Origin of the sequence: Streptomyces doebereineriae (assembly GCF_031845645.1) — a bacterium.
Taxonomy (GTDB): Bacteria; Actinomycetota; Actinomycetes; order Streptomycetales; family Streptomycetaceae; genus Streptomyces; species Streptomyces canus.
Genome location: NZ_JAVREZ010000001.1, coordinates 448762 through 504106 on the forward strand (window position 1 = coordinate 448762; position 55345 = coordinate 504106).

The following is a 55345-nucleotide window of genomic DNA, read 5'->3' on the forward strand; positions in this document are numbered from 1 at the left end:
GAGGGTCTGTCCGGCTTGACGGACGTCCCGGGAGCGTGGACGGGCAGTGCCTTCTTCAGGTCTGACGCGATGTCGGCCCCGGCCTGCGACCGTTCGCTGCTTCCGCACGTCGACAGGAGGCGGCCCATCGCAGCGGCCCCGGCCACGGCGGCCGTTGTGCCGACGAAGCCTGTCCGGTTCAACTCGTTGGTCATGACGCGGCGCTTCCCGTCGGCGGTTCGAAGCGCGTCGAAGCGCTTCACCTGGCGGGGAACGTTAATGACATGTTTCTCGCTAAACAAGAGGAGCAGCGCCAAGAAACTTTCATATTGCCTGGCCGTTGACGCTCCCCGAGGTCGATGGCGGCGTCGAAGCGCTTCGATTCCTCGCAATCAGGCTGCTCAGGGGCTTCCTCGCGGGTTCTCCCGCCGTACGGAGGCGCGCGGGGTGTCCCGGCTCGCTCGATCGCCGGAACCCGGCCACGTCAGTTGTAAAATTCGCGTGCATGCGTGTTCAAGGCGGGGGTAGACGGATGATCATCGGTCAGCGGGCAGGCTGACACGAGACCGACACAGTGGGAGGGGCACATCATGGCGACGACGACCGTGCGGACTGCCGGACAGACGGTGACCATGCCGGAGATCACCGACCCGTCCCAGGTGGCTCCCAAGGACGCTCGGGAGTTGTCGAAGCTGTTCTTCGAGCAGCTCGCGGTGCTGGAGGAGGGCACGCCCGAGTACCAGTACGCGCGCAACACACTGATCGAGATGAACATCTCTCTGGTCCGTTACGCGGCCGGCCGGTTCCGCAGCCGTGGCCAGGAGGAGATGGAGGACATCGTCCAGGTCGGCATGATCGGCCTGATCAAGGCGATCGACCGGTTCGAGTTGTCCCGTGAGGTGGAGTTCACCTCCTTCGCCGTCCCCTACATAGTCGGTGAGATCAAGCGGTTCTTCCGCGACACCTCCTGGGCCGTGCACGTGCCTCGCCGGTTGCAGGAGGCTCGTGTGCAACTGGCCCGCGCGAGCGAGGAGTTGAGCAGCCGACTGGGCCGGACGCCGACGACCAGGGAACTGTCCGAGCTGATGAGTCTGCCCGAGGAGGAGATCGTCGAGGCCCGACTGGCGTCGAACGGCTACAAGTCGGCTTCTCTGGACGCGGCGATCGGCGGCAGCGAGGAGGGCGAGAGTGTCCTCGCGGACTTCATCGGCAACCAGGACCCGGCGCTCGGCCTGGTCGAGGATTTCCACGCCCTCGCACCGATGATCGCCGAACTCGACGAACGCGACCGCAAGATCATCCACTGGCGCTTCGTCGAGGAGCTCACCCAGGCCCAGATCGCAGAACACCTCGGCGTCTCCCAGATGCACGTCTCCCGCCTGATCACCCGCCTTTTGGCCCGCCTGCGCGAGGGCATGCTCAGCAGCCACTGAACACTGAGGCCTTCGCAAGGGGAAGCCGCCCGAAAACGCTGCCCGGCCACGGCCCCGACGCTCAGCTGTCGAAGTCGACGGTGAGGTTCTCGGAGGCGGCATACGTCTGGCAGGTGAGGACATAGCCCGCGGAGACCTCAGCCGGTTCCAGGGCGTAGTTGCGGCGCATGTCGGCGTCGCCGTCGGTGACGAGGGCCCGGCAGGTTCCGCAGACGCCGCCCTTGCACGCGAACGGCAGGTCGGACCGGGCCTGTTGGGCACCGTCGAGGATGCTGCGGTCGCGGGGCGCGGTGAACGTGGTCGCCCGGCCGTCGAGGACCACGGTGACCATGCTCCCGGGGCCCCGGTCGGTGGTGTCCACCCCGTCGGTGGTGGTTGCCTCGGATGGTTCCTCGTCGGCGTGGAACAGTTCCTGGTGAACACGGTCCGCCGGGACGCCGAGTCCGGTCAGCAGCGCGCGGGTCTCGCGCACCAGACCGTGCGGGCCGCAAAGCCACCAGTGGGCGACCTCCCGGACGTCGAGGAGAGCGTCCAGCAGTGCGGTCAGCCGCGCGGTGTCGAGACGGCCGGAGAGCAACTCGGCCTCGCGCGGCTCGCGGGACAGGACGTGGGCGAGCTGGAAACGGGCCGGGTACCGGTCCTTCAGGTCGGCGAGTTCGTCCGCGAACATCACGGTGCCGGTGCGCCGGTTGCCGTACAGGAGCGTGACGCGCGCGTCCTCGTCCGCGGCGAGGACGGACGCGGCGATGGACAGCATCGGCGTGACGCCGGACCCGGCGGCGACGAGTACCTGGTGGCCGAAGCCACCGGCACTGGTCGGATCCGGCGTGAACGCACCGGCCGGGGCCATGACCTCCACGGTGTCCCCGGGGCGTACGTCGTGCACGAGCCAGGAGGAGAACAGGCCGCCCGGTACCACGCGGACGCCGATGCGCGGCGCCGTACCGGCCGGTGAGCAGATCGAGTACGAGCGCCGCTCGTCGCGACCGTCGATCTCGCGGCGCACGGTGAGGCATTGACCGGGCCGGAACGCGAACTCGGCGGCCAGGCGGTCGGGGACGTCGAAGGTGAGGGCGGCCGCGTCGGCGCACAGCGGTTCCACGGCCGACACCCGCAGGGCGTGGAAGGCGGAGCGACGGCGGACCCGAACGGGGGACGAAGTCATGGCAGGTCCTTGACGTGGGGGAACGGCTCCCGACAGCTAAGGCAGCGACGGAGTGCCGTGCAGGCGGTGGCGGCGAAGTGCGAGATCTCCTCGGTGTCGGCCGAGGCGCAGCGCGGGCAGGGAACCTCGGGCGGCTGGGTGGTGAGGCTCAGCCAGGTCCGGGCGCGTGCCGGACCCGGCGCGTTGCGTGGGCCGGGCGGCGCGATGCCGTGCTCCGCCAGCTTGCGACGGCCCTCGTCGGTGATCCGGTCGGTGGTCCACGGCGGGTCGAGCACCGTGACCACCCGCACGTCGGCGAAGCCGGCGGCCCGCAGCCGAGCCGCCACCTCGGCACGCATCTCGGCCATGGCGGGACAGCCCGCGTACGTCGGGGCGAGCCGTACGACGACGGTGCCCTCCGGAGTCACCTCGACGCCGTGCAGCACCCCGAGGTCGGCCAGCGTCACCATCGGCAGCTCGGGATCGGGAACCTCCGCGGCGATCCGCGACGCCCGCTCCGCGGACGCCGTCACCACGACGCGTCCGGGTGGGCGCGGGCCACGCTCTGCAGTTCGGCGAGGAGGGGCGCCAGGTGCGGGGTGTGCTGTCCGTTCCGGCCGGAGCCCGGGACCGGGGACGCCGAGGTGTCGAGCGGGGACACGCCGGCGGAGCGATTCAGTTCGGCATCGGCCAGCACGTGGAACAGCTCGAGGCGGGACCGCGCGGCTACGACGGCCGGTTCGGCGCCGAGGCGCGCGGCGGAACCGTCCGTCAGCAACTCGTCCAGCCAGGGGGCGACTTCGTCGAACCCGGCCCGCATCCGGGCGGCGGACTCGTCGGTGCCGTCGCCGAGCCGTACCGTCCACTCCGCGGCCCAACGGCGGTGATAGGCCAGTTCCTTGACACTCTTGGCCGCGATCGCGGCCAGCACCGGGTCGGGTGCGGTGGTGAGCGCCTCGCACACGGCCAGCCGCCAGACGGACAGCACCAGCAGGCGAGCGACGGTGAACGCGAAGTCGCCGCCCGGCAGTTCGGCGAGGCGTACGTTGCGGAAGTCCGCCGGGGTGCGGAAGTACGCGTACGCGTCCTCGCCACGGCCCGTGCCGTCGGCCCGGCCCGCCCTGGCGTACAGCAGACGCGCCTGGCCGAGGAGGTCGAGGCCGATGTTGGCCAGCGCCAGCTCCTCCTCCAACTCGGGGGCGCGGGTGCACCATTCGGCCAGCCGTTGCGCGGACACCAGGGCGTCGTCGCCGAGCGCCAGACAGCAGGCGGCCAGGTCTTCCGCGTCGACTCCGTCGGGCACCGTCTGGTCGATCCCGTGCAGCGGGTCGGTGAACCCGGTGCCGAACGCCCACCGTGCGCCGTCGCCGTCGACATACAGGTCCTCGTCGGTCATGCGCTGCTCCTCAAGGTTCTGGGATGGTCCCTAGATGTGGGGGACGTCGTCGGGGATGTCGTAGAAGGTGGGGTGCCGGTAGACCTTGTCGCCGCTGGGTGCGAAGAAGGGGTCCTTCTCGTCGGGCGCGGAGGCGGCGATGGTGTCCGAGCGCACGGCCCAGATGCTCACGCCCTCGTTGCGCCGGGTGTAGAGATCGCGGGCGTGCAGCAGGGCCATGTCGTCGTCGGCGGCGCGCAGGGAGCCGACGTGGACGTGGTTGAGCCCGCGCTTGCCGCGTACGAAGACCTCGTACAGCGGCCAGTCGGCCTTGCTCGTGGGGCTCATGCCGCCGCTCCTTGGCGTGACCGGGCGGTGCGCTTGGCGGCGTGCGCGGCGGCGGCCCGCCGTACCCAGGCGCCCTCGTCGTGCGCGGCCCGGCGACGGGCGATCCGCTCGGCGTTGCACGGTCCGTCACCGGAGACGACCCGCTTCAGCTCGTCCCAGTCGGGGGTGGAGAAGTCGTGGTGGCCGCGCTCCTCGTTCCACCGCAGGCCCGGGTCGGGCAGGGTGACGCCCAGCTTCTCGGCCTGCGGGACGGTCATGTCGACGAAGCGCTGCCGCAGGGCGTCGTTGGAGTGCCGCTTGATCCTCCAGGCCATGGAGCGCGCCGAGTTGGGGGAGTCGTCGTCGGGCGGGCCGAACATCATCAGGGACGGCCACCACCAGCGGTCCACGGCGTCCTGCACCATGGCGCGCTGTTCGTCCGTGCCGCGCATCATGGTCAGCAGCAGTTCGTAGCCCTGCCGCTGGTGGAAGGACTCCTCCTTGCAGACGCGGACCATGGCGCGTCCGTAGGGGCCGTACGAGGTGCGGCACAGCGGGACCTGGTTGCAGATGGCCGCCCCGTCCACGAACCAGCCGATCACTCCGACGTCGGCGAAGGTGCGGGTGGGGTAGTTGAAGATCGAGGAGTACTTCTGGCGGCCGTCGATCAGCCGCTCCGTCATGTCGGTGCGGTCGGCGCCGAGGGTCTCGGCCGCCGAGTAGAGATAGAGCCCGTGCCCCGCCTCGTCCTGCACTTTGGCGAAGAGGATCGCCTTGCGGCGCAGCGAGGGTGCCCGGGTGATCCAGTCGCCCTCCGGCTGCATGCCGATGATCTCGGAGTGGGCGTGCTGGGCGATCTGCCGGACGAGCGTGGCCCGGTAGGCGTCGGGCATCCAGTCGCGGGGTTCGATGCGCTGGTCGCGGGCGATGGTGTCCTCGAACACGGATATGTTCATGGAGGTGGGTGTTTCTTGCACGGGTGCTCCTTTCAAGGGGGACGGGCAGTCAGCGGCCACGGAAGACCGGGCCCCGCCGTTCGAGGAATGCGGTGACGGCCTCGTGGTGGTCATCGGTGCTGCCGAGCCGTCGCTGGACGACGGACTCGCGCTCCAGCGCCGCCGGCAGGGCCGTGGTGGCCGCCGTCCGCAGCAGCGCCTTGGTCTCCCGGTGCGCGGCGGTGGGCCCGGCGGCCAGCGTGCGGGCCAGGGCCACGCCCTCGGCGGCGGCCGAGCCGTCGGCCACGACGCGGTGCACCAGCCCCCACTGTTCGGCGTCCCGCGCGGAGAAGGTGTCGCCGAGCAGCATGAGTCCGGCGGTGCGGGAGGGGCCCAGCTGCCGGGACAGGGCGCGGGCCACGCCCGAGTCCGAGGCGAGCGCGACACCGCCGAACGCGGTGGCGAAGCGGGCACCCTCGGCGGCCACACGTATGTCGGCGCAGAGCGCGAGGCCCAGTCCGGCGCCGACACAGGAGCCCTCGACCGCGACGACGAGCGGGATCGGCAGCGCGTGGAGTTCCTTCACCAGCGGGTTGTAGTGCTCGGGGATGTTGGCGAAGGCGGTGGCGGGCGAGGTCTTGAGCAGGTGGGCGTGTTCCTTGAGGTCCTGCCCGACGCAGAAGTGCCGGCCGCGAGCGGTGATCAGGGCCGCTCGCACCTCGCGCCGGGCGTCCGTGGTCAGCCGCCGGGCGGCCATGAGGAGGGCGCCGCGCAGGTGGGCGTCGAGCGCGTTGCCACTGGTGCGTCCGCGCAGTTCGATCACGGCCACGGTGTCGGTGACCTCGTACGACACACCGTGCGAGGTGGGGCTTTCGCTCGATGCCCGCGGTCTTTCGCTCACTGCCATCGGTAGAACCCCTGACCGGTCTTGCGGCCCAGCTCACCGCGGGCGACTTTCTCCCGCAGCAGCCGCGGCGGCGCGAACCGTTCGCCGAGTTTCGTGTGCAGGTGCTCCGCGATGGCGAGGCGTACGTCGAGTCCCACCACGTCCGTCAGTCGCAGCGGGCCCATCGGGTGCCGGTATCCGAGGCGCATGGCCGTGTCGACGGCCTCCGGGTCGGCGACGCCTTCCTCGACCATGCGGATCGCCTCAAGACCGAGGGCGAGGCCGAGGCGACTGCTGGCGAACCCGGGCGAGTCCCTGACGACGACGTCCTGTTTGCCGAGGGCGTGGGTCCAGCGGACCGCCGCTGCCCGGGTCGCTTCGGTCGTACCGGGGGCCAGGACCAGTTCGACGAGGGCGGAGACGGGCACGGGGTTGAAGAAGTGCATTCCCAGGAACCGCCCGGGACTCCGCAGAACCGCCGCGAGTTCGGTGACGGACAGGGCGCTGGTGTTGCTGGCCAGCACGCATCCGTCGTGCACGACGTCCTCGGTTGCGGCGAGCAACTCGGCCTTGAGAGCGGCGTCTTCGAAGACGGCCTCGACGACCAGGTCGGTGTCGTGGGGCAGTTCGGCGATCGAGGAGGCGACGATGACACGGTCCGGCACTCCGAGGTCCGGCGGCCCGGCGAGCGTCCCGCGCTCGGCCGCCTGCCGAAGTCCCCTGGTCACCCTCTCCATTGCCGCGGCCGCCGCGGATTCGTCACGCTCCACCACGACCACACGTGATCCGGCGGCCGCGAAGGACTGGGCGATACCGGCGCCCATGCGACCGCCGCCGATGACCCCCACCACGGGGGGTGGTGTTGCTGCCGGGGTCATGCCCGGCCTCCCTTCTTCTCCAGGAAGCGCGTCATGCGCTGCTGTTTGTCCGGGCTCTCGAAGAGCACCGCCTGGGCGAGGTCGTCGGCCACGGGATGAGCCCCCGAGGCGTCGGTGACGAGCTTCGTCAGGCGCAGGGCGAGTGCCGAGGAGCGGGCCATCCGGTCGAGCAACGCGTGCGCCTCGGCGGCCAGCCGGTCCGTCGGTACGACGTCGATGACCAGCCCGCAGGCGAGGGCCGCGGGGGCGTCGAGAGTGCGTCCTGCGAGCAGGACCTGCTTGGCCACCGACTCGCCCACCAGCTCGCGCAGCCGCCAGCACGCACCGGCGGCGGCGAGGATGCCGAGGCCCGGTTCGGGGTTGCCGAAGACCGCGTCCGTCCCGGCGATCCTGAGATCGCAGGCGTACGCCAACTCGGCACCGCCGCCCAGCGCCCAGCCGGGCACGGCGGCCACGGTGGGCAGGGGCAGCCTGCGTACCCGCTCGAACAGGCGGCTGTTGATCCCCTCCAGCGCCTCGTCCCGGCCGCGCCGCCGCAGTTCGCCGATGTCGGCCCCGCCGGCGAAGACCCCGTCGTGCCCGGTGAGCAGGAGGAGTTTCGGGGTGCGCTCCAACTCCTCGCACACGCCGTGCAGTTCGGCGATCATGCGGCCGTTGATGGCGTTGCGGGCGCCGGGCCGCCGCAGGGTGACGACCACCCGGTCCGTGCGCTCCTCGACGGACAGTGTCTCGTACGACGGTCCCTCGCGCGTGTTCATACCCGCTCCACGAGCATGGCCACGCCCTGTCCGACTCCGACGCAGAGGGTCGCCAGGCCCCGTCGGCCGCCCTCCCGTTCCAGGCGGCCCAGCAGGGTGAGCAGGATGCGGGCGCCGGAGCAGCCCAGGGGGTGGCCGAGGGCGATGGCCCCGCCGTCGGCGTTGACGCGGTCCGGGTCGAGCTTCAGCCGGTGCGTGACCGCGAGGGCCTGAGCGGCGAAGGCCTCGTTGAGTTCGATCGCGTCGAGGTCCTCGGCCGTCCAGCCCGCCCTCTCCAGGGCCTTGGCCGTGGCCGGCACCGGGCCGAGCCCCATCAGGTGGGGCTCGACCCCGGCCGAGGCGGCCGTGACGACCCGGGCCCGGGGAGTCAGCCCGTGGCGCTCCACCGCCGCCCCGCTCGCCACCACCAGGGCGGCGGCCCCGTCGGACAACGGCGAGGAGTTGCCGGCCGTGACGATGCCGCCCGGACGGAAGGCCGTGCGCAGGCTGCTCAGCTTCTCCAACGTGGTGGTCGGGCGCGGCCCTTCGTCCTCGGTCACCTCACCGTCCGCCACCGGCACCGGGACGATCTCCGCCGCGAAGCGGCCCGCCGCGCGTGCGGCCACCGCCCTACGGTGGCTGCGCAGCGCGAAGGCGTCCGCCTCCAGGCGGCTGATGCCGTCCAGGGCGGCGAGCTCCTCCGCGGTCTCGCCCATCGACAGTGTCGTCGTCGCGGGGAAGCGGGGGTTGGTGAAGCGCCAGCCGAGTGAGGTGTCGTGGACGTCGCCGGGCCGGGCCCAGGGTGTGCCCGGCTTGGCCGTCACCCACGGCGCACGGGTCATCGACTCGACCCCGCCGGCCACGACCAGATCGGCCTCGCCCGCCCGTATCGACTGCGCGGCGGACGCGACGGCCGTGAGCCCGGACGCGCACAGCCGGTTGACGGTGTATCCGGGCACGGTGTGCGGAAGTCCGGCCAGCAGTACGGCCATTCGCGCGACGTCCCGGTTGTCCTCGCCGGCCTGGTTCGCGGCGCCGAGGATCACCTCGTCCACGGAGTCGGCCGGGGCCCCGGCGCGGCGCACGGCCTCGCCGACGACGAGCGCGGCCAGGTCGTCGGGGCGTACGGAGGCCAGCGCCCCGCCGTAACGGCCCTGCGGGGTACGGGCCCCGTCGATCAGATAGACCTCATCGGACATCGGCGTGCTCCTCGTGCTCCTGGTCGGGTGCGTGACGGCGGGACTGGAGGACGGCGAACCGGCCGGTGACGAACGCCGGGTCGGTCAGGGTCGCGTTGGCGGCCGGGTTGGCCGACGTGCCGTGGAAGTCGCTGAAGGCGGCGGACTGGTTGGGGAACACGTCGCCGGTCAGGTTCTCCGACAGGTGCACCCCCGCCTCCAGAGCCGTCGCGCGCGCCGCCGCCAGCACGTCCTCGCCGGTCGCGTACACGCAGGCGGTGAGGGCGCCGTGGCTCCGTACGGTGTCGTGCAGGACGCGCAGCGAGTGCGCGGTGTCGTCGGTGGCGATGACGAAGGCGACCGGCCCGAACCACTCGCTCGTGTAGGTCTTCTCGTCGGCCTCCGCGTCGAGCCGGGCCAGTAGTGGGGTGCGCACGACGGCGTCCGGGTGGTCGGGGTGTGTCACGGCCCGGGTGGGGTGGGCGGTACGGCCCAGGGCTGCCGCCTCCTCCAGGCGCGCGAGGACTCCGTCGTTCACGATCGCGCCGAGGGTGGCGGCGGAGCGGGCCGGGTCGCGGAGCAGGTCGTCCAGCGCGGAGCCCAGATCGGCGGCGAACTCGTCGGCGGTACGCGGCCCTTGGTCGGTGGGGAACCCGTCGCGGGGCACCAGGATGTTCTGCGGGGTGGTGCACATCTGCCCGCTGTAGAGCGACAGCGAGAACGCGAGGTTGCGCAACAGTCCGGCGTAGTCGTCCGTGGAGTCCACGACGACGGTGTTGAGCCCCGCCTTCTCCGTGTGCACGGCTGCCTGGCGGGCGTTGGTCTCCAGCCAGTCGCCGAACTCGCTGGAACCGGTGAAGTCCACGATCCGCACATCGGCGTGGGTGGCCAGGGCGGGAGCGGTGCGCTCCTCGGGCCCCGAGGCGGCCAGCAGCACCACGTCCGGGTCGAAACCGGCCTCCGCCAGCACCTCACGGGCGATCCGCACGGTGATCGCCAGCGGCAGCACGGCCCGCCGGTGCGGCTTGACGATCACCGGGTTGCCGGTGACCAGGCTCGCGAAGAACCCCGGATAGCCGTTCCAGGTGGGGAAGGTGTTGCAGGCGATGAGCACGGCCACACCACGGCCGACCGGGGTGAACGTCTTCTCCATCACCAGCGGACCGCCGCGCCGCCGGGGCTTGCTCCAGCGCGCGGTGGCCGGATGGCGCCGCTGCGCCTCCCAGGCGTACGCCACCGCTTCGAGGCCGCGGTCCTGGGCGTGCGGGCCGCCCGCCTGGAAGGCCATGACGAAGGGCTGGCCGGTGGTGTGCTGGACGGCGTGCGCGATCTCGAAGCTTGCCGCGTTGAGGCGGGCCAGGATCTCGGCCGCCACGCCGGCCCGGACAGCGGGGCTCGCCGCACGCCACGCCGGGGCCGCGGACTTGGCCGTTGCCACGGCGGCCTCGGGCGCCAGATGCGGGTAGCTGATGCCGAGGGGGAAGCCGTACGGCGACACCTCCGTGGCCGGGACGGTTCCGGTGGTGGGGTGCCCGTCGAGCGGGAACGGGCGGTCGAGGAGGGCGCGGAAGGCTTCCTCGCCCGACTCCGGCGCTCCGGCCCCGTACGCCGAGGCGCTGGGGATTTCCGGATACGGCGTCCAGTAGCCGCGGTCGGTGGTGCGGGCCACGGCCTGTTCGAGCAGGTCCGCGTGGCGGGCGTAGAAAGTCGATGACATGAAAGCTCCAGGCCGAACGTTCGGTCGGTTGGTGGGTGGAGTGCGCCCAGGCGCGAGGCAACAAAGAAGAGGGTCGGTCAGACGTCGGCGAGCAGGACCGCCGGGCGTTCCACGCAGTCGGCCACGAAGCGCAGGAAGCCGCCGGCGGTGCCGCCGTCGCAGACTCGGTGGTCGAAGCTGAACGACAGCTGTGTGACCTTGCGGACGGTCAACTCACCGTCCACCACCCAGGGTTTGTCGATGATGCGGCCCACACCGAGGAGAGCCGCCTCGGGGTGGTTGATGATGGGTGTGGAGCCGTCGACACCGAACACGCCGTAGTTGTTGAGGGTGAAGGTGCCCCCCGTCAGCCGGTCGGGCGGGAGGCTGCCGGTCCGGGCCAGCTCCGTCAACCGGGTGAGTTCTGCAGCCAGTTGGACCGTCGTGAGCCGGTGGGCGTCGCGGACGACGGGGACCACGAGGCCGCGGTCGGTCTGGGCGGCGAAGCCCAGGTGCACCTCGTCGAAGCGCAGGATCTCGCGGCGCTCGGTGTCGACGGTCGAGTTGAGCTCGGGGTAGCGGCGCAGACCGGCCACACAGATGCGAGCGAACAGGGCCAACAGGCCGATGCGGCGGCCGGGTTCGGCTGCCTCCAGCGCCCTCTTGGCCTGGAGCAGGCCGGTGGCGTCCACATCGACCCAGGTGGTGGCGTCGGGGATTTCGGTCCGGCTGCGCGTGAGCTTGTCCGCGACGGCTTTGCGGATGCCGCGCAGGGGGATGCGGACCGGACCGTCGGCGGCGGGGGCCGGGGCGGGTTCGGTCGAGGCGGGTGCCTGTTGGGCGACGGCCTGTTCCACGTCCCGCCGCAGGACGACCCCGGCCGGACCCGAAGGCGCCAATGCGGCGAGGTCGATCCCATGGTCCCGGGCCAGCCTCCGGACCAGGGGTGAGATGACGCGGGGAGCATGCGCCTCCGTGACCGGCGCGGGTGCCGGAGTCTCCGGTACGGCGGCCGTACGACGGCGGCGACGGCGCGGCGCCGGTTCGTGCCCGGTGCCGTAGCCGATCAGGACGTTGCCGGAACCGGCCTGTTCCTCCTCGCGGTACCGTTCGGCGGCGGTGTCCGGGACGGCTGGTTCCGGGGCAGAGGGCGGCGCTGCTCCTACCGTGATCAGCGGTTCGCCCACCCCCAGCGGCGTTCCCGCCTCCGCGTGCAGTCGCAGCACCGTGCCCGCGTACGGCACCGGCACCTCGACCGCGGCCTTGGCGGTCTCCACCTCGACCACGGTCTGGTCGATCGTCACGGTGTCACCGACGGCGACCTTCCACTCGACGATCTCGGCGTCGGTCAGTCCTTCGCCGAGGTCGGGCAGCCGGAACACCTGCTCGTTCAGTGTCGCGGTGGTCATGCGACCGCTCCCTTCGACAGGTGCCGGGTGTCGGGCTCGTCGCCGAACTGCAGGCGGTCGACGGCGTCGAGGACGCGGTCGACGCCGGGCAGGTGGGCGTGCTCCAGCTTCGGCGGCGGATAGGGGATGTCGAATCCGGCCACCCGCAGTACGGGAGCCGCGAGCGAGTGGAAGCAGCGCTCCTGCACGCGCGCGGCGATCTCCGCGCCGACTCCGGCGAAGCCCTGGGCCTCCTGCACGACTACGCAGCGCCCTGTCCTGCGGACCGACTCCGTGACCGTCTCGTCGTCGAAGGGCACCAGCGTGCGCAGGTCCACCACCTCCAGCTCGATCCCGTCCGCTGCGGCGGCATCGGCAGCCGCCAGGGCGACCGGGACCGAGGGGCCGTAGGCGACGACGGTGGCGTCACGCCCCGCCCGCCGGATCGCCGCCCGCCCGAACGGCAGCGCCCCGCGCGTCTGAAGGTCGGTGTCCTCGCGCGACCAGTACAGCTTCTTCGGCTCCAGGAACACCACCGGGTCGGGGTCCGCCACCGCGTCCCGCAGCAGCCAGTACGCGTCCTCGGCCGTGGCCGGGGTGACGACCTTGAGGCCGGGGGTGTGCGCGTAGTAGGCCTCGCTGGAGTCGCAGTGGTGCTCGACCCCGCCGATCCCGCCGGCGTAGGGGATGCGGATCACCATCGGCAGGCCGATCCGTCCGCGGGTGCGGTTGCGCGTCTTGGCGACGTGCGAGGCGATCTGCTCGAACGCCGGATAGGCGAACGCGTCGAACTGCATCTCCACCACGGGCCGGAAGCCGCCCATCGCCATGCCGACCGCCAGCCCGACGATGCCGGCCTCCGCGAGCGGGGTGTCGAAGCAGCGCTGCTCACCGAAGTCGCGGGTCAGCCCGTCGGTGATGCGGAAGACCCCGCCGAGCGGACCGACGTCCTCGCCGAAGACGAGGACCCGTTCGTCCTCGCGCAGCGCGTCGCGCAGGGCGGTGTTGAGCGCCTGCGCCATCGTGACCTTGGCCATGGTCGTCAGTCCTCCTGTGCCTGGATGGTTTCGGCGAGTTCGGCCGCCAACTGGGCTCGCTGCTCGCGCAGTTGAGGGGTCGGCTCGGCGTAGACGTGGTCGAACAGCTCCAGCGGGTCGAGCACGGAGTCCGCGTTCATGCCGGCGCGCACCCGTGCCGCCAGCTCCTCGGCCTCCTCCCGCAGCCCCGCCACATCCTCGTCGGTGAGCGCGCCACGCGAGCGCAGGTACGTCTCCAGCCGGTCGACCGGGTCGGCGGCCCGCCACTGCTCGACCTCGTCGTCCTGCCGGTAGCGGGTGGCGTCGTCGGCGTTGGTGTGCGCGTCCATGCGGTACGTGTGCGCCTCGACCAGGACGGGACCGTGGCCCGCCCGGGCGTGCTCCACGGCCGCGGTCAGCACCGCCAGCACCGCGACCAGGTCGTTGCCGTCGACCTGCTCGGAGCGCACCCCGTAGCCGATGCCCTTGTACGCCAGGGCGGGCGCCGCGGTCTGCCGGGCCAGCGGCACCGAGATCGCGTACTTGTTGTTCTGCACGAAGAAGACGACCGGGGCGCGGAAGACGGCGGCGAAGTTCAGCGCCTCGTGGAAATCGCCCTCGCTGGTCGCCCCGTCCCCGACGAGCGCCATCGCCACGCCGTCCTCGCCCTTGCGGCGCAGGGACTCGGCCATGCCGGTCGCGTGCAGCACCTGGGTGGCCAGCGGGGTGCACTGGGGGGCGGTGCGGGTGGCGGCGGGGTCGTAACCGCAGTGCCAGTCGCCGCGCAGCAGCGTGAGCACCTGAGCGGGGTCGATGTCGCGGGTCACCAGGGCGACGGAGTCGCGGTAGGTCGGGAACAGCCAGTCGTCGGGGCGCAGAGCGAGTACGGCGCCGATCTGGCACGCCTCCTGACCGCGGCTGGACGGATAGACGGCGAGGCGGCCCTGCTTGGTGAGGGCGGTCGCCTGGGTGTCGAACCGGCGGCCCAGGACCATCCGCCGCCAGGCCTCGAGCAGGGCCTCGACGGGAGGCTCGGTGTAGTCGGCCGGCGGCCTGGCGACCGGTGTGCCGTCCTCGGCCACGAACCGCACCGGCGTCAGGGACGGCAGGAGGCCCTGGACCGTCTGGCGGAGGCTCTTCACGGACATGGAGGGCACTCGCTTTCTCTGGACACTTGACAGGAGAATGGTGGCCACTGATGAATATGTGTTCAATAGCTCGGACGAATCGGCGATGAACTGCCGAACACGATGGTCTGGGAGGACAAAGTGTCCGAGGAAAGCTCACTGCCGACGGCAGCGGCCGGACGAACTGCCGTCCCGCTCGACGACATCGACCGGCAGATCCTGAGCCGGCTCCTCGAGGACGGCCGGATCTCGGTCCGCGCCCTCGCCGAGCAGGTGCACATCTCGCGGGCCAACGCCTACACCCGCATCGGCCGGCTCGTGGCCGAGGACGTCATCACGGGCTTCACCGCGCAGCTCAATGCCCAGCGGGCGGGCCTGGGCACGAGTGCCTACGTGACGCTGGCCACCGACCAGAACGCCTGGCGCGAAATCTCCCGCGAACTGCGTGAGATCCCCTACGTGGAACATGTCTCCCTCGTCACGGGCGACTTCGACGTGCTGGTGCTGGTGCGGGCGCCGGACAACCTGGCGCTGCGCAAGGTGGTGCTGGAGAGCATCCAGGCGGTGCCGGGCGTGCGCTCCACCCGCACCTGGCTCGTCTTCGACGAGGTGCGGGGGCGCGGCGCCACCTGGACGGACTGAGGACCGGCGCGGTCATACGTCGGCCAGCGCGGCGTCGACCTCGAGCCGGGTCGGTGCCGGGACGGGAGCCGACGGCGGGGCGTGCCGCCGGGAGCGCACCACGCGGAACCGGCCGGTGACGAAGTTGACGCCGGAGCCCGGCAGTTCGGCGAGGGCCGAGGACGGGTCGGCGGGCAGGTCGTCCAGGTTCTCCACCAGATGCACCCCGGCGTCCAGTGCCGCGGTCCCGGCCGCCGCCAGCACCAGCGGGTCGGTGGAGTGCACCGAGGTGTACAGCGCTCCGTGTCGCGCCACGGTACGGCGCAGGAGCGCGAGGCTGTGCGAGGTCGACTCGGTGCCCACCAGGAAGGAGACGGGCCCGGGCCACTCGCGGGTGTAGACGCGTTCGTCGGAGGCGCGCAGCCGCACCAGCAGCGGGCTGCGCAGGTCGGCGTACGGGTGGTCGGGATGGGCAACGGGGCCGGAGGCGTGCAGGACCGGGCCGTACCGTGCGGCATCCGTCAGGGCGCCGCGTACCTCGTCAGCGGTGATCGCGCCCAACGCCCTTGCCGCGCGGGCGGGATGGCCGAGCAGCCGGTCGACGGCGTCACCGAGGTCGGCCCCGAGGTCCCGCAGTGTCTTGTGCCCCTCGTCGGTGGTGAAGCCCCGCTCCGGAACCAGGATGTTCTGCGGCGTGGTGCGCACCGTCCCGTTGCACCGGCACGAGGCGAGGGCGAGACCTCGGACCAGGCGCCGGTAGTCGTCGGTCGAGTCCACGACCACGGTGTTCAGCCCGGTCCGGTTGGCGAACACGACGGCCTGGCGCGCGTGTTGCTCCAGCCAGTCGGCGAAACGCGCGGGGCCCGTGTAGTCGACGATGCGCACCGCCGGGTCCGTGGCCAGCCGCCGGTGCACCTGCCGTTCCGGTTCCGCCACCGCGAGGGTCACGAGGTCGGGGGAGTGACCGGCCTCCGCCAGCACCTGCCGGGCGACCCGCACCGTGATCGCCAGCGGCAGCACGGAGCGCGGGTGCGGAGCCACGACGACCGGGTTGCCGGTCACCAGGCTGGCGAACAGGCCCGGACAGCCGTTCCAGAGCGGGAAGTCGGGACAGCCCACGAGCAGCGACACCCCGCGGGGCACCAGGGTGCAGGTGCCCTGCAGTGGTTGCCCGCCCCGTTCGGCGCTCTTCCAGTGCAGGTCGGCCGGGACGCGTTCCGATTCGGCGAAGGCCTGGGCCACCGCCTCCAGGGCACGGTCCTGAGCACGTGGCCCGGCGGCGCGCAAGGCTCCCTGGAGGGGCTGGCCGGTGGTGTGATGGACCGCGAGGGCCAGTTCGTGGCTGCGGGTGTTGAGCCGTCGCAGGATCTCCACGGCGAGTCCGGCGCGCTGGTACGGTCCGGCGGCCCGCCAGCCGGCCGCCGCGCGCCCGGCCGCCGCGATCAGCTCCGCGGGATCGCAGCGGGGGTAGTCGATGGGCGGGGCGAGGCCGTACGGCGACGATTCCGTGCGCACACGGCCGAGTTCGCCGGGCTGCCCCAGCTCGAACGGCCGCCCCAGCAGTGAGCGGAACACCTTCCCCGCGGTGCGGGTCGACCTCATGCCCGCGTCGGCCGCGTCCTGGCCGGTGGCCTCGGTGAAGGGGCGACGGCACTCACCGGCGGCGATCGCGCGAACGACGCTCTGCAGCAGCTCGCGATGGCGCTCGTAGGGACCGGGGCGCATCGCCGTCAGCCCTGCCGGCTCGCCGCGAGCGTGAGGAGGGCGTCGTTCTCCTCCGGCAGTCCGATCGTCACCCGGACGCCCTCGCCGGGGAACGGGCGCACCACCACCTTCCCGTCGGCGCAGTGCCCGGCGAAGGGTGCGCTGTCCGCGCCGAGCGGCAGCCACACGAAGTTGGAGTGGGAGTCGGGCACGTCGTGGCCCAGCGCCCGCAACCGCCCGGTGACACGATCGCGTTCGGCGACCGTGAGGGCGGCCCGCCGGGCGACCTCCGCGCGCTCACCGAGGGCGACCACGGCGGCCCGCTGGGCGAGAGCGCTGACACTGAACGGCACCTGCGTCCGGCGCACATGCGCCGCGATCCCGGGCGGCGCGACGCAGTAGCCGACCCGCAGCCCGGCCAGGCCGTACGCCTTCGAGAAGGTCCGCAGCACCGCCACGTTGGGCCGGTCGCCGAGGAGGGCGAGGCCGTCGGGGACCAGGGCGGGATCGGCGTACTCCCGGTACGCCTCGTCGACGACGATCAGCACATCCCGCGGCACCCGGTCCGCGAAGTCGGTCAGGGCCCGCGCCCCGACCGCCGTGGAGGTCGGGTTGTTGGGGTTGCACACGAAGACCAACCGGGTCCGGGCGGTGATCGCCTTGGCCATGGCGTCGAGGTCGAGGGCGTGGTCACGCAGCGGCACCCGCACCGCCGTACCGCCTGCCACGGCGGTGAGGATGGGGTACGCCTCGAACGAACGCCAGCCGAAGACGACCTCGTCACCGGGCGCCACGACGGTGTGCAGCAACTGCCCGCACACCTCGGAGGAGCCGGCGCCCACCGCGATCCGGTCCGGCTCGACACCGTGGTGCGCCGCCAGAGCCTCGATCAGGGAGGCGGCGTGCAGATCGGGATACCGCGAAACACCGCCGGCGGCCTCGGCGAGGGCTTCGGCCACCCCCGGCAGCAACCCGTACGGGGATTCGTTGCTGGCCAGCACGACGGCCCCGGGCAGTTTGCGGCCCGGGACGTAGGCGGGCAGCTGGGACAGGGACGCACGGACACGCACCATGCTGGTCTCGCTTCTGCAGCGCTGGGACCCGAGGCCTGGCCGTCGGGGACTTGACAGGCACAGCGTGAAGAGCGGACGACAAGCGCTCAACTGTTTGGGAAATTCGGCTACGAATCGCCGAAAACAGGGTGCTGATCGGCAAACCGTCTCCCGGCCGACCCTGCCGGACCTGTGCCACGAGACGGACGGCAGACCCTCTGCCGTACCCCTGGCTCCCCCTTTGATCACGGGACGGACACAGCGGGCCCTCGATGCCCCCGCCGCGGCCAGGACACCAGCAGGCTGCTCGCCGTCCCGGACCACGCGACGTCCGCGGCCCGCCCCGTTCCGATCGAGGGAGACCATGCACAGCACCCAGACCCGCTTCCGCCACACAGTCCTGACGGCGGGCGCGGCGGTCCTCGCGCTGCTCGCGACCGGCTGCTGGAACGCGTCCGCGGGCGCGCAGACCGGCGGCTGCCGCGACGACGGCGACTGGTCGGGGCGGGGGAAGGCGGCCTGGCTGCGGACCGCGGTCGCCTTCCACGCGACGACCGACGGGACAGACCCGTCGTACGCAAGGGCATCGGTCGTCGTCCGCGGACCGCGTACGGGCGATGTCCGGGTGCTGTGCAGACCGCTCACCGTACAGGTCGAGTTCTGGACCCTGACGGCCGCGAAGACGAGGCCGGAGATGTCCTTCGTCATGCGCTACGGACTGTCCGCGGACGGCGGCACAACCCGCACCGTCGCTTTCCCGGCCGGCCTTCCCACCGGACAGGACGGCGCCTGCGTACGGGTCCTTGTCGCGGCCTACGCGGGCACACCCCTGGCCGATGGGGAACTGCCCCGGATGACAGGGGACTTGGCCACAGCCGGGGACGCGGACGTGCGGTTCGGGACGGCACGGATCGGTGTGCACCGGCTGCTCCCGGCACAGGGTCCCACGCAGTGCGAAACGGGCCGGTCGACGCCGAGCCCGTCACCCACCGCGTCGACCGGCTGGGACATCTATCATCCGTGACGCGGTCACGGCGGGGGCGCCTACTGGTAGCAGGGAGGCCCGCACTGGACGGTGAAGGTGCCGTTCTGTCCGTCGGCCGCGGCCGGGACGGCTGGGATCTTGCTGGTCTCCCATGGCATCGGTGCTGCCATGGCGGGTGCGCCGAGCGAGCCCAGGGCGGTCGCTGCCAGGAACACCACGGTGATCGCCCGCTTGTGCAGGTTCATTTGTTCTCCCCCTGGTCGTGTCTGTGTCGTGCCCCGTGGTCGTCAACGCTTGCAAGGAGAGTGCCACGCACCCGCACCAGCCGCTATGTTTTCGATCCCCCTCGAAACGTCGTCCCGGTGCCGGCCAGCAGGTTGCGGGCCAGTGGGGTCGCCGTGTGCTCGACGTGCTTGCCGTCGCGTCTGCTGACGACGAGTCCCGCACCGCGCAGGACGCCTATCTGATAGCTCGCACTGGCCGGTGCGAGCCCGAGAGCGCGCGCCAGCTCGGTGGTGGTACGAGTGCGATGACCGGCCACGTCGACCAGAACCGCGCTCCTCGTCCGCCCGAGCAGTCGTTCCAGCCGTTCCTCGCCGGCTCGCGCGATGTCGAGCGGCTGCTTCATGACGGGGTAGACGAGGACCGGATCAAGGTCGGGATCAGCAAGGGCCGTCGGTCTGCGCCAACAGAAATACGACGGCACGAGCGTCAGCCCCCGCCCGTCCAGCCGCAGTTCCCGGTCGACGGGATAGTCGACGTCCAGAAACGGCGGGTTCCATCGCGCGAAGGGGTGCAGGCCCTCCAGCAGGGCGGCGCTGCCTCCGCCGAGCACGTCGCGCGTGCGGACTGCGACGTCGTCGACCACCGCCGAACGGACGTGCCGCCAGTGGGGTTCCAGGAGTGTCCGGAACGAGGCCCGGAGAGCGTCGGAGACCAGTTTGAGCGAGGCGACGGCCGGTTCGTGGGGGCCGCGCATCCAGCCCGGCACCGGTCTTGTGCCGGCGAATCGCGTCAGTTCCGCGGCTAATCGATCACGGGGCGTCGCCCGCAGCTCGTCGAGCCCCGCCTCAAGGCACTCGCCGGTGACCGAAGGCGTGAGGAAGTCGGGGATGTAGCCGGAGGCCGGGATGACGGTGCGCAGGGTGTGCAGCGCATGTGAGGCACGTCGGTCCCGCGACAGCCGCCGACCTGTCTCGCGGCGCCAGTGCCCGAACTCCACGAGCCCCTGAGACGTCTGGAGGCGGCACACCGCGCACATCAACTCCCACAGGGGTTCGGGCTGCTGAGCGATCCGGATGTTCTCAAGATCGCGCCAGCCGAAGTGGATACGAAGCAAGTGGCTCCTTGCGAAAGCAGGTGTGGACCCCATAGATCCTGATGTAGTGGGTCTGGAGGGGAAAGCCGCGAGCTGGGAGAGGATGCCCTTCTTGTCGATAAACTTTCGTTTATGAGTCCTGGTGGCGGATCCGGTGGCAAACGAGAGCCGAGCTTCCACCAACTCCGGCTCTTTCTCGTTCTCGCGCAGGAGCTCCACTTCGGGCGCGCGGCAGCCCGGGTCTACGTCACTCAGCCCGCTTTCAGCCAGCAGATCCGGTCGTTGGAGCAGCGGCTCGGTGTCGTACTCGTCGAGCGCGGCGGCGGGAATGTGCGGCTCACCGCGGTCGGCCAGTCCATCGCCGAGGAGGCCGGGGCAGTGGTCGATGCCATGGCCCGGCTGCGCCAGGCGGCCGACCGTCATGCCGGTGCGGCGCGTGGGCTCCTGAGGATCGGCAGCCTCGGCGCCGAGGCCGCCATGCCCTACGCGCAGGCCATCCTCTCCCACCTCCGCGGAAAGCACCCGGACCTCGAGATCGAGGTCCGCAATCTGACCTTCGTCGACATGTTCGGCACTCTGCTCACCGGGGAGGTCGACGCCGCCTTTCTCCGCGGTCCCCTGCCCGGCGGCATCCAGTCCCTGCAACTCGCCACCGAGACACGGGTGGTCTGCCTGTCCGACGACGACCCGCTCGCCGACCGGGACACCCTCACACTCGGCGACCTCGCCGATCGTACGGTCGTCGACATGCCCCCGGAAGTGCCCCGGTCATGGTGGGACCACCTGACGCTCAATCCCCGCCCCGACGGCACAACGGTCCGCTTCGGCCCTGTCGTCAGGGACACCGAGGCCATGGTCCTCGCCGTTACCCAAGGCAGCGCGATCACCTTCCTGCCCTCCGCGGCCCGCCGCCTGTACCCGCGCGCCGGCCTCACCTATGTCGACTGCCCGGAACTCGGTCTCTCGACGGCCGAACTCGCCTGGCTCGCGGCCCACCGCAACGCACCGGCCGTCTCCGCCCTGCGCGAGGCAGCCCGCCAGACACTCCGGCCGTCCGGAAGCCCGGCTCTCGACTCCGCGTCCGAGGGGCGATGAGAGCGGGTCCTGGGGCGGTTGGTTCACTCGCGAGGTGCCTCACGTGATGGTGGCCACGGGTTCGAGGCCGTACGTTTGCGTAGCCGTTCTCGGTGGCGACGAGGAGATCGACGACCTCGAAGTACCGGTCCCAGAAGGGGGTTTCGCGCAGCGCGTCGACGAGGAGCTGGTAGGCGTGGTGGCCTTCGGCTTCCCACACCCAGACGTCGGTGACGCGAGCGGAGTAGAACTCCGTGTCGTAGAAGCGTGACCGGTGTCTGGGTGTGGGAAGCCGCCGACGTTGTACGCAGCCTTGGAGCTCTGCTCAGCCCTGGCGCGAGCGTCGACCCAGCCGGTCTCCGCAGCACGTTCACCCTCCAAGCCGCCGACCTTGTGGGCGCGGCGCTGGCCCCCGGACTGCTCGTTCCGGGGCCGGGCCGAAGAACTGGAGCCCGGCCCCGCACTGCGCGACGGCCGTATCGACCTGGAGATCGGATCCATCGACCACGTGGACCCGGAAACCCAGGTCGAAGAGCTGGTCAGCCTCCGCATGGTGGCGGTCGTCCGGCCCGGTCATCCGCTCACGGAAGGGGCGCTGACCCCGGTCCGGCTCGCCGCAGCCCAACACGTCGCGGTCAGCCGCCGCGGCCGGTTCACCGGCCCCCTCGACACCGCCCTGGCCGAGCAGAACCTCCAGCGGCGGGTCGGCGTGGTCCTCCCCAGCCCTCTGGCCGCGATGACCCTCGCCGCCCGCAGCGACATGGTCTGCCTCGTACCCGCCGCACTCCCCGGCGCTGCCCCTTCGCCCCTCACTGACGACGCCAGGGCCCTCGGACTGCACCTCCTGGACATCCCCCTGGCACTGCCACCGCTGACCATCGGCATGGCCTGGCACCCCCGACAATGGTGCTCAGCGGTGGCTCCGCAAGGCAGTCCGCCGAGTTCTCTGCGCGCGTCGAGAGGGTTGACCGCGGTGAGTGGCATCGTTAACTTTCGACTGGTCCGCCACTTGGACGGTGTTCACGATATCGAACGGCGTTGGTGTCTTACCGAGCTGTTGAATGCTGGCTGGGCGGCATTCAGCGGCACCTCCCATCAAAAACGGCACGGTAGGCATCCCTGGCAGTGGGAGCGCTCCCACCACAATCAAGAGGAGGAACCGTGACGCAGAGCCGCAATGAGCTCCCGGCCGGGGAGAAGAGGTCGACGAGCCGGAGGACCGTCCTCGCGACATTAGGGACCCTGCCCGTCCTCACCGCCGCGACGTCGGTAGCGAGAGCCTCTGATGCGGGTGCCGTGACGGCCGCAGCCACGGCGGTCATCGACCCGTCGGCCACACGGCAGACGATCCGTGGCTTCGGCGGCATGAGCCACGCAGCCTGGATCGGCGAACTCACTGCGGCCCAGCGGGACATGGCGTTCGGGACCGGAGACGGAAGGCTGGGGTTCTCCCTGCTGAGGATCCCGGTACCCGAGGACCGCGCGGCCTGGAACCGCGATCTGGCCACGGCGAAGCGCGCGGTCGAGCTCGGGGCCGCCGTCATCGCCTCGCCGTGGAATCCTCCCGCCTCCATGGTCGAGACCTTCGTCCACGGCAGCCAGACCAACGCGCGACGCCTCAGGTACGACATGTACGGCGCCTACGCCCAGCACCTGAACGACTTCAACACGTACCTGCGGAACAACGGCGTGAATCTGTACGGCATATCCGTGCAGAACGAGCCCGATTACGCGCAGGACTGGACGTGGTGGACCCCCACCGAAATGGTTCGCTTCCTGCGGGAGAACGCCGGCTCCATCGGCACCAGGGTCATCGCGCCGGAGTCCTTCCAGTACCTGAAGAACATGTCCGACCCGATCCTCAACGACTCGGCGGCACTGGCCAACGTGGACGTCATAGGGGCCCACCTTTACGGCACGTCGTTCGCGAACTTCCCTTATCCCCTCTTCAAGCAGAAGGGAGCGGGCAAAGAACTCTGGATGACGGAGGTCTACTACCCCAACAGCACGGATTCGGCGGACCTCTGGCCCCAGGCGCTCGACGTGGGGGAGCACATCCACCGCGCCATGGTGGACGCCGAGTTCCAGGCCTACATCTGGTGGTACATCCGGCGCAGCTACGGCCCCATGCGCGAGGACGGCCAGATCAGCAAGCGCGGCGCCACCATGGCGCACTACGCCAGGTTCGTCCGACCCGGGTATGTGCGGGTCGAGGCGACGGCGAAGCCGGCGACGGACGTCTACGTCTCGGCGTACCGGGGCGGTGGCTCCACGGTCGTCGTCGCCGTCAACAAGGGGGCCGCCGCGGTGAGCCAGCAGTTCACCCTGGCGAACAGCGCCGGGCCCACTGTCTCGTCCTGGCTGACCGACGCGAGCAGGAACGTCGCGTCCCAGGGGACGACGGCCGTGTCGAACGGCTCCTTCACCGTCATGCTCCCCGCTCGAAGCATGATGACGTTCGTGATCCGCTGAACCGGGAGTCCGGGGCTTGAGGCGTAACGGCGTCGTGGATGCCGCAGTACGTGAACAGATTGTCTGCATGACGGCGGCGCCGGCCACTGGGGTCGAGCCGTCATACATGCGGTACTTCTTCCGACGCTGCGTCGAGGCCTGATGCGACTCATCGACGACCGGCCGGACAAGTCCTAATGCCGCGTCAGCCAAGGTGCCGGGCGAAGAAACGTAGCGTGCTGTCCGTCTCGAATGCCGGGACCTCACCGTGCTTGCCGGGGTTGGCGTGCAGGGTCTTCTCGGTTGAGGCGAAGGCGTCGAACAGGGTCAGGCTCTGGGTCCGTGGCACTCGCTCATCGTCCCACTGCACGAGGAACTCCACCGGGACGGCAATCCGCGCGGCGGTCTCGGCTGACACCTCAGCACCGGCCAGGCCCAGCACCGCCGCCCGGACCCGGGACTCGGCGGCAATGAGCGGGACACCGATCACGCAGCCCAGCGACACACCCCAGTAGCCAACCGGGCCAATGCCAACATGGCTCAGCTTCTGGACCGCGTCGAGAACTGCCTGCCATTCCGGCACGATCTGGCGGACAACGAGCGCCTGGAAGCCGGCGATCAGCGGGGCCAGTGCCTCACCGGCGCCAAGCCGGGCCTCGTACTCGGTCGCAATCCGAGTGAACTCCTCATGTTCCGGCCGGTCACCGTGGCTGGGCGCATCGACAGCCACCACGGCGAAGCCGCACTCGGCCACGAAACGACGCGCATGGTCCACGATGCCAGTGGCCTTCTTGTGCTGACCGCCGCCGTGCCCCAATGCGATAAGGGGGCGGGTTCCGTCGGCACCTCGTGGAGTCCAAAGCACGCCAGGGATGTCGCCGAGGAGAAAGAGCTGTTCAAGGACTCCGTCGGACGACGTCTCAGAGGTGAAGCGCATAGCGTTTCGGGCCTTTCGGGATGCCTGCTGCGGGCGCTTTCTGCCGTACTCCGTCCAGGGAGCCGTTCTGCCGCTCCTGTTGAAGTGGGCTTGCTGAAGGCTCAGTTGGCGCCGCTGCTGCTGCGCGGAGTGCCCGGCGGACGAGCCACCGTTTGCCGCCGGCAGGTTCTGCACTGCCGCGGCCGAGGGGTCAGGCGATGGACGGGCCTGTCGCCTGGCGGGTCTGCTGGACCAGCACGGTAGTGGCGCGTTCCAAGAGCTCACAGAGTGCGGTGTGTTCGGAGGGCGTGAACGCGTCGGCAAGCGCGCGCTCGAGAACGACCACCTCTTGATAGGCGCGCTTCAGCACTGCCTGACCCTTGTCGGTCAGGGTGGCGATCTGCACCTTGGCGTGTACGGGGGATGCCTCGCGGCGGATGAGTTCCTTGCTCTCCATGTTGGTCAGCACACTGCTCATGCTCTGCTGCGTCACCCCGCAGCGGCGCGCCAGTTGGGCACCGGACAGGTCGCCTTGGCGTGAGAGGAACAGCAGCACGGTGTACTGAGTCATGGTCAGCCCGTAGGTGCGCAGCACTGCCTCGTGATGCGCCATCAGTGCCTGCTCCGACCGCCTGATCCGGGTGCAGAGGTCGTCCTCCACCGGTGCCGGTGCTTCCACGATGCACTCCCTCTCCGTTAACAGATTCATGTGTTGACTCAGGGACCTTATATACCTAGGGTCCTCGACTATAAGGATACTGAGTCAACACAAGGGGCTGTAACCGTGAAGGCTGTTCTTCTCGACGCCGCAGACCGCTACCAGATCGCTGACATTGACGAGCCCACCCCCGGCCCCGGCGAGGTGGCGATCCGCGTCGCCTACGTCGGGATCCAATGGGGCGACACCATGGTCCGGGACGGTCTTTTCCCCGTGCCGCGTCCCTATGTCCCCGGGTTCGAGGCGTCCGGGCACATCATCGCGGTCGGCCAGGGCGTCGAGCCAAGCCGTGTCGGCGAGCCAGTTGCCGCACTGACCACGGGAGGCGCCTACGCCGAGGTGGTCGTAGCCCCCGTCGTGTTCACGATGGACGTGGGCGACATCTCGCTACGGACGGCCGCAGGGATCGGGTGGGGGGGACCGACCGCCTACGACCTGATCAACACCGCCGCACATGTTCGTCCCGGCGAGAGTGTGCTGATCCACGCCGCCGCCGGAGGGCTCGGCACATTGGCCGCCCAGTTCGCCCGACTGGCCGGAGCCGGCCGGATCGTCGGCGTGGTCGGCAGTACCGCCAGGGCCGCCTACGCCGCCCAGTTCGGTTACGACCAGATCCTGCTGCGCGAGGAATTCCCGGCCGCACTCGGCGACGAGAAGTTCGACTCGATCCTCGACCCGGTCGGCGGACAGACCCGGCAGGCCGGCCTGGAACAGCTGGCCCCGCACGGCCGACTGGCGGCATACGGCAACCTCAGCACCTACGAACCGGTTTTGGTCAGCGCCAACGACCTCCTCATGCGCGGCACATCACTCGTGACGTACAGCAGCATCCTGCTCAGCCAGACCCACCCTGAGCGACTCGCCGACAGCGCCCGTCGCGCACTCGGCCTTGTCGCCGACGGCCGGGTACGCGTGGACATCACCGCCGAATACGACATGGCAGACCTGGCCAGTGCCGTACAGCGGCTCGCAGAGGGCGCCACTCTTGGCAAGAGCATCCTTCGCGTCGCCTGACAAGAGATGCCGATCCGCATCCCTGAGCCCGGGAGGACGATGTCTGGGGCGCCGCGGCGGCCGGGCGCGCGGGCCCTTCGCTGAGGCGGAACGGTTGGAGCGACACGGTGTACTTCTCGGATTGGCCGCCCCCATCGAGTGCTGCCGGGGTTGAGCCCACGTGCTGACTGGGGACGGTGGTTCGGCCGCTGGTGAACGCCGATCCGTCGGCTGGACCAGTCCGCATATTCTCCGGACATGGTTGATCAACGATCGGTCGACGTGGGCGGGGTCCGGCTGGCCTATCGGATGTCGGGTTCGCCGGATGCTCCGCCGCTCGTCCTGTTGCACGCGCTGGGCGAGGATGCCAGTGACTGGGAGGTGGTTGTGCCCGCCCTCGCCCGGAGTCGGCGGGTGTACGCCCTCGATCTTCGCGGTCACGGCCGAAGCGACTGGCCGGGGGACTACTCGCTCGAACTCATGCAGGCCGATGTGCTCCAGTTCCTGGACGCGCTGGGACTTGGCCCAGTGGATCTGATCGGGCACTCCATGGGCGGGATCGTGGCCTACCTGCTCGCGGAGGACCAGCCGCAGCGAGTGAGCCGGCTCGTCCTGGAGGACGTTCCCCTCCCGCGTCCTCGGGAGCAGACCGCCTTGACCAGGCCGGACGGCGCCCTGACCTTCGACTGGGAGATGGTGCCGGCCGTCAGGCGGCAGATCGACGTGCCTGCCCCCAGGTGGCTGGAGCGACTCAGCCGGATCACCGCCAAGACCCTCGTCCTCGCCGGCGGCCCACAGAGTCACGTTCCTCAGGACGGCGTCGCCGAGCTCGCCCGCCGTATCCCCGGCGGGCGAGTGGTCACCATCCCGGTTGGACACCTGATCCACCACGCAGCACCGGAGCTGTTCACCGAGGCGGTTTCGGCGTTCCTGCAGGAGGAGTGAGACTGGGGTCGGCCGCTCCATGTCATCGACTGCGGCGTCGCCGTCCCAGACCAGCCCGGACGGACTGCGCCTGCGAACGTCGCCCCGGTCACGGAAACGCTGTGACCGGGGCAAGGATCAGCTGTCGCGGAGGGTGCCGATCGCCGCTAGTTCCGGTACCGGAACACGATCCGGCCGCGCGTCAGGTCGTACGGCGGGAGCTCCACCAGCACCCGATCTTCCAGCATGATTTTGATGTAGTTCTTGCGGATCTTCCCGCTGATGTGCGCGAGCACCTGGTGGCCGTTCTCGAGCTCCACGGTGAACATGGCGCTGCGCAGGCACTCGATGACCTTGCCCTCGACTTCGATGACGTTCTTGTGCTTCGTCATCGCACCAGCTCCAGGTTGCTGCTCATCGGCTGGGCGCCGATGCCCTCGAACAGCGCCGTGGCCGCTTGGTTGGACTCCTGGACCTCGGTCCAGGCTGCGGCGGACCCTGAGTTGTGCAGCGTCCCCAGCGCGTGGGCCAGCAGCGCCCGCGCGATGCCGCGGCGCCGTTCGCCGGCCCGGACCGCGACCAGCCCGATGCGCGGCCGGATCACCGTCACCACCCGGATGAGACCCAGGTAGCGGTCCGGCGCCGCGGCCACCGCGTACTTCGACGGGTCGACGATGGTGTCGCCTTCGGGGCGGGGGATCACCTCCGCCGGCATGGACTGCCACCCGACGGTCGCCTCGACTTCGTCACGGATCGCGCGGTCCACCGCCCTCAGCAGACCCTCGTTTGCCTGGCCGGCGGGCACGATCCTCACGCCCGTAAGCGGCACGACTGCCTCGAGCCCTGTGACCCGCGGGTCGGTCGGCACGACGTACTCCCACTCGCGGCGCCGGACCGTGAAACCGGCCCGCCGCCAGCCGGCCGTCAGCTCGACGTCGGCTTCGTCGACCACCGTGTACAGCGGTGTCGGCAGTTCCGCCAGCATCGCCTCGGCGAGCCGGTCGAAAATGGCGTCGTGCCAGGCGTCGATGCTGACGAACAAGCGTCCGTCGGGCCGGTGATGCGCATGCCCACGGCCGACCACCAGGTCGTCATCCAGCGCATGCCATTGCCTGTCCGCGACGCGCGTGATCATCACCGCGTTCTCGCTCAGGCCAGATGTGAAAGGTGTTGTGTTCATCGGAGTCTCCCTCCAGGAGTGCCTCGATCTCAGGCGCTCCTGGCGACACCGAACGTCAGCCGCCGGACCGTGACGGGTTGAGGGAGCACCCATGGGTAACTGTGTTCACGGGTCTCACCTCCATACGACGACTTCACGGTCCATCAGGACCGTAGCAGCGGGGCGTCGCCTCTCTCCAACCCTTTTTCTGCAGGCGAGTTGGATGGGTGTGGGAGCAGGACCTGGCTGTCATGGACCTTGGCGGGAGGCGGCGGCGGTTGGGCGTGGACGAGAAGGACTTCGGGTGACGTGGAACCGACTCCACGATCACGCTCCACGCAGTCGACGAGACCCGCGGACACATCTCACCCGTGGCCCTGCTCCGCGAACTCGACGAATGCGGCTGACCAGGCAACTACTCCACGAGATGGATGCGGCGCCCATGCCGGTGTGACGGCGATCCAGCGCAGCGGCTCGACGACGGCCTTGCGGACGACGGCGACACCGGTGACCGCCACCCCGCCGGCCATCGAAGTGCACAAGCGCCGCACACAGGCGAGCTGCCGGTTCCGTCGCGGAGGTCGATCAGGCGACGGGCTCCAACCGGACACAGCACCGGCCCGGGCTGGGCGCCAGTCGGGCCGCGTACCCGCTCTCGCCCAGCCCGCCAAGGACACCGCGCAGCAGATGCAGGTTCATGCCGCAGACCGTCTGCGTGTACTCACGGGCCAGGGAGTGGAAGGGGCAGTTGCCGAGCACGATGGCGCCTTCTTCGTGCCGCGGTTCGAACCCGTACTGCTCCAGCAGGTCGAAAAGACTTCCGCTGCCCGGCCCGCCCAACAGCGTGCCGAGCTCCTCGGCCCTGCGGTGCAGCACCTCCTGCACCGGCGCGCCGGTTGCCGTGGATTCCTCCACGGACTGTGCCAGGAGCCGCCCGGCGAGTTCGTAGCGCCGGTCCGGCAGGCTGACCGCGATCTGTTTCGTGGAACGCCGGTACAGCTTGGCGGGTCGGCCCGCCCCCGGACCGGCCCGCCCGCTGCGCCGCTCGTAGACCACGTCGAGGAGGGACTCATCGGCCAGGCGGTCGAGATGGAACGCCGCGGTCTGCCGCGCCAGACCGAGTGCGGCGGCCGCCTCGTCCCGTCCGACCGGGCCGGGCTGGCGCACCACATGGTCGTACAGCCTCCTGCGTGTCGGCTCGTCCAGTGCGGCGATGGCCGAGACATCGGCGTCGCGTACTTCCTTCGGGTCGTCCACGAACACCAGTGTAAAACCAACAGCCATTGACTAAAGAAAGGACCGGCGCTTCTATAGGTAATGAGAGTTGCCGATAGAAGGAGAGCCCCTCATGACCTCCGCAACCACAAGCCCCGCATCCCCCGCCACCCCGCGGCGTGCGCTGCTCGCCGATCCGGGCTATCAGGCGTTCGTGATCCTGCGCACCGCCTTCACGGTGGCGCCGATCCTGTTCGGGCTGGACAAGTTCGCCAACCTGCTCGTGGACTGGCCCGCCTACCTCGCGCCCTGGATCAACGACATCGTTCCCGGCAGTGCCCAGGCGGCCATGTACGCCGTGGGCGTGATCGAGGTCGTCGCCGGCATCGCCGTGGGCCTTGCGCCCCGTTTCGGAGCCTGGCTGGTGGCCGGCTGGCTGGCCGGCATCATCGTCAACCTCCTGACCATCCCCGATTACTACGACATCGCCTTGCGCGACTTCGGCCTCCTGCTCGCCGCCGTCGCACTCGCCCGACTCGCCGAGCGCTACCACGGCAAGCGGCAGGACTGAACCGGCGCGACCCACGCCGATTGCCTCCCGCGGGCGGCGCTTGCAGGGGCCGCCCGCCAAGGCCCGCCGCCGCGAAAGGCAGAGCGGGCCCAAAGGTACGGAACTCATGAGCGGCGAAGGCGACGCGATCCGCACACTGCGCAGGCGAGTCCGCCACCACCCGGCGGCGCCGAGAGCGCTGTGGGCCGTAAGAATCCGCCGACGGCCGCCCGCCGCTCCGGGCTGCACAATGTTCCGCCACGGCCGCGGCGATCCGGGGATACGGCCGGTAAGACCGGTGAGGTGGAGCGGGGGCCGGGTCGACGTCCGTACGGCGACTTCGTGGTCCGCCACATGTTCGCCTTCTCCGGCTGATCACGCAGGTTGATCACGCAGGGCGTCGTGGCCGTCGGCCCATGTCGGACCACCGGGGCGGGCGCGGCCGCTGGCTCCTGTGATGTCTCCGTGCGGCAGGATCCTGACGTGCGGTCATCCGGCTCTCCGCACCCTCGGGAAGGTGTGGGAAGCGTGCGCTGAGGGCGAGCGCTCCTGTGGCCGTGGGCCGGCGTGTGTGGATCTTGAACCCGCTGACGCGCGACCCGCTCTCTGTGGAGGCGGACGAGCGTCGCCACCCCGTTCGGGCAGCGTGGGCGGTACCGGACCGGCCGTTCGGCCGCGCGTCACCTTGAGATGCGGGCTTCGATGCCGTCGAGCAGGAAGTCCAGGCCGATCCGGAAGGTGTCGTCGGCGTCCAGGTGGGCGGCGTCGCGCACCACGGTGGCCAGCGCGGGGAACCGGCCGGTGGCGAAGGTCCGCTCCAGATAGGGCCCGAGCGAGGCCTGCCAACGCTTCTCGTCCATGCCGGTGGCGCGCTCGGCACGCCGTCCGGCGATCTCCCGCCGCACCGCGCCGATCACGTAAGCGTCCACCGCGCCAACCACCGGCATGATGTCGTCCAGGCCGAAGTCGTCCAGTGCGGCCACGATGGCCTCGCCTCTGGCCAGCGCGTGCGGTCCGAGCTGCGGTCGTCCACCGAGCAGGTCCGCGAACCATTTGTGCTGGTGAGCGGTCTGCCGGGTGGTTTCGGCAAGAGACCGCAGCACCTCCCGCCAGTCGTCTCCGACCGGCCGGATCTCGGCATAGGCCGCGTCGACCATCAGGTCGAGCAACTCCTCCTTGCCGGCGATGTAGCTGTACAGCCGCATCGGCCCGACGTCCAGCGCGGTGGCGACCTTGCGCAGCGACACCGCCTCCAGGCCGTCCGCGTCGGCCAACTGGATCGCCGCTCGCACGATCCGCTCCCGGCTCAGTGCGGCCGGTACGGGTCGATTCGGTGGCTCCGGCCTCTCCCACACCAACACGCCGCTGACAATACATCGCATCGGGCGATACAGTGTATCGACCAATACAGCGTATCGAGGGGGGGCAACCACGACCATCGCCATCGTCGGAGCCGGCCTCGGCGGCCTGGCTCTCGCCCGGGTGCTGCACGTGAACGGCATCGACTCCGTCGTGTACGAACGTGAACCGTCACGTGAGGCGCGGGGTCAGGGCGGCATGCTCGACATCCACTCCGGTCAGCGGGCGCTGCGCGAGGCCGGCCTGATCGAGGAGTTCTACGCGATTGCCCGTGGTGAGGGCCAGGACATGCGTCTGCTCGAGCCGGATGGCACCTTGCTGCTCCAGGAGGACACGCCCGACGACGCCCCGCTCGATCGACCCGAGGTCGACCGCGCCGATCTGCGCGACCTGCTGCTGGATTCCCTCCCCGAGGACGCGGTGCGCTGGGGGCACGCGTTCACATCCGCCGACAAGGGCGTGCTGCACTTCGCCGACAGAAGCAGTGCGACATATGACCTGCTGGTCGGTGCGGACGGCGCGCAGTCCCGGGTCCGCCCGCTGCTCACTGACGCCTGCCCGGCGCACATCGGCCAGAACGTCGTCGAGATCGGCATTCCCGACATCAACCGGACGCACCCCGACCTCGCGGCGATGGTCGGGCGGGGCAACTACTGGGTGCTGGGCAACGGAATATCGCTGGGGGCGCAGCGCAACGGCGACGGCCGTGTTCGTATCGGCCTCAGCTTCTACAACACCGCCGAGGACTGGTTCACCAGCAGCGGGATCCCGTTCGACGACCCGGCCGCCGCCCGGGCGCGGCTGATCGAGCTGCTGCCCGGCTGGGACTCACAGGTCACCGCGCTGATCGCGGCCTGCGACGACACGGTCGTGCCGCGGTCGATCAGCGCTCTCCCGACCGGACTGACGTGGCCGTCGACGCCAGACGTCACGCTGATCGGCGATGCCGCGCACCTGATGCCGCCGGTGGGAGAGGGAGCGAACATGGCGCTGCTCGACGGCGCCCTGCTCGGTCTGGCGCTGGCCGCGCATCCGGGCGACTTTCCTGCCGCGGTCGAAGAGTACGAACGCGAGATGTTCGAACGCACCAGTGCCGCCGCCCGGATGTCCGCGGACATCCAGGAATTGCTGACGTCGCCCGATGCCGCCCAGAAAATGCTCGCATTCTTCCAACCTGGCTGAAGGCGTTCACCCACCGGGAGTCGGAGATCAGTACTCCAGTTCGGGTCGGAGGGGACCGCCGACCGCGTGGAGGTGGCGCAGCACCTGGGCGTAGGAATTGAAGAGCCCGGTCTCGTGGTAGGCGATGCCATGCCGGGCGCAGAAGGAGCGTACGAGTTTCTGGGCGTGGCGCAGGCCGGGCCGCGGCATGGACGGGAACAGGTGGTGCTCGATCTGGTAGTTCAGTCCGCCGAGCGCGAAGTCGGTGAACCGGTGCCCGCGGATGTTGCGCGAGGTGAGTACTTGCCGACGCAGGAAGTCGATCCTGTCGTCCTTGGCGAAGATGGGCATGCCCTTGTGGTTGGGAGCGAAAGAGCATCCCATGTACAGCCCGAACAGTCCTTGGTGCACGGCGAGGAAGACCACGGCCTGGAGGGGGGACAGGACCAGGAACAGCGCGGCGAGATAGCCGACCAGATGGGCCGTGAGCAGTCCGGCCTCGGCCAGTTTGGTCGACCGGGAGGTCGTGGTACCGGTGCGCTCGAGCAGTGCCCGTACGCCGGCGACGTGCAGGGCGAGTCCTTCCAGGAGCAGCATCGGGAAGAACAGCCACGCCTGGTGGCGGGCCAGCCAGGCGTACGCCCCGCTCCGGACCCGGGCCTGGTCCGCGGTGAACGCGATCGCGCCGTCGGCGATGTCGGGGTCGCGGTCGACGTGGTTGGGGTGGGAGTGGTGCCGGTTGTGCTTGGAGATCCACCAGCCGTAGCTCAGCCCGATCAGCAGGTCGGCGTGCACGCGGCCGAGGAGGTTGTTGACGCGCTTGGAGCGGGCGATCTGGTGGTGCCCGGCATCGTGCCCGATGAACCCGGTCTGGGTGAACATCACCGCGAGGAAGGCAGCGGTCAGCAGCTGCCACCACGACTGCCCGATCAGGGCGAACGCCGTCCATCCGGCGGCCAGCAGAAGCAGGTTCGCCCCTACCTTGACGGAGTAATAGCCCCGCCGCCGCCGCAGCAGCCCGCTCTGCTTGACCTCGCGGGACAGCAAGGCGTAGTCGCTGCCCCGGCCGCTGGGCGAGTGTTCCGTCGTCCCTGTGTGGTCCGCCGGCTCGGTGCCCCGGTTGACGGTGTCAATGGTCACGGTTTTCCCTTCGAACGCGCGTGAGGGCCGTCGCCGCCGGCGCGGGGGCAGGGCGCCGGAGCGAGAGAAGCCTGTACGGAAGCAGCGCGAGGCAGGCCCGCGCACGGGTCTGCCTCGGAATCGGGGCCCTCAGAACGCGCGAAACCGGTCGGCCTGCATGCCCTTCGGGCCCTGGCCGCCGGTGAATCACTTCGGCGTTCTGTCTTCAACTACAACCACCCGCTACAACGTCCCTGGCACCGGGCAAGTTCCCGGCGGGGCGGGAAGGGGGTCGGCGACGTCCCGACGGGTCGGTTCGGGGACCCGGAGGGGAGTACGGTTGCGGTACCGAGTGCACTTCGTACGCCGTCATCCGTTGCGGCGTCGCCCTCGGGGAACGGCAAAGGCCGGAGTGCACCGCAGCCGGCCGGAAGAGAGCCGCACCCGTATGAGTCTGATGAGCCTCGGAGTACTCGCCTCCTCCCGCAAGGAGAACGAGTTCCGCCTGCCCTTGCACCCTGCCCACCTCGACCGGATCGCCCCGGACATACGCGAGAGAATCTTCCTCGAACAGGGGTACGGCGAGAGGTTCGGCGTTGCCGACGACGCGCTGCGACCGCTCGTGGCCGGCCTGCGCTCCCGCGAGCGAATCGTCGCCGAGAGCGACATCGTGCTGCTGCCCAAACCCACGCATGACGACATCTCCGCGCTGCGCGAGGGCCAGGTGCTGTGGGGATGGCCGCACTGCGTGCAGGACGAGAAGATGACCCAGCTCGGCATCGACCGACGGCTGACCCTGATCGCCTGGGAGGCCATGAACCACTGGACCTCCACGGGCGCCTTCAGCGTCCATGTGTTCCACAAGAACAACGAGCTCGCCGGCTACTGCTCGGTGCTGCACGCCCTGCAGCTCGGCGGGCTGACCGGACACTACGGCCGCCGCCTGCGCGCGGTGGTGATCAGCTTCGGCGCCACGGCGCGCGGAGCGGTCACGGGGCTGGGCGCCATGGGAGTCACCGACGTCACGGTGCTCACCCAGCGTGCCGCCGCGGCGGTGGCCTCGCCGATGCCCTCGGTCGTCATGGCCCACTTCGAGGAGCAGGAGGACGATCCTTCGCGTCTGCGGGCGGTCACCGCGGCCGGTTCCATGCCGCTGGCGGAGTATCTGGCCGGGTTCGACATCATCGTCAACTGTGTCCTGCAGGACACCGACGCACCGCTCACCTTCGTCACCGACGAGGAACTCGCCCTGTTCCGGCCGGGCACCTTCTTCGTCGACGTCGCCTGCGACGAGGGCATGGGTTTCACCTTCGCCCGCCCGACCACCTTCGGCGCGCCCATGCACGAGGTGGGTCCGGGCTGCCACTACTACGCGGTGGATCACAGCCCGTCCCACCTGTGGAACTCCGCCACCTGGGAGATCAGCGAGGCGCTCCTGCCCTACCTGCGCAAGGTCATGAGCGGCCCTACGGCATGGGACACCGACGTCACGGTCAGCAAGGCCATCGAGATGCGCGACGGCGTGGTCCAGAACCCGAAGATCCTCTCCTTCCAGCACCGGGCGGCCGGCTACCCCCACCTCCCCGAGACCGCCCGACAGGGGTAGTAGGTCAAGGCGGTCACTGTGGCCGGGACGGTCCGCGGGCTGTCACAGCAGGATCGCGCCGGTCACGGTCGCCGCTGTTCCGGCGATCAGAAGGATGATGATCGTGCCGACGGCCCTCTCGTTGGCACGGCGGTCGGCCGCGGGGTCGGGTGTGTAGACGGCCGGGTCGGTGGGGGCGTAGTGGATGGTGAGCCGGCGACCGAGGGACCGGCTCGGGTCGGGGATGCCGTCCCGGGACAGGACGGTGACCTCGGTGCCCTCGATGGTGGTGAAGGTGACGACGGGGGCATGGTTGACGATCTCGTCGCCCTCCCCGTCGGTGTAGACGTCCCTGGTGACGGCCACGACACGTGCCGGGACGGCGATGGCCTCGGCCAGCAGGGTGTCGCGGGCGCGGGCCGTGCGGATGTCGGGGCTGAGTGCCGCGAGGGCCGTGACCAGGGCGCCGAAGCCGAGCAGTGCCCACGGGTAGCCCCACAGCACGGTCGCGTGGATCACCAGCCCGATGAGGAGCAGGAGCACTGTGCAGTACGGCCCGTACCGGCCGTTCTTGTCCTCCGGACTGTGCAGCACGACGCGGAACCGGTGCGGCCGCCCGCGCGGGTGGCGCACCTCCACCTCACGGCCCACCCAGGCTTCTTCGATCGAGTCGCCGTGCTTGCCGACGTTCGACAGGACGAACTCCTGACCGGTGGCCGGATCCCGGAACGCGATCGTCACCGGTATCCCGGGTCGCTTCGAGGCGCCGTGCGCCGGCTGCCCCACCTCCACGATGCGCCCCTTCACCCAGACCGCTCGCTGCGCCGGGGTCAGACCGACCAGGGCAAGCCCGTAGCCGAGCAGTGCCAGGCCCGTGGGCAGCACCCACCACAGTCTCAGTACGTCGTCCACGCCCATCCAAGTCCCGCCCCCTCCATGGAAATTCGGCCCGCTCCGATCCAGGCGCTCAGAAATCGACGCGGAACAGGTGATCGGCCGGGTCGACCACGGCCGGGAGCCGCAGGCCCACGCGCAGGGCGGGTTGCTTGGATCGCTTCCAGGTCGCCTCGAACGTCGGGCACCCCGGCCCGCTGATCCGCAGACCGACGATGACACCGGCCTCTTCTCCGTCGTCCCAGTCGGTCATTTCGGTGACTTCCGCCGTCGCCGCCACCCCGACGGTGTCGAGCCGCCGGTTGTACTCCCTCTCGTTGTCGGTGTTGGCCCACAGGACGACGCCGAGCGGAGCGCAGAGCACGGTGCACAGGACGCCCGCGAGCAGGACGCCGGCCGCGGAGCCGGTAAAGCCTGCGACGGTCAGCAGGACCGGCCCGGACAGGCAAAGACCCGCTGCCATGGAGTACAGGAACCGCGCTCCGCACGGACCGATCCTCGAGGTCTGCGTCGGCTCGCGGCCGCTCGAGTCGCCCGCCACCTCAAAGGCGCCGTTCAAAGACGCCCTCTCTCGGCCACGCTCCGCGCCAGCAGGTCCGCCATGGCGTGCAGGCCGGGGAGCCGGTCCGCGTCGTACGGCATGGTGTGATGTCGGCCGGACCTCACGATGATCGTCAGCCTGCGGATCCGCCCCGATTTGAACTCCAGCCGCGGCTCCTCCCGGACGTGGTAACGGGCGGCGTCGACGTAGCCGAACACCTCCAGCACCCGGCCGTCGAAGGAGAGCAGCACCGAGTCGGACGTCGGTGCCTCGTACGGTTCGTACGGTGTCGGGGTCACGGCGCCACGCCGTCCCCGGCGTACAGGTAGCCACCGGGCCGGTCGGGGTCGGCGATCAGCAGTACCTGGTCGCCGACCCGGGGAATCCGCAGCTTCGAGACGATGGTCTGGAGGGCGACCTGGTCGGCCGCTCCGGAAGGCTGGAGGACCAGGTCGACGACCGGGTCGAAGTTGACCAGCTTGCCGGTGTCGGCGAGCGACACGACCACGGCCTGCGTGGTCGGCGCCCCCGCGGCCAGCAACTGCTGTACGCCGAGGCCCGAGTTGTACGCGCCCATCGTCTGCTGGACCCGGGCGAAGTCGTCCGCGCCGAGGAACGCGCGCGTGGCGCGGCCGTAGAAGCCCTTGCCGTCCGCCACCTGGGCGGCGATCTCGGAGGCCCGCTCCTCGCGGCTCTTGCGCTTTCCGAAGATTCCCATGGTGTTCTCCCCTTCTGGTGGCCGGGTCACGCGGTGGGCCGTGCCGGTCACGGTTGGCTGTTCGCCGTCGCTCCTGCCTGACGAGAGAGACGCTAGGCGGCCGGCAACTCCTACCGATCCCAGGTTCGTTCGCCTGTTTGAGGTCGGCGTACGCTCCTCACATGCCACCGCCCCCGAGCCAGCCGACCGGCGTGCGCCGACCGCGCGCCATGGTCATCGACCACGCCTGGCGTGGTCTCGGTCCGGGGCTCGAATCGCTGAGCGGCCCCGGCGGGGCACCGTTGACCCGGACGGTCAAACTGATCGTGCTGCCGCTGGTCGTCCGGCCCGCGCTGCGCCCCGAATTCGCCGGGGACTTCCTCGGCCCGGCCGAGGCCGCCGGCCTCGACGGTCTGATCCGTCGGTCCGGTGCGCTTCTCGTGGCGACGGCACAGTGGTTCACGCTGCTCAAAAGGACCCGCCGGGCACTGGGCATCGTGGCGGGCAACCCCCAGGACCTGTACTTTCAGCGCTGCTTCGAACTGGCCACCGAGCACGGAGCGCCCTCGGGCGACGCGGACGCGACGGACAGGGCCAGGGCCGCCGTCGAGGACGTGGCGGAGACGGCCGACGGGCGCACGGTGGAAGCACTGAAGGGCTATCTGTCCGACGCCGCCCGGCGCGCCCGGCTCGACGGAGAGCTCGCCGCCGCTTGGGAGAGCCGGCTCTCGGGCCCGGCCCCGAGCAGCGACGCGAGCGCGGCGGTCGACCTGGCGGCCGTGGCTCTGGACGCCTGCGGCACGCCGGGCCGGTCGGGAGAGGCACCGGAGTACGCGGCCCTGGTCGAGGCCGGGCACGGAGAGCTGTTCGGCCGGGCTCTGTGGGCGCACGGGGGCGGAGTCTGGCGGCGGGGCGACCTGCCGGCACATCTGGGACTGACCGCGCACCAGGTGCCACCGCGTCCGCAGGTCGGCCGTGGCGCCTCGACGGCCACGCTTCCCGCCCCGCTGGACCGCACCCTCTTCGAACGGCTCTTCGTCGTCCTGCAGTCGTCGGCCCGGCGGGAGGAACTGCCGCCGGTACCGGAACTGGTCGGCCGGGAGACCGGCCGCAGCTGCGCCCCGCTCGGCCTGCACGACGAGAGCCTGCGCGTCGCCGTGGTCCTCGGCGGCCGGCTCGCGGTGGGCCTCGATCCGCTGGGCACCGGGGAACCCGTGCTGGGCGGGACCGCGGCACACCGAGCAGTCAACAGCCGCTGGCGCCGGGAGGCCTCGGTCCTGCGCGCCCGCAGAATGACCGTCTCCCCGCACCCCGATCCGGACGGCGGCGTCCTGGACGCCCTCGCCCAGGACCTCCGCACGCCGTGGGCCGCCTACATGCGGCGGCTGTGGGTACGGCTGCACGGGCGGGACGTTCGCGACGCGCCCCTGGAGGACCTCGCAGCAGCCTGGGCGGTGCTCGACGGGGTCGCCCGCTCGGTGATGATGGACCACCGCGCCAAGGTCCGGTCGGCGCTGCGCGCCCTGTCAAAGGCCCCCACACGGGTGGCCGAGCCGAGGAGTGCGTGATGGCGCGGGCCCACGTCGACGTCACGCGGCGCGAGGACGGCACGATCCGGATCGACGCCGCCCCGGTCGCCGGTTCCGCGGCCCAGGACGACGAGCCCGCCGGATCCGCGGTTCACGACGACGAGGTCGCCGGATCCGCCGGGTACGACGACGAGTTCGCCGGGGGCCCCGACTTCACCCGGGCCGTCCTCGATGTCGCGGGTGCCATGCTGACCTGGCCCGTTCTCGGCGTCCCCGGCCCGCCGTCCGCGGAGGTCCACGACAGGGGACGCGCCCAGCAGTGGCTGTGGGCTCTCTACGGCGAGCACGTCGCCACCGCCGTCCACGACCGTACGGCGGCGGAGCCGGACGGGGTGCGGGTGGCGGCGGATCCGACCGATCTCGCCGGCAGCGCGGCCCGGCTCGCCCTCGGGCACTGGGCGGCCAGGTGGTGGCCCGCGTCGTACCCGAACGGGATACCGGCACTCCAACCCGACGTCCTAGGACTGGAGTTGGCCGCGCTCACCCACCGGTGCCAGCAGCTCTTCGACGGCGAGGGGGACCAGCCCGACGACTGCACGGCCGAACTGATCGAGGAGCACCGGGACGCCCTCGACCCGCTCGTCCAGTGGTGGCGCGCGGCCCCCCAGTCGGCGGACACGGCACGCCACCTGGAGAGCGTCCTGCGCCTCATCGACCACGCGGCGGAGACCATCGGACTGGACGGGCCGGCCCTGCGCCACCTCCGGTCGTCCCTGGGCCAGCGCCGTCCGGCCGGTGTACTGCTCGACCCCGGTTCCCTGTTCGCACGGGACGGCGGCTACGCCCTCGCGGCGGGCGAACAGCTCGTCGCGGGCGGCCGGGTGATCGCCCGGGGCTCGGGGACCAACGACTGGCGCCGCTACCCGCCCGGCTTCGTCGACGCGGCCGAGGACGCGGTGTCCTGGACCGCCCGCGCGCTCGGCGCGCGACGCCGGATCGAGGTCGAAGTCGTCGCCCACACCGCCGCACCCCCCGCCGGTGCGCCGCTCGTCGCGGAGGTCCGCGTGAACGGTGGCCGCCCGAAGCGGGTGCAGCTCACCAGGACGGACGACAGGTGGACCGGCCGGGCGGACCTGGATCCAGGCCTGCTCGGCGGGACCGAGCCGCCGCGCATCGAGGTCGGTGTCCTGCTGCCCGGCTTCGATCCGGGCCCCTTCGATCCGAGCCCGTTCGATCCTGGCTCCGGCTCGGATCCGGTCCCCGGCGAGGACCGGGGCCGCATCGCCCGGGACGCGATCCGTGCCCTGGCCCGGCGGCGACTGAACGCCGCGGCGGAGCGCCTGACGTACGACACGTCGCCGTACGACGTCTCCTGGGGTCCGTTCCTCGCCGAAACCGTCGCCGCCGCCGGCCCTACCGGTGAGGACTACTGAGAGATGCCGGAAACAAGCCGGGAAGACGGCGAGCACGAAGAGAACGCGGCGGTGACGCAGTTGTACGGGGAGCCGTTCGACAGCGGTCTGGCCCTGGCCGAGCAGCACCAGCTGGCGGCCGATCTCACGGCCGCGTGCGCCGTCTACGAGCAACTGTTGACCTTGGCCGAGTCCATCGAGGACTCACCCGACGTGCAATTCCTGCGGGCGCATCTGCTGGCGAACATCGCCAGCGTCCGGCTCACCGCCACGGACCTGGTCGCGGCGGAGGACGCCGTCGAGCGGTCCCGTGCCCTGCTCGACGGCATCGCCTCGGCGCCGATGGGACCGCGTGGCCGGCAACTGTGGCTGGAGATGATGCTGAGGACGCTGCTCGCCAGAGCCGACCTGCTGCGCAGGACCGGACGCCTGGACGAGGCGCTGGCCTGTCTCGACGAGGCGGCGCTCAGACTGCCCGAGTTCCACGACCCCGAGGGACTGCGCACGTCCGAACTCGGTCTGAACCGGGTTCATCTGCTGATCGAGCGGAGCGAGTGGGGAGCGGCCGAGGAGCAGGCCTCGGCCCTGCTGTCCACCACACCGGCGACCGCGGTGGAGACCATCCCGCGCCTGCTGATCGCCCTCGGCCTGATCTGCGCCTCGACCGGGCGGTTCGATCCGGCCGAGGACTACTTCGCCCGCGCGGAGGACGCTCTGCGGGCGACGGGGGACACCGGTGAACTGCAATCGCTTCTCGCGCACCGGGCGTACACGGCGATGCACCGGGGCGACTTCGACCTCGCGGAGCAGCTGTTCGCCGAGGCCTCCGAGTTCTTCGAGCGGCAGCGACAGTACGGGGACCTGGCCGTCTGTGAACAGGCGCGGGCCTTTCTCGCCGGCCGGCGTGGTGACAGCACCGGCGCGGACGACCTGATGGCGGCGAGCCTGTCCCGGTTCGAACAACTCGGCGCCTCGATCGCCGCCGCCGACACCATGCTCCTGGGCGCCCAACACGCCTACGACCGCGGCGACATCACGGAGATGCAGCGGCTGGCCCAGGAAGCCCGGGACGTGTACCAGGCGCGAGAGGTCCACGAGCGGTGCGCACAGGTCGACCTCATGCTCGCGCGAACCCTTGAGGACAACCTGAACCGCACAGACCACGGCGACCACGAACGCAAGTCCGTCGACAACGCGCTCTCCCTCGCCCTGCCCGCCGCGCTGGCCCTGGAGGCGGCGCGCTACGGCTTCGCCACCGCCCATGCCCGCAGCCAATGGCTGGAACTCGCCGACGACGCCATGCGGTTGGTCTTCCGTCTCGCCGTACGCCGACAGGACCAGGGGCTGCTCTTCGAACTGGTGGAACACCGCTGCGCGGGCGCCTCCCTGGCACTGGACCGCACGCCGTCGGCGCCGCCCGCCTCGCCTGGCGGGGACGCCAGGGCCTCCGGAGAGACCGGAGAGACCGGAGAGAGCGTCTCGGTCTTCCCGAGTGCGGCGATGAAGATGTACGGGCACGTCGACGGCCCGACGACGCTCGGGGGAGTCGCCGCGGACGCCGCCGCATCCGCCGGCCTGCGCGTCGCGCCACCGCCGAAGGTGCGGATGTCGCAGGAGTCCGGCCGGGTCGCGCTCCAGGAGTACATCGCGGCGGCCGAGTTCCGCTATCACCGGCGGATCGTGGACGAGGAGGAGGTGCCGTTCTGGATCACCGACGACCTGACGAGCCGCCCGGTCGTGCAGGTCCGGCTGGCCGACGCCGGCGACCTGTTCATGACCTGGACGTGGGCCGGCGGAGCCCGGGGGTTCGGAACGGGCCACGGACCGGCCGAGGAGGTCGACCGGGCGGTGCGTGCGCTGGCCGCAGCGCTGCCGGGGCCGGGCGCGGCAACGGAGGGAATGCGGCAGGCCTTCGCGTCGGGAGCGATGACCGATCCCCGCAACGAGCACGCACTCGCGCGTGCGCTGGCCGAGGCGGTGTGGCCGGAGGGACTGACGGCGCAGATACGGCAGGTGTCGGCGCGCGCGGGCCGTCCGCTGGTGCGGATCCAGCCCTCCCCCCGGGTCGCCCAAGTCCCTTGGGAACTGCTCGCCGTCGACGCCGAGAGCGACGTACGGCTGATCGATCTGGCGGACGTCGTGACCACCGCGCCGACGTCACTGCGGCGGCCTGATCCGGGGCCGTATCCCCGTCCCGCCCTGGATGCCGGGGTACACCGCGACCCCGCCGCATCCCCCGACACCGATACCGACACGGTCGTTCTCGTCCTCGACCCACGGATCCCCGGATTCCGCGCCGACTCCCCGCTCGGCTCGGTCTTGGGACCGCCCGGCTCGGACCCTGAGCTGTTCGCGTTCGTCCAAAGCCGTCTCGACGCGGGCGCCGTCGTGCCGTCCGTCGCCACTCCGGCCGAGGCCTTCCGCCGTACCGATCTGGACCGGGACTGGCTGAGCGGCGCGCTCCGGAAGGGGGCACGCCGACTGATGTACGTCGGGCACGTGAGCGGCGCGCCGGTCGAGGGCGGCCAGAGTGAGGACGGCACGCTCCATCTGTGCTGCGGTCCGGGCACCGCCGGCCTGGCCGAGACGGTCCGTACCCATCGCCCCCTGTCCGCCAAGGATCTGTTGCTGGGCACCCTTCCCCTGCGTGCCGATGGAGAGCCGGGGGCGCGGATCTGGCCCGCGCCGCCGCGGGTCGCTCTCATCGGCTGCGAGAGCGGCGGCGATCTCCGGTTCGCCGAGTCGTTCGGCCTGGCCACGGCGATGCTCCACAACGGCGCCGAGTTGGTGACGGCCACCCGCTGGGTGCTGCCGACGAGCTTCGCGTTCCACCGCCTGGCCGGCCTGCCCGAGTCCGTCCGCCCGCTGTCCGCGGCGGTGGTCGCCGTCGACACCGCCCACGAGGACCAGGACCCCGTGGGCCGCCTCGGCCGTTGGCAGCGCGAACAACTGGACCACTGGCGGTCCGACGGCCGGATCGAGCACTCACCCCTGCTGTGGGCGGCCATGACCTGCATCGTCGTGTGAGCCTCACGATGCCTGCGCGCGAGGACGACGAGCGGCGGGCGCTGGTGGAGTGCGCGTTCCGACAGCTTCTCCCGGGGTTCAGCCCCGCTGAGGTCGGATGCCGGACTCACCAACCCCTCCTTCGCGAGTAATCACATCCGGGATCTCAGCACGTCGACCTCACAGCCCGGTGCGAACGCGTCGAAGCCGTGCTCGATCAGCCAGCGAACAATCAGCAGGCTTCGCAACGACCACCACCCGTGGATCACGTCGAGGTCGATGTCGGTGCCGTAACCGGCGATGACGTCATCGAGGTGTTCCTCGTGTCCGAGCGTGAAGGTGGCGAGGTCGTACAGTGCATCTCCCTGGCCCGCCTCGGACCAGTCGATGATGCCGGTGACCTCGTCGCCGTCGACGAAGACGTGCGCGATCTGCAGGTCGCCGTGCGTGAACGACGGAGTCCACGGGCGGAGCGCGGCCTCGGCGACCTGACGGTTGCGGGTGACCAGGCCGGCGGGCAGGACGCCGTTCGTCACGAGCCACTCGCACTCCTGGTCGAGTTCCGCCGTCAGCGCGGCGATGCTCCGGCCGGCCTGGCCCGGCCTGGGCGGCAGGGGCGCGTCGTGCAGCTTCCGGATGGCGGCGCCCGCCGCGGCCCACGCCGCCGGCGACCCGGTCGACGGCCCGCCGAGGCGCCCGAGCGTTGTCCCCGGGAGAGCGGCGATCGCGAGCACGGGCGGCTTGCGCCACAGCACCTTTGGGGTCGGGACCGGCGCGAGGGCCATCACTTCGACCTCGACGTCGATGCGTGTCTGATCGGCGTCCACCTTCAAGAACACGTCGCCGACGCGCAGAGTCGCGCGCTCGGAATGGGCGACCACGACTTTGACCTCATCCATGGGCGACCAGTATCCCGGGGACGATCGCCGACGTCGCCAGGTTTATCGCGTGCGATTGCGCCGGCGCGGTCCAGGCCAGGTAGCTGGAGGAACTCCTCGATCCCCAGGCGGTGGATCTTGCTCCCAGTCGAGTCGGCGCGCGTCGGCTTTCGTCGTCACCCACCAGGACGGGATCACCTCGCGCCCTCCGGGGCCCGCACGCCGACGTGGCGGAATCAGGCGGGTCCCGGAGGACGAGTGTGTGTCACACGGTGGCGCAGGCGGTGCCGTTGAGCGTGAAGGCGGAGGGCTTGGCGAAGGTTCCGCCGGAGGTGCCCTGGAACCCGAAGGTTGCCCGGCCGCCGGCCGCCAGCTCGCTGTTGTGGCTCACGTTGCTCGCTGTGACCGCGCCTGACGACCCGGAGAGGTTCGCGTTCCAGGCGCCGGTGATCTGCTGCCCGGAGGGGAGGGCGAACGCGAGCTTCCAGCCGCTGACGGGGGAGGCGCCGGTGTTGGTGATGGTGACGTCGGCGGTGAAGCCGCCCTGCCAGGCGCTCGTCCCGTAGGCCACCGCGCAGGCCGTGGAGCCTCCGGGGGTGCCCGGGCCGCCGGAGGTGCCCTTGTTGACGGTGGAGGAGAACGAGTTCACGGCGAGGCCGGCGCCGTTCTGCCAGGGCTCGAAACCGGCCTGAACACTCGTCAGGTACCAGCTGTTCTGGGCGATTCCCCGGGAGACGGCCTGCCGGACGAAGTCCATGACGTCGAAGTTCCAGCTGGTGATCGCCGACGGTGCGACGAAGGAGAGTACGTCGTTCGAGCCGTTGTTGCCCGACCACACCTGCCAGTCGCGCCCGCCCACGTTGGCGTTGCCGACCGGGGAGCCGATGGGCTGGACGGGCCCGACCTTGTTGAACCAGATCATGATCTCGGTCCGGTTCACGCCGTCGGTGCGGGGCGTGGGGTCGAGCCAGATGTCGTACGCGGCGTCGTACACAGCATTGTTGACGTAGTTGAAGGAGATGCTCGAGGGCGCGGTCGAGATGGAGCTGAGCTGAGCGGGGAGGTTGGTGCCGGGAGAGCAGTTGGTGTAGTGGCAGCCGTTGTAGACGGACGGGTAGGACTTCGGGGCGCCGTTCGTCGGGACGGATCCGTCGGCCTGGGCGATCCTGAATCCCGAGTCGGTCGCGGTGATGCACTGGGTGGCGCTGGTGCCCCAGCGGTTGTTCTGGACCACGTAGCGACCCTGGATGGTCGTCGTACCGAAGGTCTCGCAGATGGTGGTGTCGGCCTGCGCGACGGGGGCGGTGGTCAGCAGCGCGGCGAGCGAGACGAGCGAGGTGAGCAGCGCGCCGAGCAGGCCACGCGCGCGGCGGGCATGGTGCGTTGAAGGACGCATGCGGTTCCTCTTCAGGGGTGGGGGAGAGGTGACGGGGAAGCGCTCGCAACTCCTAGTGAATGGGAGCGCTCCCAATTTTGGGTTCGCCAGGACTGTAGGGAGTGCTCAGGTCCATGACAAGGCTGTCGGCAGGAACATCTTGAGCCGATTTGGGAGCCTCAGGTCGACTCGCGGACCACCAGCTCCGTCCGGAGGATGACGTGACGCCAGGCCACGGCGCCCTCCTCCATCTCCTCCAGGAGCAGCCGGATCATGGCCCGCCCGACCTCCTCGATCGGCTGGCGCACCGTCGTCAGCCGTGGTTCGGTCCGCTGAGCCAGCGGAAAGTCGTCGAAGCCGATCACGGCGACGTCCTCGGGCACCCGGCGTCCGGCCGCGCGGAGGGCCTCCAGGGCTCCCGCGGCTGTGGTGTCCGACGCGGCGAGGACACCGTCGATGTCCGGATGCCGTTCGAGGAGCTCGGCCATGGCGCGGCGCCCGCTCTCCGCCGTGAAGTCGCTTTCGGCGACGCGCGTCCGCTCGACCCCCAGGCCCGCCAGCGCCAGAGCCTCTTCGTAGCCGCGCAGCCGGCACTGGGCGGCGTGCAGGTCGAGCGGCCCGGTGATGGTGGCTATGATCCTGCGGCCCCGCTGTACAAGGTGGGAGACGGCACTGCGCGCTCCGCCGACGTTGTCCATGTCGACGTAGCTGACGTACTCGTCTCCGGAGCGGCGGCCCAGCAGCACCGTCGGCAGCCGGGCCTCGGCGAGCATGTCCGGCAGCGGATCGCCGGCGTGCACGGACATCAGCAGGACACCGTCGACCCGGCCGCCGCGCGCGTACTCGAGGAAGCGCTGCCGTTCGGTGTCCGAGCGGACCAGGGTCAGCATCAACTGCATTCCGGTGTCGGTCAGGGCGTCCCCGAGCGAGGTCACGATCTCGGAGAAGAAGGGCTCCGCGAACTGCCGCCAGTCCGGCTCCGTCATGACCAGGGCGACGGCGTCCGCCCGCCGCCCGGCCAGGGAACGGGCCGCGAGATTGGGCACGTAACCGAGTTCGTCGATGGCCTGCTGCACGGCCCGGCGTGTCGACTCCTTCACGCCCGCGGCGTTGTTGATGACGCGGGAGACCGTGCCTCGTCCCACCCGCGCGTGGGCGGCGACCTCCTCCAGCGTCGGTGCTTCCGGGCGTCGCCTGCCCATGCCACCTCCCCCAAGAGATCACCGATCTTACCGATCGGAGGGGATCGCGCACGGGACTTCACCAGGGGCGTGGTTACGGACGGTCGTCCTGCCCTCAATGGTTGGGAGCGCTCCCGAACCGAGAGGGCGGCCCCGGGGGTGGGGCCGCACGGTCGGGTGACCCCGTCGCCTTGTGACGCGGTCGTGTGCGCGAGCTCCGGCGGGGCCTGCTCAAGGCACCTTTCGGCCGGGCTCGTCGTCCAGCGGGCAAGGGTCGGTCATGCCGCGTCGGGAAGAGGTCGTCGGGCGACCTCGTGGGCCTCGTCGGGCGGCACGCCCAGCATCCGCAGGACCATCTCGGCCAGGTTCACCGCGGACTCGTCACCGTCCAGGTCGGGGCGGGCGAAGCGCAGCTCCACCAGGGACAGCAGGGTGCCGCCCAGTGCGGACAGGGCGACCGCGGGATCCAGGGCGGTGAAGCGGCCGGAGGCCATGCCGACCTCGAGGTCGCGCAGTGCCCGCCGGACCAGACCGTTGTCCGAGTGGAGGTGTCCGAGGCCGCGACGGCGCAGGACCTGCATCAGCTCCGGGTGCGAGTCGGCCATGCGGGCGCTGAGCCGGAAGCCCGCCGCGACGAGTTCCGCCGGGTCGTCGATCCCGGCCAGACGCTCGTCGAAGCTCTGGCCGAACTCCTCCAGGGCGTCCACCACCGCCGCCTCGAACAGCTCGGTCTTCGACTCGAAGTGGTTGTAGAAGGAGCCGAAGCCGACATCGGCGCGCTCCGCGATCGCCTGGATGCTGGCGCCGGTGTCCCCGGTCTCGGCGAGTATCTGCCGGGCCGCGCGAATGAGAGCGCCACGGGTTTCGGCGCGGCGCCGCTCGAAGCGATTGCTGGGCGGGGCTGACGTAGGCATGCGCGGAGTCTACCCGCGAGGGCGATGACAACAGCAGCTCTGATGGATTCATCAATTACCTGCCGGGAACGTCTTGACGAGGAGGCCGTCAATCTTGATGATTTCATCATTACGGCGATGTTGCTGGAGGGCACCATGTCTGAAATCCGCGTCCACGGTCCTGATGGCAGGACGGCCCACCAGGATCTGCACAGCGAACGGGGAGCCCTGCGCGGCGAACACCCCGGCCGCTCCCGCAATCCCGTGATCAAGGTGGCCGACCTGGCCTGGCTGGAGTTCGAGAAGCCCGACCTGGAACGGGCCGAGGTCTTCGCCCGGGACTTCGGCTTCGGCGTCGCCGCGCGCACCGAGAGCGAGCTGTGGCTGCGCGGCACCTTCGCCGGCACACCGTGCGTGGTGATCCGGCGCGGGCGGGGTTCGTCCCGGTTCATCGGCCCGGCTTTCCGTGCGGCGGAGCGGGCCGATCTGGACCGCCTGGCGCGGGCCACCGGCGCCGACGTGCGCGACGTGGGCGTGCCCGGCGGTGGCAAGGCCGTCGATCTGCTCGACCCCTCGGCCTTCCCGGTGCGGGTGGTGCACTGCGGCGAGCCGCTTGCGGCGCTGCCCGAGCAGCAGCCGCTGCTGCTCAACTCCGGTACCGAGCACCGCCGTACGAACGCCGCGCAGCGCCCGCCGCGCGAGCCGTCCCGCATCCAGCGGCTGGGGCATGTGGTGCTGGAGACAAGGGTGTTCGCCCAGGCGCTGTCCTGGTATCTGGACACCCTCGGGATGATCGTCTCCGACTTCCTGTTCCTCGACGGACAGCGGGACCGCGGCCCCACCATGGCGTTCGTCCGCTGCGACCTCGGCAGCGTGCCCGCCGACCACCACACACTGGCGATGCACCTGGGGCCGGGGACCGGTTATGTCCACTCCGCCTACCAGGTCACCGACCTGGACTCGATGGCCGCCGGCGGCGCATACCTGAAGGAGCGCGGCTACCGGCGAAGCTGGGGCATCGGCCGGCACACCCAGGGCAGCCAGCTGTTCGACTACTGGCGCGATCCCGACCACTTCATGCTGGAGCACTTCGCCGACGGCGACCTGTTCTCGTGTCACGTCGAACCCGGATGGGCGCCCATGTCGACGAGCGGGCTGGCCCAGTGGGGGCCGCCCGCCACGCGTGACTTCCTCGGCGCGAGCCCCTCCCCGCAGCGGATCCGCGAGGTCATCCAGGCCCTGCGCGGTGACAACGAGATGGACCCGGCGCGCCTGCTCGGTCTGCTCAAGGCCACCAAGTCCTGAACCCCAACCCCCTCACAAAGGCACTGACATGAGCACCAACGTCCTGCGCACCGCCGAAGGATGGTGGGTCGTCCTCGGCGACCGGGCCGTCCCCGTCGACACCAAGGCCGTCACCACCGCCAAGCTGATCGCCGACCGTGACGCCGTACAGGAGGCGGCTCTCTCGGGTGACGCGGGCACGCCCGTCGCCGATCTGGTCGCCCTCTCGCCGGTCACCACCCCCTGCCGGGTGGTCGCCCAGATGGTCAACTACCGCAGCCACGCCCGTGATTCGGGTTTCACCGGGGACATCCCGCCCGCCTTCTTCCGCAAGGCCTCCGGCTCGGTCAGCGGCCCCCGCGACGCCGTCGTCCGCCCCGAGCACGTGAAGTTCCTCGACTACGAGATCGAACTCGGCCTGGTCATGGGCGCACCCCTGCCGGTGGGGACCGTGGTCGAGGAACGGGACCTGCCGTCGTACGTCGCCGGGCTCGTGATCACCAACGACGTCAGCGCCCGCGACCTACAGCTGACCAAGACGCAGTTCTACGAGAGCAAGTCCTACCCGACCTTCACCCCGACCGGGCCCCACCTGGCCCTGCTGGAGCCGGAGGACTTCGCCCATCTCCTCGATCTGCGGCTGAAGTTGAGCGTCAACGGCGACCTGCGTCAGGACCGCACCCTCGCCGACATGATCGTCCGCCCGGCCCAGGCCCTCACCCTGCTGGCCCGCTTCCAGACCCTCGATGCCGGCGACCTGCTGCTGACCGGTACGCCCGGCGGCACGGCCCTCAAGGCCCCGCCCAAGCCCGTCGAGAAGATCGGCGCGCTGCTGCCGCCCGCCGTGAAGTGGAGGGCGTTCTTCAAGTCCCAGGCGAAGAACCCGCACTACCTCCACCCCGGTGACGTGATCACCGCGACGATCGCGACCCCGGACGGCCGGATCGACCTCGGCGAGCAGCGCACTCCCGTCGCCGGCCCGCGACAAGAGCCGAAGTGAGCCGCACATGACCCTCGAAGGCAACGGGGCGCACGTACCCGTGGTGATCATCGGCGCCGGACCGGTGGGCGTGACCGCCGCCCTCCTCCTCGCCCGGCGCGGCGTCCGCAGCGTCGTCCTCGAACGGCACCAGGACGTCTACCCGCTGCCCCGCGCCGTCGCCACCGACGACGAGGTGCGCAGGATCCTCCAGGCCGCGGGTGTGGGGGAGGAGTTCGCCACGATCGCCCGCCCGGTGAAGGGGCTGCGGCTGCTGGACGCCCGACACCGGGTGATGGCCGAGTTCCCGCGCTCTGAGGACGGCTACCACGGCTACCCCCAGACCAGCATGTTCGACCAGCCGGAGCTGGAACGACTGCTGCGTGACGCCCTGGCCCGGCGCCCGGAGTGCGAACTGCGCAGCGGCGCGGAAGTCACCGGCATCGGCCCGGACACCGCCGGCCCCGTGCGCGTGACCTACCGCGACGACGACGGCGAACACCGGCTGTGGGCCGAGGCGGTCCTCGGCTGCGACGGCGCCAACGGCCTCACCCGCGACGCCATCGGCGCCGTATGGGAGGACCTGCGCTTCGAGGAACGCTGGACGGTCGTCGACGTCCGGACGAAAGCCGACGTCCGCTGCTGGGAGGGCGTCGACCAGGTCTGCGACCCGCTCCGCCCGGCGACCTTCATGCGCGTCGGCGAGGACCGCTACCGCTGGGAGTTCCGGCTGCCGGACGGTGAGATGCCGGTGCGCGAGCTGGTCGCCCCATGGCTGCCACCGTCCTACGACGGGGACTTCGAGGTCGTCCGCGAGACGCAGTACACCTTCCGGGCACGGATCGCCGACCGGTGGCTCCGGGGCCGGGTCTTCCTCCTCGGCGACGCCGCCCACCTCACCCCGCCGTTCATCGGACAGGGACTGTGCGCGGGCCTGAAGGACGCCTACAACCTCACCTGGAAGCTCGCCCGCGTCCTCGGACAGGGCGGCGACGAGCGGCTGCTGGACACCTACGAGAGCGAACGCAAGCCGCACGCCCGGCATATGATCCGGCTCGCGGTCGCCATGGGCTGGGCCATGACCGGCGGACAGGACGGTGCCGCCGTGCTGCGCCGCAGACTTCTGGCCGCGGCCTGCCGCATACCCGCACTGACCGCGGCGGCCGGCCGCGACCTCAGCCCGTCCCTGACCGCCGGGCCCCTCGTCCGACGCGGCATCCGCCGAGGTCTGGTGGGCACCCACTGCCCACAACCGTGGATCACCGCCGACGGACGGCGAACCCGCCTCGACGAGGTGCTCGGCGATTCCTTCGCCGTGCTGACCGCCGCCGAACCCTGGTCCTCGCTCGACACCGTCGCCCACGCGCTCGGCGGCCGGGCGATCTCCGTGACCGACCTGGGCGACGACGGCACGCTCGCCGCCTGGCTGCACTCCGGCCGGGCGGACGCCGTAGTGCTGCGCCCCGATCGCGTCGTCATGGACGTCGTCCCCGCCGGCGGGCGCGACTTCACCGACACCGCCGCCTGGGCGGTCCTCCTGCACACGACGCGCAGCCTTCTCCCACCCCGACGGACCGCCGACGACCACCTTCTGAGGAGCGCCACACGATGACCCTGCCCTTCATGACGCCCGATCCGCAGGCCATCGCGGACAGCAACATCACGGACTTCGCCCGCCACGCCGGGATGGCCGGCCGCGACTACGTGGCCCTGCACCACTGGTCGGTCACCGATCTGGAGGGCTTCTGGGGCGCAGTGTGGGAGTACTTCGACATCGACGCGGACACGCAGTACGAGCGCGTGCTGGCCGAGGAGACCATGCCGGGCGCCCGCTGGTTCCCCGGCGCCACCCTCAACTACGCCCACCACGCCCTGCGGAACCTCGCCGACGACGCCGTGGCGATCATCGCCCTCGACGAGACCGGCTCCTGCTACGAGGTGACCGGGCGCCACCTGCGCGACCAGGTCGCTTCCGTCGCCGCCACCCTGCGCGAGCTGGGCGTCGGCGAGGGCGACCGGGTCGTGGGCTACCTGCCCAACACCCCGCACGCGATCGTGGCCTTCCTCGCCGCCGCGAGCCTGGGCGCGGTGTGGTCCGGGTGCGGGCAGGACTACGCCCCCAAGGCGGCCGCGGACCGCTTCGCCCAGCTCGAACCCACCGTCCTGATCGCAGCCGACGGCTATCTCTTCAACGGCACCGGCCACGATCGCCGCGACGCCACCCTCGAACTCGCCGGCGCGCTGCCGACCTTGAAGGCAACCCTGCTGGTGAACCATGTGGGCCTGCCCTGGCCGTCACGGGCGCACCTGTCGTTGGTGGTGCCGTGGGAGGACGCGGCCACCCGCACCGAGGAACTGGCCTGTACACCGGTGCCGTTCGATCACCCCCTGTGGGTGGTGTTCTCCTCCGGCACGACCGGCCTGCCGAAGGGCATCGTGCACGGCCACGGCGGCGTCCTGCTGGAGCACCTCAAGACCCTCGGTCTGCACTCCGACCTGGGCCCCGGCGACCGCCTGCTGTGGTACACCACCACCCACTGGATGATGTGGAACCTCGTCGCCTCCACCCTCCTGACGGGTGCCACGACCTGCACGTACGACGGCAGTCCCGCACCCCTCGCCCAACCCGACACCCTGTGGAGGCTGGCCGAGCGCCACCGGGTGACCGTCTTCGGCACCAGCCCCCAGTACCTGCTGGGCATGGCCAAGTTCGGCATCGACCCCTCGGTGTACGACCTGTCCTCGATCCGCGTGGTCGGCTGCACCGGCTCCGCCCTGCCCGCCTCCGCCTATCCCTGGGTCCGCGACCACGTCGGCGACCGCGTGCTGCTCGCGTCGATCAGCGGAGGGACGGACGTGGTGTCCGGCTTCGCGGGCAGCGCCCCCAACACCCCGGTCTGGGCGGGGGAGTTGTCCGCACCCCACCTCGGCGTGGCCTTGGCCGCGTACGACGCCGAGGGCTTGCCGGTGGTGGACCAGGTCGGCGAGCTGGTCGTCACCCGCCCGATGCCGTCGATGCCGCTGTACTTCTGGAACGACCCGGAAGGCACCCGCTACCGCGACGCCTACTTCTCCTCCTACCCCGGCGTGTGGCGGCACGGCGACTGGATCACCGTCACGGACCACGGCTCGGTGATCGTCCACGGCCGCTCCGACAGCACGCTGAACCGCAACGGCGTCCGGTTGGGCAGCGCCGACATCCACGACGTCGTCGAACGCCTCCCCGAGATCACCGAGGCGCTGGTCATCGGCGCGGAGCAACCCGACGGCGGCTACTGGATGCCGCTGTTTGTGGTCCTCGCGGCCGGAGCGACCCTTGATGACGCCCTCCGCGACAAGATCCGCGACGCCATCCGCACCGGCACCTCACCGCGTCACGTGCCCGACGAGATCCTCGAAGTGCCGGGAGTACCGCACACCCGCACCGGCAAGAAGCTCGAAGTCCCGGTCAAGCGCCTGCTCCAGGGCGCCCCGGCCGAGCAGGTCGTCAACCCGGCGGTCGTGGACGCCCCCGGCCTGATCGAGCACTACGCGCGCCTGGGCGCCGAACGCCGTAGCCGGAAGAGCGCCGAGTTGTGAGATCGGCCCAGATCACCGTCGCTTTGAGGAGGGAGCGGATGCCTTCTCCCTGGCCGACGCGGCCTCAGCCCCTGTAGACGATCTCGGCCTGGTCGCGCTTGGCGGTGTGCAGCTCCCAGTAGACGGAGGAGACGGCCTCGGGCGCGGCCGCCTTCAGCTTCGGGTCGATCGAGCTGCCGCCGAGCGCCACGTCGATGGCGACGTGGGCGGCCTGGATGCCGGTGCCGTCCAGCTCCTTGTGCAGGTTGACCACCCAGTTGCGCAGCGCCGCCGCGGCGGCGTTGACGTTGCCGACCATCGGTAGCGGGTCGAGGGAGCCGGCGCCGGTGGTGTAGAGCAGGGTGCCCGTGCCGGCCTCGCGCATCGCGGGCAGCACCGCCTTGGTGGCGGCCATGGCCCCGTACAGCTGCACCTCGATCTCACGCTGGATGTGGGAGGGGTCGCTCTCGGCAGGAGTGGCCAGCACGGTGGATTCCATGGCGAGCGGGGAGTACTCCAGGACGTCGATGCCGCCGAACCTGGCGGCGGCGTCCTTGAGCGCCTGGGCGAGCGCGCCATGGTCGAGTACGTCCGCGGGGAACGCGGCGGCGGTGATGCCCTCGGCGGTGAGCGTGGCGACGAGGCCGTCGAGCTTGGCGCGGTTGCGGGAGATGAGGGCGACGTCGAACCCTTGGGAGCCGAAGGTGCGGGCGATGGCCATGCCCATCTGGGGGCCGGCTCCGATGATGGCGATGCTGGTCACAGCGATCCTTTCGAAAGGCGCGGTAGGGAAGCGGCAAGAATCGGATAGGCCTATCCGATTTGGAACCGGATAGGCCTATCCGGCTCGCTGAAGCCAGGCTAGCACCAAAAATGGATAGGTCAATCCGATTGCTGGGACCGGTCGGCCGACATGAAGTCGGCGTCACGAGTCCGTGAGGTCCACCGCGGTGACGCGCCTGCCGGGCAGGTCCGGGGTGCCCGGGACCGGGTTGGGGGCCGAGTGCCCGTGCAGGACTGCCATGACATTGCGGGCAGCCAGGTCCACCATGGCGGCGCGGGTCGTCTCGGTCGCCGACCCGACGTGTGGCAGCACCACCAGATGCGGCTCATGGAACAGCGGGTCAGAAGGGTCTGTCCGCGGCTCGCCCGTCATCACGTCCAGTCCCGCCGAGTGCAGCTGTCCTCGGCGCAGAGCCACCAGCAGGGCCTCTTCGTCCACCACCCCACCGCGTCCGGTATTGACGAGGGTCGCGGTCGGCCTCATCAGGGCGAGTTCGGCGGTGCCGATCATGCCCTTGGTCTCTTCCGTCAGCGGAGTGTGTACGGACACCACGTCGCTGGTCCGCAGCAGTTCGCCGAACGGTACCCAGCGGGACAGTTCGTCGTCCTCCTTGCGCCGCGGGTGGTGGTGCTGCACGCGCATGCCGAAGCCGGCGGCCCTGCGGGCGACGGCACGGGCGATCTGACCGTATCCGATCAGTCCGAGGGTGGCCCCGTGCACGTCGAGCCCGAGGAACGCGTCCATGCGGAAGGCGCCCCATGCACCGCGGCGCAGCGCGTCAGTGGCGGCGGGCAGGCGACGTCGGGCCATGAGGATGAGTGCCATCGCGACGTCGGCGGTGGTGTCGGCGAGTACCTCAGGGGTGTGGGTGACGACGACGCCTCGTGCCACGGCAGCTGCGACGTCGACGCCGTCGTAGCCCATTGACGCGAGAGCGACGACCCGCAGGCCGGGCCCTGCCGCGTCGAGCAGCGCTGCGTCGACGTGGTCGGAGCCGAGCACGAGCAGGCCCTCGCAGCCCCGGACCAGCCCGGCCAGCTCGGCGGGCGTCGGCGGTGCGGTTCCCGCCCAGGCGGTGACGTCACAGCGGGCGGTGAGGCGCTCGACGCCCTCTCCTGGAAGGCCGCTGCGGCTGACCGCTACGCGGGGGCGGCGGGAGGGTGTGCCGGACATGGTGAACTCCGTTCCGGGTGGCGGGCTCAGGAGCGCGGGGGAGAGGGCGATACGGCGTCAGGCCGATGTCTGCTCGCCGAAGTCGAGCAGCACCTTGCACGAGCGGGCGGGGTCGGCCGCGAGCTCGAACGCCTCCTGGGTCTGGGCCACCGGGACCA

55 protein-coding genes and 2 pseudogenes (2 of these 57 running past the window's edge) are annotated in these 55345 nt (G+C 70.8%); 19 read left to right on the plus strand and 38 right to left on the minus strand.

Translation table 11 applies throughout. The annotated features are described in order from the left end of the window. Nucleotides 1–194 carry the beginning of a beta-galactosidase trimerization domain-containing protein gene (locus RNB18_RS02130; protein WP_311713000.1) on the minus strand. It extends 535 nt beyond the left edge of the window, so the window shows 194 of its 729 coding nt (coding positions 1–194); the start codon lies at nt 192–194; its stop codon lies beyond the left edge, outside the window. Nucleotides 195–569: 375 nt separating this feature from the next. Here RNB18_RS02130 and RNB18_RS02135 point away from each other — a divergent pair, with 375 nt between their 5' ends. After that, the gene (locus RNB18_RS02135) at nt 570–1412 is read left to right on the plus strand and encodes an RNA polymerase sigma factor SigF (protein WP_311712397.1); all 843 of its coding nucleotides are present in this window, start codon (nt 570–572) and stop codon (nt 1410–1412) included. Nucleotides 1413–1473: 61 nt separating this feature from the next. On the opposite strand, the gene paaE is transcribed toward RNB18_RS02135, so the two are convergent. The 13 genes from paaE to pdhA all read right to left on the minus strand — a co-directional run bounded on the left by paaE (nt 1474) and on the right by pdhA (nt 14120). After that, nucleotides 1474–2577: a 1,2-phenylacetyl-CoA epoxidase subunit PaaE gene (gene paaE, locus RNB18_RS02140; RefSeq protein WP_311712398.1), complete on the minus strand. Its 1104-nt coding sequence runs from the start codon at nt 2575–2577 to the stop codon at nt 1474–1476. Next, the gene (paaD, locus tag RNB18_RS02145; protein WP_311712399.1) at nt 2574–3092 is read right to left on the minus strand and encodes a 1,2-phenylacetyl-CoA epoxidase subunit PaaD; all 519 of its coding nucleotides are present in this window, start codon (nt 3090–3092) and stop codon (nt 2574–2576) included. The genes paaE and paaD overlap by 4 nt, the downstream gene beginning before the upstream one ends. Continuing rightward, entirely contained in the window at nt 3086–3952 is an 867-nt protein-coding gene (gene paaC / locus RNB18_RS02150) for a 1,2-phenylacetyl-CoA epoxidase subunit PaaC (protein WP_311712400.1), read from the minus strand. Before paaC ends, paaD begins: the two co-directional genes overlap by 7 nt. Nucleotides 3953–3982: 30 nt before the next feature. Further along, nucleotides 3983–4279, minus strand: coding sequence for a 1,2-phenylacetyl-CoA epoxidase subunit PaaB (gene paaB, locus RNB18_RS02155; protein WP_057613396.1), 297 nt, complete (start codon nt 4277–4279; stop codon nt 3983–3985). Beyond that, the gene (gene paaA, locus RNB18_RS02160; RefSeq protein WP_311713001.1) at nt 4276–5214 is read right to left on the minus strand and encodes a 1,2-phenylacetyl-CoA epoxidase subunit PaaA; all 939 of its coding nucleotides are present in this window, start codon (nt 5212–5214) and stop codon (nt 4276–4278) included. Before paaA ends, paaB begins: the two co-directional genes overlap by 4 nt. 49 nt (nt 5215–5263) lie before the next feature. Then, complete coding sequence (locus RNB18_RS02165; RefSeq protein WP_311712401.1) at nt 5264–6100, minus strand: enoyl-CoA hydratase/isomerase family protein; 837 nt, start codon at nt 6098–6100, stop codon at nt 5264–5266. After that, the gene (locus tag RNB18_RS02170; protein WP_311712402.1) at nt 6091–6957 is read right to left on the minus strand and encodes a 3-hydroxyacyl-CoA dehydrogenase family protein; all 867 of its coding nucleotides are present in this window, start codon (nt 6955–6957) and stop codon (nt 6091–6093) included. Before RNB18_RS02170 ends, RNB18_RS02165 begins: the two co-directional genes overlap by 10 nt. Continuing rightward, nucleotides 6954–7715 (minus strand): enoyl-CoA hydratase/isomerase family protein, encoded by a 762-nt coding sequence (locus tag RNB18_RS02175; RefSeq protein WP_311712403.1) that lies wholly within the window; start codon nt 7713–7715, stop codon nt 6954–6956. Before RNB18_RS02175 ends, RNB18_RS02170 begins: the two co-directional genes overlap by 4 nt. Then, complete coding sequence (locus tag RNB18_RS02180) at nt 7712–8893, minus strand: thiolase family protein (RefSeq protein WP_311712404.1); 1182 nt, start codon at nt 8891–8893, stop codon at nt 7712–7714. The genes RNB18_RS02175 and RNB18_RS02180 overlap by 4 nt, the downstream gene beginning before the upstream one ends. Continuing rightward, nucleotides 8883–10589, minus strand: coding sequence for a phenylacetic acid degradation protein PaaN (gene paaN, locus RNB18_RS02185; RefSeq protein ID WP_311712405.1), 1707 nt, complete (start codon nt 10587–10589; stop codon nt 8883–8885). Before paaN ends, RNB18_RS02180 begins: the two co-directional genes overlap by 11 nt. 77 nt (nt 10590–10666) lie before the next feature. After that, a complete protein-coding gene (locus RNB18_RS02190) occupies nt 10667–11977 on the minus strand; it encodes a dihydrolipoamide acetyltransferase family protein (RefSeq protein WP_311712406.1) in 1311 nt (436 codons plus the stop codon). Continuing rightward, a complete protein-coding gene (locus RNB18_RS02195) occupies nt 11974–12993 on the minus strand; it encodes an alpha-ketoacid dehydrogenase subunit beta (protein WP_311712407.1) in 1020 nt (339 codons plus the stop codon). The genes RNB18_RS02190 and RNB18_RS02195 overlap by 4 nt, the downstream gene beginning before the upstream one ends. A gap of 5 nt (nt 12994–12998) precedes the next feature. After that, on the minus strand, nt 12999–14120 hold the full coding sequence (pdhA, locus tag RNB18_RS02200) for a pyruvate dehydrogenase (acetyl-transferring) E1 component subunit alpha (RefSeq protein WP_311712408.1): 1122 nt from the start codon (nt 14118–14120) through the stop codon (nt 12999–13001). A 120-nt stretch (nt 14121–14240) separates the two neighbouring features. Here pdhA and RNB18_RS02205 point away from each other — a divergent pair, with 120 nt between their 5' ends. Next, entirely contained in the window at nt 14241–14741 is a 501-nt protein-coding gene (locus RNB18_RS02205; protein WP_311712409.1) for an Lrp/AsnC family transcriptional regulator, read from the plus strand. Between the two features lie 12 nt (nt 14742–14753). Here the strand turns inward: RNB18_RS02205 and RNB18_RS02210 are convergent, their stop codons facing one another. Together RNB18_RS02210 and hisC are read right to left on the minus strand one after the other, a co-directional pair. Beyond that, nucleotides 14754–16445, minus strand: a complete 1692-nt coding sequence (locus tag RNB18_RS02210; protein ID WP_311712410.1) for an aldehyde dehydrogenase family protein — start codon at nt 16443–16445, stop codon at nt 14754–14756. A 5-nt stretch (nt 16446–16450) separates the two neighbouring features. Beyond that, a complete protein-coding gene (hisC, locus tag RNB18_RS02215; protein ID WP_311712411.1) occupies nt 16451–17497 on the minus strand; it encodes a histidinol-phosphate transaminase in 1047 nt (348 codons plus the stop codon). Nucleotides 17498–17840: 343 nt separating this feature from the next. Between hisC and RNB18_RS02220 the strand changes: the two genes are divergently transcribed. After that, nucleotides 17841–18500 (plus strand): hypothetical protein, encoded by a 660-nt coding sequence (locus RNB18_RS02220; protein ID WP_311712412.1) that lies wholly within the window; start codon nt 17841–17843, stop codon nt 18498–18500. A gap of 20 nt (nt 18501–18520) precedes the next feature. On the opposite strand, the gene RNB18_RS02225 is transcribed toward RNB18_RS02220, so the two are convergent. Together RNB18_RS02225 and RNB18_RS02230 are read right to left on the minus strand one after the other, a co-directional pair. After that, on the minus strand, nt 18521–18706 hold the full coding sequence (locus RNB18_RS02225; RefSeq protein ID WP_311712413.1) for a hypothetical protein: 186 nt from the start codon (nt 18704–18706) through the stop codon (nt 18521–18523). Nucleotides 18707–18789: 83 nt separating this feature from the next. After that, nucleotides 18790–19800 (minus strand): ArsR/SmtB family transcription factor, encoded by a 1011-nt coding sequence (locus RNB18_RS02230; RefSeq protein ID WP_311712414.1) that lies wholly within the window; start codon nt 19798–19800, stop codon nt 18790–18792. Between the two features lie 111 nt (nt 19801–19911). On the opposite strand from RNB18_RS02230, the gene RNB18_RS02235 reads away from it, so the two are divergent. Next, the gene (locus tag RNB18_RS02235) at nt 19912–20874 is read left to right on the plus strand and encodes a LysR family transcriptional regulator (RefSeq protein ID WP_311712415.1); all 963 of its coding nucleotides are present in this window, start codon (nt 19912–19914) and stop codon (nt 20872–20874) included. 39 nt (nt 20875–20913) lie between these two features. Here RNB18_RS02235 and RNB18_RS02240 read toward each other — a convergent pair. Then, a pseudogene (locus RNB18_RS02240) lies at nt 20914–21133 on the minus strand (darcynin family protein); the annotation flags it as partial. Between the two features lie 8 nt (nt 21134–21141). Between RNB18_RS02240 and RNB18_RS02245 the strand changes: the two are divergent. The 3 genes and pseudogenes from RNB18_RS02245 to RNB18_RS54060 form a co-directional block, all read left to right on the plus strand. Then, nucleotides 21142–21821 (plus strand): annotated as a pseudogene (locus RNB18_RS02245) (LysR substrate-binding domain-containing protein); the annotation flags it as partial. 328 nt (nt 21822–22149) lie between these two features. Then, entirely contained in the window at nt 22150–23325 is a 1176-nt protein-coding gene (locus tag RNB18_RS02250; RefSeq protein ID WP_394817573.1) for a glycoside hydrolase, read from the plus strand. 34 nt (nt 23326–23359) lie between these two features. Next, nucleotides 23360–23467, plus strand: coding sequence for a YxiG-like protein (locus RNB18_RS54060; protein ID WP_449657632.1), 108 nt, complete (start codon nt 23360–23362; stop codon nt 23465–23467). A gap of 42 nt (nt 23468–23509) precedes the next feature. On the opposite strand, the gene RNB18_RS02255 is transcribed toward RNB18_RS54060, so the two are convergent. Both RNB18_RS02255 and RNB18_RS02260 read right to left on the minus strand, forming a co-directional pair. Next, nucleotides 23510–24241, minus strand: a complete 732-nt coding sequence (locus RNB18_RS02255; protein WP_311712417.1) for a dienelactone hydrolase family protein — start codon at nt 24239–24241, stop codon at nt 23510–23512. Between the two features lie 190 nt (nt 24242–24431). Then, nucleotides 24432–24899, minus strand: a complete 468-nt coding sequence (locus RNB18_RS02260; protein ID WP_311712418.1) for a MarR family winged helix-turn-helix transcriptional regulator — start codon at nt 24897–24899, stop codon at nt 24432–24434. Between the two features lie 105 nt (nt 24900–25004). On the opposite strand from RNB18_RS02260, the gene RNB18_RS02265 reads away from it, so the two are divergent. Continuing rightward, entirely contained in the window at nt 25005–25952 is a 948-nt protein-coding gene (locus RNB18_RS02265; protein WP_311712419.1) for a quinone oxidoreductase family protein, read from the plus strand. A gap of 237 nt (nt 25953–26189) precedes the next feature. After that, a complete protein-coding gene (locus RNB18_RS02270; RefSeq protein WP_311712420.1) occupies nt 26190–26876 on the plus strand; it encodes an alpha/beta fold hydrolase in 687 nt (228 codons plus the stop codon). Between the two features lie 146 nt (nt 26877–27022). Here RNB18_RS02270 and infA read toward each other — a convergent pair whose 3' ends face one another. The 4 genes from infA to RNB18_RS02290 form a co-directional block, all read right to left on the minus strand. Beyond that, nucleotides 27023–27247: a translation initiation factor IF-1 gene (gene infA / locus RNB18_RS02275; protein ID WP_057613374.1), complete on the minus strand. Its 225-nt coding sequence runs from the start codon at nt 27245–27247 to the stop codon at nt 27023–27025. Continuing rightward, entirely contained in the window at nt 27244–28035 is a 792-nt protein-coding gene (locus tag RNB18_RS02280; RefSeq protein ID WP_311712421.1) for a GNAT family N-acetyltransferase, read from the minus strand. The genes infA and RNB18_RS02280 overlap by 4 nt, the downstream gene beginning before the upstream one ends. A 344-nt stretch (nt 28036–28379) precedes the next feature. Continuing rightward, nucleotides 28380–28556 carry a hypothetical protein gene (locus RNB18_RS02285; protein ID WP_311712422.1) on the minus strand — a complete coding sequence of 59 codons (177 nt, stop codon included), beginning with the start codon at nt 28554–28556 and terminating at the stop codon, nt 28380–28382. A gap of 43 nt (nt 28557–28599) precedes the next feature. Continuing rightward, entirely contained in the window at nt 28600–29277 is a 678-nt protein-coding gene (locus tag RNB18_RS02290) for a helix-turn-helix transcriptional regulator (protein WP_311713002.1), read from the minus strand. A gap of 85 nt (nt 29278–29362) precedes the next feature. Here RNB18_RS02290 and RNB18_RS02295 point away from each other — a divergent pair, with 85 nt between their 5' ends. After that, nucleotides 29363–29800, plus strand: a complete 438-nt coding sequence (locus RNB18_RS02295; RefSeq protein ID WP_311712423.1) for a DoxX family membrane protein — start codon at nt 29363–29365, stop codon at nt 29798–29800. A gap of 659 nt (nt 29801–30459) precedes the next feature. Here the strand turns inward: RNB18_RS02295 and RNB18_RS02300 are convergent. Then, nucleotides 30460–31071: a TetR/AcrR family transcriptional regulator gene (locus RNB18_RS02300; RefSeq protein ID WP_394817574.1), complete on the minus strand. Its 612-nt coding sequence runs from the start codon at nt 31069–31071 to the stop codon at nt 30460–30462. An 88-nt stretch (nt 31072–31159) separates the two neighbouring features. Between RNB18_RS02300 and RNB18_RS02305 the strand changes: the two genes are divergently transcribed. After that, a complete protein-coding gene (locus RNB18_RS02305; protein WP_311713003.1) occupies nt 31160–32320 on the plus strand; it encodes an FAD-dependent oxidoreductase in 1161 nt (386 codons plus the stop codon). Nucleotides 32321–32347: 27 nt separating this feature from the next. On the opposite strand, the gene RNB18_RS02310 is transcribed toward RNB18_RS02305, so the two are convergent. Beyond that, nucleotides 32348–33433 (minus strand): fatty acid desaturase family protein, encoded by a 1086-nt coding sequence (locus RNB18_RS02310; RefSeq protein ID WP_311713004.1) that lies wholly within the window; start codon nt 33431–33433, stop codon nt 32348–32350. 433 nt (nt 33434–33866) lie between these two features. Between RNB18_RS02310 and RNB18_RS02315 the strand changes: the two genes are divergently transcribed. Beyond that, nucleotides 33867–35024: a N(5)-(carboxyethyl)ornithine synthase gene (locus RNB18_RS02315; protein WP_311712425.1), complete on the plus strand. Its 1158-nt coding sequence runs from the start codon at nt 33867–33869 to the stop codon at nt 35022–35024. 42 nt (nt 35025–35066) lie between these two features. Here the strand turns inward: RNB18_RS02315 and RNB18_RS02320 are convergent, their stop codons facing one another. The 4 genes from RNB18_RS02320 to RNB18_RS02335 all read right to left on the minus strand — a co-directional run bounded on the left by RNB18_RS02320 (nt 35067) and on the right by RNB18_RS02335 (nt 37156). Continuing rightward, on the minus strand, nt 35067–35921 hold the full coding sequence (locus RNB18_RS02320; protein ID WP_311712426.1) for a DUF3592 domain-containing protein: 855 nt from the start codon (nt 35919–35921) through the stop codon (nt 35067–35069). 49 nt (nt 35922–35970) lie between these two features. Continuing rightward, nucleotides 35971–36360, minus strand: coding sequence for a hypothetical protein (locus RNB18_RS02325; protein WP_311712427.1), 390 nt, complete (start codon nt 36358–36360; stop codon nt 35971–35973). A gap of 92 nt (nt 36361–36452) precedes the next feature. Next, complete coding sequence (locus RNB18_RS02330) at nt 36453–36737, minus strand: hypothetical protein (protein WP_311712428.1); 285 nt, start codon at nt 36735–36737, stop codon at nt 36453–36455. Further along, the gene (locus RNB18_RS02335) at nt 36734–37156 is read right to left on the minus strand and encodes a hypothetical protein (protein ID WP_311712429.1); all 423 of its coding nucleotides are present in this window, start codon (nt 37154–37156) and stop codon (nt 36734–36736) included. Before RNB18_RS02335 ends, RNB18_RS02330 begins: the two co-directional genes overlap by 4 nt. 161 nt (nt 37157–37317) lie before the next feature. Between RNB18_RS02335 and RNB18_RS02340 the strand changes: the two genes are divergently transcribed. From RNB18_RS02340 to RNB18_RS02350, 3 genes are read left to right on the plus strand one after another with little or no spacing between them, the layout of a single operon-like run. Next, nucleotides 37318–38703: a hypothetical protein gene (locus tag RNB18_RS02340; RefSeq protein ID WP_311712430.1), complete on the plus strand. Its 1386-nt coding sequence runs from the start codon at nt 37318–37320 to the stop codon at nt 38701–38703. After that, nucleotides 38703–40097 (plus strand): hypothetical protein, encoded by a 1395-nt coding sequence (locus tag RNB18_RS02345; RefSeq protein WP_311712431.1) that lies wholly within the window; start codon nt 38703–38705, stop codon nt 40095–40097. The genes RNB18_RS02340 and RNB18_RS02345 overlap by 1 nt, the downstream gene beginning before the upstream one ends. A 3-nt stretch (nt 40098–40100) precedes the next feature. Then, nucleotides 40101–43103 (plus strand): hypothetical protein, encoded by a 3003-nt coding sequence (locus RNB18_RS02350; protein WP_311712432.1) that lies wholly within the window; start codon nt 40101–40103, stop codon nt 43101–43103. Nucleotides 43104–43234: 131 nt separating this feature from the next. Here RNB18_RS02350 and RNB18_RS02355 read toward each other — a convergent pair whose 3' ends face one another. The 4 genes from RNB18_RS02355 to RNB18_RS02370 form a co-directional block, all read right to left on the minus strand. Continuing rightward, the gene (locus RNB18_RS02355) at nt 43235–43981 is read right to left on the minus strand and encodes a phosphotransferase family protein (protein ID WP_311712433.1); all 747 of its coding nucleotides are present in this window, start codon (nt 43979–43981) and stop codon (nt 43235–43237) included. Nucleotides 43982–44225: 244 nt separating this feature from the next. Further along, nucleotides 44226–45356, minus strand: coding sequence for a GH12 family glycosyl hydrolase domain-containing protein (locus RNB18_RS02360; protein ID WP_311712434.1), 1131 nt, complete (start codon nt 45354–45356; stop codon nt 44226–44228). A gap of 158 nt (nt 45357–45514) precedes the next feature. Beyond that, a complete protein-coding gene (locus tag RNB18_RS02365; protein WP_311712435.1) occupies nt 45515–46537 on the minus strand; it encodes a LacI family DNA-binding transcriptional regulator in 1023 nt (340 codons plus the stop codon). A 257-nt stretch (nt 46538–46794) separates the two neighbouring features. Further along, entirely contained in the window at nt 46795–47430 is a 636-nt protein-coding gene (locus RNB18_RS02370; protein ID WP_311712436.1) for a TetR/AcrR family transcriptional regulator, read from the minus strand. A gap of 135 nt (nt 47431–47565) precedes the next feature. Between RNB18_RS02370 and RNB18_RS02375 the strand changes: the two genes are divergently transcribed. The 4 genes from RNB18_RS02375 to RNB18_RS02390 are packed head-to-tail and all read left to right on the plus strand — an operon-like array spanning nt 47566 to nt 53251. After that, complete coding sequence (locus tag RNB18_RS02375) at nt 47566–48714, plus strand: VOC family protein (protein ID WP_311712437.1); 1149 nt, start codon at nt 47566–47568, stop codon at nt 48712–48714. 28 nt (nt 48715–48742) lie between these two features. Next, complete coding sequence (locus RNB18_RS02380) at nt 48743–49693, plus strand: fumarylacetoacetate hydrolase family protein (RefSeq protein ID WP_311712438.1); 951 nt, start codon at nt 48743–48745, stop codon at nt 49691–49693. A gap of 7 nt (nt 49694–49700) precedes the next feature. Beyond that, a complete protein-coding gene (gene mhpA / locus RNB18_RS02385) occupies nt 49701–51284 on the plus strand; it encodes a bifunctional 3-(3-hydroxy-phenyl)propionate/3-hydroxycinnamic acid hydroxylase MhpA (RefSeq protein ID WP_311712439.1) in 1584 nt (527 codons plus the stop codon). Beyond that, nucleotides 51281–53251 carry an acetoacetate--CoA ligase gene (locus RNB18_RS02390; protein ID WP_311712440.1) on the plus strand — a complete coding sequence of 657 codons (1971 nt, stop codon included), beginning with the start codon at nt 51281–51283 and terminating at the stop codon, nt 53249–53251. The genes mhpA and RNB18_RS02390 overlap by 4 nt, the downstream gene beginning before the upstream one ends. Before the next feature lie 64 nt (nt 53252–53315). Here RNB18_RS02390 and RNB18_RS02395 read toward each other — a convergent pair whose 3' ends face one another. From RNB18_RS02395 to RNB18_RS02405, 3 genes are all read right to left on the minus strand, one after another. Beyond that, on the minus strand, nt 53316–53993 hold the full coding sequence (locus RNB18_RS02395; protein WP_311712441.1) for an SDR family NAD(P)-dependent oxidoreductase: 678 nt from the start codon (nt 53991–53993) through the stop codon (nt 53316–53318). A gap of 162 nt (nt 53994–54155) precedes the next feature. Continuing rightward, nucleotides 54156–55187: a 2-hydroxyacid dehydrogenase gene (locus RNB18_RS02400; RefSeq protein WP_311712442.1), complete on the minus strand. Its 1032-nt coding sequence runs from the start codon at nt 55185–55187 to the stop codon at nt 54156–54158. A 57-nt stretch (nt 55188–55244) separates the two neighbouring features. Continuing rightward, a protein-coding gene (locus RNB18_RS02405; protein ID WP_311712443.1) for an L-idonate 5-dehydrogenase crosses the window boundary here: on the minus strand, nt 55245–55345 show its 3' end. It continues 955 nt past the right edge of the window; 101 of the gene's 1056 nt are visible here — the last part of the coding sequence; its start codon lies off the right edge, out of view; the stop codon is at nt 55245–55247.

Bases quoted from the DNA above. Each gene is read 5' to 3' on its own strand.
- RNB18_RS02375 (WP_311712437.1), top strand. From the start codon at position 47,566: ATGTCTGAAATCCGCGTCCACGGTCCTGATGGCAGGACGGCCCACCAG.
- RNB18_RS02175 (WP_311712403.1), bottom strand. From the start codon at position 7,715: ATGAACACGCGCGAGGGACCGTCGTACGAGACACTGTCCGTCGAGGAG.
- RNB18_RS02225 (WP_311712413.1), bottom strand. From the start codon at position 18,706: ATGAACCTGCACAAGCGGGCGATCACCGTGGTGTTCCTGGCAGCGACC.
- RNB18_RS02340 (WP_311712430.1), top strand. From the start codon at position 37,318: ATGCCACCGCCCCCGAGCCAGCCGACCGGCGTGCGCCGACCGCGCGCC.
- RNB18_RS02220 (WP_311712412.1), top strand. From the start codon at position 17,841: ATGCACAGCACCCAGACCCGCTTCCGCCACACAGTCCTGACGGCGGGC.
- RNB18_RS02180 (WP_311712404.1), bottom strand. From the start codon at position 8,893: ATGTCCGATGAGGTCTATCTGATCGACGGGGCCCGTACCCCGCAGGGC.
- RNB18_RS02135 (WP_311712397.1), top strand. From the start codon at position 570: ATGGCGACGACGACCGTGCGGACTGCCGGACAGACGGTGACCATGCCG.
- infA (WP_057613374.1), bottom strand. From the start codon at position 27,247: ATGACGAAGCACAAGAACGTCATCGAAGTCGAGGGCAAGGTCATCGAG.
- RNB18_RS02380 (WP_311712438.1), top strand. From the start codon at position 48,743: ATGAGCACCAACGTCCTGCGCACCGCCGAAGGATGGTGGGTCGTCCTC.
- RNB18_RS02325 (WP_311712427.1), bottom strand. From the start codon at position 36,360: ATGGCAGCGGGTCTTTGCCTGTCCGGGCCGGTCCTGCTGACCGTCGCA.
- RNB18_RS02195 (WP_311712407.1), bottom strand. From the start codon at position 12,993: ATGGCCAAGGTCACGATGGCGCAGGCGCTCAACACCGCCCTGCGCGAC.
- RNB18_RS02400 (WP_311712442.1), bottom strand. From the start codon at position 55,187: ATGTCCGGCACACCCTCCCGCCGCCCCCGCGTAGCGGTCAGCCGCAGC.
- paaA (WP_311713001.1), bottom strand. From the start codon at position 5,214: ATGAACATATCCGTGTTCGAGGACACCATCGCCCGCGACCAGCGCATC.
- RNB18_RS02190 (WP_311712406.1), bottom strand. From the start codon at position 11,977: ATGACCACCGCGACACTGAACGAGCAGGTGTTCCGGCTGCCCGACCTC.
- RNB18_RS02255 (WP_311712417.1), bottom strand. From the start codon at position 24,241: ATGCGCTTCACCTCTGAGACGTCGTCCGACGGAGTCCTTGAACAGCTC.
- paaE (WP_311712398.1), bottom strand. From the start codon at position 2,577: ATGACTTCGTCCCCCGTTCGGGTCCGCCGTCGCTCCGCCTTCCACGCC.
- paaB (WP_057613396.1), bottom strand. From the start codon at position 4,279: ATGAGCCCCACGAGCAAGGCCGACTGGCCGCTGTACGAGGTCTTCGTA.
- RNB18_RS02295 (WP_311712423.1), top strand. From the start codon at position 29,363: ATGACCTCCGCAACCACAAGCCCCGCATCCCCCGCCACCCCGCGGCGT.
- RNB18_RS02350 (WP_311712432.1), top strand. From the start codon at position 40,101: ATGCCGGAAACAAGCCGGGAAGACGGCGAGCACGAAGAGAACGCGGCG.
- RNB18_RS02270 (WP_311712420.1), top strand. From the start codon at position 26,190: ATGGTTGATCAACGATCGGTCGACGTGGGCGGGGTCCGGCTGGCCTAT.
- pdhA (WP_311712408.1), bottom strand. From the start codon at position 14,120: ATGTCCGTGAAGAGCCTCCGCCAGACGGTCCAGGGCCTCCTGCCGTCC.
- RNB18_RS02210 (WP_311712410.1), bottom strand. From the start codon at position 16,445: ATGCGCCCCGGTCCCTACGAGCGCCATCGCGAGCTGCTGCAGAGCGTC.
- RNB18_RS02280 (WP_311712421.1), bottom strand. From the start codon at position 28,035: ATGAACACAACACCTTTCACATCTGGCCTGAGCGAGAACGCGGTGATG.
- RNB18_RS02170 (WP_311712402.1), bottom strand. From the start codon at position 6,957: ATGACCCCGGCAGCAACACCACCCCCCGTGGTGGGGGTCATCGGCGGC.
- paaC (WP_311712400.1), bottom strand. From the start codon at position 3,952: ATGACCGACGAGGACCTGTATGTCGACGGCGACGGCGCACGGTGGGCG.
- RNB18_RS02345 (WP_311712431.1), top strand. From the start codon at position 38,703: ATGGCGCGGGCCCACGTCGACGTCACGCGGCGCGAGGACGGCACGATC.
- RNB18_RS02165 (WP_311712401.1), bottom strand. From the start codon at position 6,100: ATGGCAGTGAGCGAAAGACCGCGGGCATCGAGCGAAAGCCCCACCTCG.
- RNB18_RS02355 (WP_311712433.1), bottom strand. From the start codon at position 43,981: ATGGATGAGGTCAAAGTCGTGGTCGCCCATTCCGAGCGCGCGACTCTG.
- RNB18_RS02315 (WP_311712425.1), top strand. From the start codon at position 33,867: ATGAGTCTGATGAGCCTCGGAGTACTCGCCTCCTCCCGCAAGGAGAAC.
- RNB18_RS02335 (WP_311712429.1), bottom strand. From the start codon at position 37,156: ATGGGAATCTTCGGAAAGCGCAAGAGCCGCGAGGAGCGGGCCTCCGAG.
- RNB18_RS02320 (WP_311712426.1), bottom strand. From the start codon at position 35,921: ATGGGCGTGGACGACGTACTGAGACTGTGGTGGGTGCTGCCCACGGGC.
- hisC (WP_311712411.1), bottom strand. From the start codon at position 17,497: ATGGTGCGTGTCCGTGCGTCCCTGTCCCAGCTGCCCGCCTACGTCCCG.
- mhpA (WP_311712439.1), top strand. From the start codon at position 49,701: ATGACCCTCGAAGGCAACGGGGCGCACGTACCCGTGGTGATCATCGGC.
- RNB18_RS02370 (WP_311712436.1), bottom strand. From the start codon at position 47,430: ATGCCTACGTCAGCCCCGCCCAGCAATCGCTTCGAGCGGCGCCGCGCC.
- RNB18_RS02235 (WP_311712415.1), top strand. From the start codon at position 19,912: ATGAGTCCTGGTGGCGGATCCGGTGGCAAACGAGAGCCGAGCTTCCAC.
- RNB18_RS02390 (WP_311712440.1), top strand. From the start codon at position 51,281: ATGACCCTGCCCTTCATGACGCCCGATCCGCAGGCCATCGCGGACAGC.
- paaN (WP_311712405.1), bottom strand. From the start codon at position 10,589: ATGTCATCGACTTTCTACGCCCGCCACGCGGACCTGCTCGAACAGGCC.
- RNB18_RS02360 (WP_311712434.1), bottom strand. From the start codon at position 45,356: ATGCGTCCTTCAACGCACCATGCCCGCCGCGCGCGTGGCCTGCTCGGC.
- RNB18_RS02365 (WP_311712435.1), bottom strand. From the start codon at position 46,537: ATGGGCAGGCGACGCCCGGAAGCACCGACGCTGGAGGAGGTCGCCGCC.